58 protein-coding genes and 3 pseudogenes (1 of these 61 cut by a window edge) are annotated in these 52,766 nt (G+C 38.8%); 28 read left to right on the forward strand and 33 right to left on the reverse strand.

Features of this window, described 5'->3' with window-relative positions; all coding sequences use genetic code 11:
• From G587_RS0108440 to G587_RS0108460, 5 genes are all read left to right on the forward strand, one after another.
• Positions 1–1,223 carry the 3' portion of an ABC transporter substrate-binding protein gene (locus tag G587_RS0108440; RefSeq protein WP_026491875.1) on the forward strand. Its footprint begins 142 nt before the window's first position, so 1,223 of the gene's 1,365 nt are visible here — the last part of the coding sequence; the start codon falls outside the window, past its left edge; it ends in the stop codon at positions 1,221–1,223.
• Between the two features lie 216 nt (positions 1,224–1,439).
• Positions 1,440–2,162, forward strand: a complete 723-nt coding sequence (locus tag G587_RS0108445) for a carbohydrate ABC transporter permease (RefSeq protein WP_196812541.1) — start codon at positions 1,440–1,442, stop codon at positions 2,160–2,162.
• Positions 2,162–2,998, forward strand: coding sequence for a carbohydrate ABC transporter permease (locus G587_RS0108450; protein WP_026491877.1), 837 nt, complete (start codon positions 2,162–2,164; stop codon positions 2,996–2,998). The genes G587_RS0108445 and G587_RS0108450 overlap by 1 nt, the downstream gene beginning before the upstream one ends.
• 13 nt (positions 2,999–3,011) lie before the next feature.
• The gene (locus tag G587_RS0108455) at positions 3,012–3,839 is read left to right on the forward strand and encodes an alpha/beta hydrolase (RefSeq protein WP_026491878.1); all 828 of its coding nucleotides are present in this window, start codon (positions 3,012–3,014) and stop codon (positions 3,837–3,839) included.
• Entirely contained in the window at positions 3,836–4,927 is a 1,092-nt protein-coding gene (locus tag G587_RS0108460; RefSeq protein ID WP_026491879.1) for a glycoside hydrolase family 2 TIM barrel-domain containing protein, read from the forward strand. Before G587_RS0108455 ends, G587_RS0108460 begins: the two co-directional genes overlap by 4 nt.
• A gap of 202 nt (positions 4,928–5,129) precedes the next feature.
• On the opposite strand, the gene G587_RS25415 is transcribed toward G587_RS0108460, so the two are convergent.
• Positions 5,130–5,294, reverse strand: coding sequence for a hypothetical protein (locus G587_RS25415; protein ID WP_155829462.1), 165 nt, complete (start codon positions 5,292–5,294; stop codon positions 5,130–5,132).
• Positions 5,295–5,652: 358 nt separating this feature from the next.
• Here G587_RS25415 and G587_RS25840 point away from each other — a divergent pair, with 358 nt between their 5' ends.
• The 3 genes from G587_RS25840 (at position 5,653) to G587_RS0108475 (ending at position 6,863) form a co-directional block, all read left to right on the forward strand.
• The gene (locus G587_RS25840) at positions 5,653–5,829 is read left to right on the forward strand and encodes a DUF6609 family protein (RefSeq protein ID WP_196812542.1); all 177 of its coding nucleotides are present in this window, start codon (positions 5,653–5,655) and stop codon (positions 5,827–5,829) included.
• Positions 5,830–5,934: 105 nt separating this feature from the next.
• Entirely contained in the window at positions 5,935–6,387 is a 453-nt protein-coding gene (locus G587_RS26610; protein ID WP_081673361.1) for a DUF3795 domain-containing protein, read from the forward strand.
• 14 nt (positions 6,388–6,401) lie between these two features.
• On the forward strand, positions 6,402–6,863 hold the full coding sequence (locus G587_RS0108475) for a GNAT family N-acetyltransferase (protein ID WP_026491880.1): 462 nt from the start codon (positions 6,402–6,404) through the stop codon (positions 6,861–6,863).
• A gap of 47 nt (positions 6,864–6,910) precedes the next feature.
• Here the strand turns inward: G587_RS0108475 and G587_RS22025 are convergent, their stop codons facing one another.
• Entirely contained in the window at positions 6,911–7,246 is a 336-nt protein-coding gene (locus G587_RS22025; RefSeq protein ID WP_081679376.1) for an RloB family protein, read from the reverse strand.
• A pseudogene (locus G587_RS22030) lies at positions 7,243–8,277 on the reverse strand (AAA family ATPase); the annotation flags it as partial. The pseudogene G587_RS22030 and the gene G587_RS22025, both read right to left, overlap by 4 nt.
• A gap of 163 nt (positions 8,278–8,440) precedes the next feature.
• Here G587_RS22030 and G587_RS0108490 point away from each other — a divergent pair.
• Entirely contained in the window at positions 8,441–10,141 is a 1,701-nt protein-coding gene (locus G587_RS0108490) for a M3 family oligoendopeptidase (protein ID WP_026491881.1), read from the forward strand.
• Between the two features lie 48 nt (positions 10,142–10,189).
• Positions 10,190–11,686: a leucine-rich repeat protein gene (locus G587_RS0108495; protein WP_026491882.1), complete on the forward strand. Its 1,497-nt coding sequence runs from the start codon at positions 10,190–10,192 to the stop codon at positions 11,684–11,686.
• Between the two features lie 141 nt (positions 11,687–11,827).
• On the opposite strand, the gene G587_RS0108500 is transcribed toward G587_RS0108495, so the two are convergent.
• Both G587_RS0108500 and G587_RS0108505 read right to left on the reverse strand, forming a co-directional pair.
• Positions 11,828–12,307, reverse strand: a complete 480-nt coding sequence (locus G587_RS0108500; RefSeq protein WP_026491883.1) for a hypothetical protein — start codon at positions 12,305–12,307, stop codon at positions 11,828–11,830.
• Complete coding sequence (locus tag G587_RS0108505) at positions 12,307–12,516, reverse strand: helix-turn-helix transcriptional regulator (RefSeq protein ID WP_026490098.1); 210 nt, start codon at positions 12,514–12,516, stop codon at positions 12,307–12,309. The genes G587_RS0108500 and G587_RS0108505 overlap by 1 nt, the downstream gene beginning before the upstream one ends.
• Before the next feature lie 184 nt (positions 12,517–12,700).
• On the opposite strand from G587_RS0108505, the gene G587_RS25420 reads away from it, so the two are divergent.
• From G587_RS25420 to G587_RS0108520, 4 genes are read left to right on the forward strand one after another with little or no spacing between them, the layout of a single operon-like run.
• Complete coding sequence (locus G587_RS25420; protein WP_155829463.1) at positions 12,701–12,841, forward strand: hypothetical protein; 141 nt, start codon at positions 12,701–12,703, stop codon at positions 12,839–12,841.
• Between the two features lie 38 nt (positions 12,842–12,879).
• Complete coding sequence (locus G587_RS22035) at positions 12,880–13,359, forward strand: cupin domain-containing protein (protein WP_051200909.1); 480 nt, start codon at positions 12,880–12,882, stop codon at positions 13,357–13,359.
• Entirely contained in the window at positions 13,356–13,529 is a 174-nt protein-coding gene (locus G587_RS25425) for a hypothetical protein (protein WP_155829464.1), read from the forward strand. Before G587_RS22035 ends, G587_RS25425 begins: the two co-directional genes overlap by 4 nt.
• Positions 13,526–13,825 carry a hypothetical protein gene (locus G587_RS0108520; protein WP_026491884.1) on the forward strand — a complete coding sequence of 100 codons (300 nt, stop codon included), beginning with the start codon at positions 13,526–13,528 and terminating at the stop codon, positions 13,823–13,825. Before G587_RS25425 ends, G587_RS0108520 begins: the two co-directional genes overlap by 4 nt.
• 100 nt (positions 13,826–13,925) lie before the next feature.
• On the opposite strand, the gene G587_RS0108525 is transcribed toward G587_RS0108520, so the two are convergent.
• Positions 13,926–14,951: a sugar phosphate isomerase/epimerase family protein gene (locus G587_RS0108525; RefSeq protein ID WP_081673363.1), complete on the reverse strand. Its 1,026-nt coding sequence runs from the start codon at positions 14,949–14,951 to the stop codon at positions 13,926–13,928.
• Between the two features lie 54 nt (positions 14,952–15,005).
• Here G587_RS0108525 and G587_RS0108530 point away from each other — a divergent pair, with 54 nt between their 5' ends.
• Entirely contained in the window at positions 15,006–15,623 is a 618-nt protein-coding gene (locus G587_RS0108530) for a TetR/AcrR family transcriptional regulator (protein WP_207637465.1), read from the forward strand.
• 23 nt (positions 15,624–15,646) lie between these two features.
• Positions 15,647–16,513 carry a YitT family protein gene (locus G587_RS0108535; protein ID WP_026491887.1) on the forward strand — a complete coding sequence of 289 codons (867 nt, stop codon included), beginning with the start codon at positions 15,647–15,649 and terminating at the stop codon, positions 16,511–16,513.
• Positions 16,514–16,704: 191 nt separating this feature from the next.
• Here the strand turns inward: G587_RS0108535 and G587_RS0108540 are convergent, their stop codons facing one another.
• Both G587_RS0108540 and G587_RS0108545 read right to left on the reverse strand, forming a co-directional pair.
• A complete protein-coding gene (locus G587_RS0108540; protein WP_026491888.1) occupies positions 16,705–17,733 on the reverse strand; it encodes a leucine-rich repeat protein in 1,029 nt (342 codons plus the stop codon).
• A 42-nt stretch (positions 17,734–17,775) separates the two neighbouring features.
• Complete coding sequence (locus G587_RS0108545; RefSeq protein ID WP_026491889.1) at positions 17,776–18,954, reverse strand: hypothetical protein; 1,179 nt, start codon at positions 18,952–18,954, stop codon at positions 17,776–17,778.
• A 395-nt stretch (positions 18,955–19,349) separates the two neighbouring features.
• Here G587_RS0108545 and G587_RS24350 point away from each other — a divergent pair, with 395 nt between their 5' ends.
• From G587_RS24350 to G587_RS0108575, 6 genes and pseudogenes are all read left to right on the forward strand, one after another.
• Positions 19,350–19,865 carry a hypothetical protein gene (locus G587_RS24350; RefSeq protein ID WP_026491890.1) on the forward strand — a complete coding sequence of 172 codons (516 nt, stop codon included), beginning with the start codon at positions 19,350–19,352 and terminating at the stop codon, positions 19,863–19,865.
• A 68-nt stretch (positions 19,866–19,933) separates the two neighbouring features.
• Positions 19,934–20,614: an amino acid ABC transporter permease gene (locus G587_RS0108555; protein ID WP_026491891.1), complete on the forward strand. Its 681-nt coding sequence runs from the start codon at positions 19,934–19,936 to the stop codon at positions 20,612–20,614.
• A pseudogene (locus G587_RS0108560) lies at positions 20,611–21,333 on the forward strand (amino acid ABC transporter ATP-binding protein); the annotation flags it as partial. The gene G587_RS0108555 and the pseudogene G587_RS0108560, both read left to right, overlap by 4 nt.
• A 431-nt stretch (positions 21,334–21,764) precedes the next feature.
• Positions 21,765–22,925 (forward strand): transporter substrate-binding domain-containing protein, encoded by a 1,161-nt coding sequence (locus G587_RS0108565; RefSeq protein WP_026491893.1) that lies wholly within the window; start codon positions 21,765–21,767, stop codon positions 22,923–22,925.
• Between the two features lie 43 nt (positions 22,926–22,968).
• Entirely contained in the window at positions 22,969–24,180 is a 1,212-nt protein-coding gene (locus G587_RS22045) for a transporter substrate-binding domain-containing protein (RefSeq protein WP_035786132.1), read from the forward strand.
• A 432-nt stretch (positions 24,181–24,612) separates the two neighbouring features.
• A complete protein-coding gene (locus G587_RS0108575; RefSeq protein ID WP_026491894.1) occupies positions 24,613–25,641 on the forward strand; it encodes a tyrosine-type recombinase/integrase in 1,029 nt (342 codons plus the stop codon).
• Between the two features lie 10 nt (positions 25,642–25,651).
• On the opposite strand, the gene G587_RS24355 is transcribed toward G587_RS0108575, so the two are convergent.
• The 8 genes and pseudogenes from G587_RS24355 to G587_RS0108620 form a co-directional block, all read right to left on the reverse strand.
• A complete protein-coding gene (locus tag G587_RS24355) occupies positions 25,652–27,040 on the reverse strand; it encodes a DUF1287 domain-containing protein (protein ID WP_051200910.1) in 1,389 nt (462 codons plus the stop codon).
• A gap of 182 nt (positions 27,041–27,222) precedes the next feature.
• A pseudogene (locus tag G587_RS26485) lies at positions 27,223–27,426 on the reverse strand (BrnA antitoxin family protein); the annotation flags it as partial.
• Positions 27,427–27,739: 313 nt separating this feature from the next.
• A complete protein-coding gene (locus G587_RS0108595) occupies positions 27,740–28,387 on the reverse strand; it encodes a YoaK family protein (RefSeq protein ID WP_035773381.1) in 648 nt (215 codons plus the stop codon).
• Between the two features lie 54 nt (positions 28,388–28,441).
• Positions 28,442–28,726: a metal-sensing transcriptional repressor gene (locus tag G587_RS0108600; RefSeq protein WP_051200911.1), complete on the reverse strand. Its 285-nt coding sequence runs from the start codon at positions 28,724–28,726 to the stop codon at positions 28,442–28,444.
• A gap of 53 nt (positions 28,727–28,779) precedes the next feature.
• A complete protein-coding gene (locus G587_RS0108605; protein ID WP_026491897.1) occupies positions 28,780–29,142 on the reverse strand; it encodes a heavy-metal-associated domain-containing protein in 363 nt (120 codons plus the stop codon).
• 35 nt (positions 29,143–29,177) lie between these two features.
• On the reverse strand, positions 29,178–29,945 hold the full coding sequence (locus G587_RS0108610) for an HD domain-containing protein (protein WP_022762005.1): 768 nt from the start codon (positions 29,943–29,945) through the stop codon (positions 29,178–29,180).
• A gap of 44 nt (positions 29,946–29,989) precedes the next feature.
• Entirely contained in the window at positions 29,990–30,640 is a 651-nt protein-coding gene (deoC, locus tag G587_RS0108615; protein WP_026491898.1) for a deoxyribose-phosphate aldolase, read from the reverse strand.
• 184 nt (positions 30,641–30,824) lie between these two features.
• The gene (locus G587_RS0108620) at positions 30,825–31,862 is read right to left on the reverse strand and encodes a YeiH family protein (RefSeq protein ID WP_026491899.1); all 1,038 of its coding nucleotides are present in this window, start codon (positions 31,860–31,862) and stop codon (positions 30,825–30,827) included.
• Between the two features lie 127 nt (positions 31,863–31,989).
• Here G587_RS0108620 and G587_RS0108625 point away from each other — a divergent pair, with 127 nt between their 5' ends.
• The gene (locus tag G587_RS0108625; protein ID WP_022762002.1) at positions 31,990–32,883 is read left to right on the forward strand and encodes a LysR family transcriptional regulator; all 894 of its coding nucleotides are present in this window, start codon (positions 31,990–31,992) and stop codon (positions 32,881–32,883) included.
• Here the strand turns inward: G587_RS0108625 and G587_RS0108630 are convergent.
• The 8 genes from G587_RS0108630 to G587_RS0108665 form a co-directional block, all read right to left on the reverse strand.
• The gene (locus G587_RS0108630) at positions 32,871–33,833 is read right to left on the reverse strand and encodes a hypothetical protein (RefSeq protein WP_155834188.1); all 963 of its coding nucleotides are present in this window, start codon (positions 33,831–33,833) and stop codon (positions 32,871–32,873) included. The genes G587_RS0108625 and G587_RS0108630 overlap by 13 nt on opposite strands.
• 224 nt (positions 33,834–34,057) lie before the next feature.
• Positions 34,058–34,213 carry a hypothetical protein gene (locus G587_RS26850; protein WP_330364423.1) on the reverse strand — a complete coding sequence of 52 codons (156 nt, stop codon included), beginning with the start codon at positions 34,211–34,213 and terminating at the stop codon, positions 34,058–34,060.
• Positions 34,197–35,189: an MATE family efflux transporter gene (locus G587_RS22060; RefSeq protein ID WP_330364424.1), complete on the reverse strand. Its 993-nt coding sequence runs from the start codon at positions 35,187–35,189 to the stop codon at positions 34,197–34,199. Before G587_RS22060 ends, G587_RS26850 begins: the two co-directional genes overlap by 17 nt.
• Positions 35,190–35,641: 452 nt before the next feature.
• A complete protein-coding gene (locus tag G587_RS22070) occupies positions 35,642–38,698 on the reverse strand; it encodes a glycosyl hydrolase 53 family protein (RefSeq protein WP_051200912.1) in 3,057 nt (1,018 codons plus the stop codon).
• 76 nt (positions 38,699–38,774) lie between these two features.
• Positions 38,775–41,156, reverse strand: a complete 2,382-nt coding sequence (locus G587_RS0108650; RefSeq protein ID WP_026491900.1) for a glycoside hydrolase family 2 TIM barrel-domain containing protein — start codon at positions 41,154–41,156, stop codon at positions 38,775–38,777.
• A gap of 132 nt (positions 41,157–41,288) precedes the next feature.
• Positions 41,289–42,887 (reverse strand): ABC transporter substrate-binding protein, encoded by a 1,599-nt coding sequence (locus G587_RS0108655; RefSeq protein WP_081679379.1) that lies wholly within the window; start codon positions 42,885–42,887, stop codon positions 41,289–41,291.
• A 40-nt stretch (positions 42,888–42,927) separates the two neighbouring features.
• Positions 42,928–43,854, reverse strand: coding sequence for a carbohydrate ABC transporter permease (locus G587_RS0108660; RefSeq protein WP_026491902.1), 927 nt, complete (start codon positions 43,852–43,854; stop codon positions 42,928–42,930).
• Between the two features lie 10 nt (positions 43,855–43,864).
• On the reverse strand, positions 43,865–44,791 hold the full coding sequence (locus G587_RS0108665; RefSeq protein ID WP_026491903.1) for an ABC transporter permease: 927 nt from the start codon (positions 44,789–44,791) through the stop codon (positions 43,865–43,867).
• A gap of 275 nt (positions 44,792–45,066) precedes the next feature.
• On the opposite strand from G587_RS0108665, the gene G587_RS0108670 reads away from it, so the two are divergent.
• The gene (locus G587_RS0108670; RefSeq protein WP_026491904.1) at positions 45,067–46,074 is read left to right on the forward strand and encodes a LacI family DNA-binding transcriptional regulator; all 1,008 of its coding nucleotides are present in this window, start codon (positions 45,067–45,069) and stop codon (positions 46,072–46,074) included.
• An 18-nt stretch (positions 46,075–46,092) separates the two neighbouring features.
• Here the strand turns inward: G587_RS0108670 and G587_RS0108675 are convergent, their stop codons facing one another.
• The 8 genes from G587_RS0108675 to G587_RS0108710 form a co-directional block, all read right to left on the reverse strand.
• Entirely contained in the window at positions 46,093–46,308 is a 216-nt protein-coding gene (locus G587_RS0108675; RefSeq protein ID WP_026491905.1) for a hypothetical protein, read from the reverse strand.
• Positions 46,298–46,618, reverse strand: coding sequence for a hypothetical protein (locus tag G587_RS26005; RefSeq protein ID WP_026491906.1), 321 nt, complete (start codon positions 46,616–46,618; stop codon positions 46,298–46,300). The genes G587_RS0108675 and G587_RS26005 overlap by 11 nt, the downstream gene beginning before the upstream one ends.
• 114 nt (positions 46,619–46,732) lie before the next feature.
• Positions 46,733–47,050: a hypothetical protein gene (locus G587_RS0108685; protein ID WP_026491907.1), complete on the reverse strand. Its 318-nt coding sequence runs from the start codon at positions 47,048–47,050 to the stop codon at positions 46,733–46,735.
• A gap of 117 nt (positions 47,051–47,167) precedes the next feature.
• Positions 47,168–47,353 carry a hypothetical protein gene (locus G587_RS0108690; RefSeq protein WP_026491908.1) on the reverse strand — a complete coding sequence of 62 codons (186 nt, stop codon included), beginning with the start codon at positions 47,351–47,353 and terminating at the stop codon, positions 47,168–47,170.
• 33 nt (positions 47,354–47,386) lie between these two features.
• On the reverse strand, positions 47,387–47,557 hold the full coding sequence (locus tag G587_RS25435) for a hypothetical protein (RefSeq protein ID WP_155829465.1): 171 nt from the start codon (positions 47,555–47,557) through the stop codon (positions 47,387–47,389).
• Positions 47,557–47,886 (reverse strand): hypothetical protein, encoded by a 330-nt coding sequence (locus G587_RS0108700; protein ID WP_026491909.1) that lies wholly within the window; start codon positions 47,884–47,886, stop codon positions 47,557–47,559. Before G587_RS0108700 ends, G587_RS25435 begins: the two co-directional genes overlap by 1 nt.
• Before the next feature lie 73 nt (positions 47,887–47,959).
• The gene (locus tag G587_RS24360) at positions 47,960–48,619 is read right to left on the reverse strand and encodes a CPBP family intramembrane glutamic endopeptidase (RefSeq protein ID WP_026491910.1); all 660 of its coding nucleotides are present in this window, start codon (positions 48,617–48,619) and stop codon (positions 47,960–47,962) included.
• Position 48,620: 1 nt separating this feature from the next.
• Entirely contained in the window at positions 48,621–48,989 is a 369-nt protein-coding gene (locus G587_RS0108710; RefSeq protein ID WP_026491911.1) for a hypothetical protein, read from the reverse strand.
• A 297-nt stretch (positions 48,990–49,286) separates the two neighbouring features.
• Here G587_RS0108710 and G587_RS25850 point away from each other — a divergent pair, with 297 nt between their 5' ends.
• A complete protein-coding gene (locus G587_RS25850) occupies positions 49,287–49,436 on the forward strand; it encodes a hypothetical protein (RefSeq protein WP_196812545.1) in 150 nt (49 codons plus the stop codon).
• Between the two features lie 6 nt (positions 49,437–49,442).
• Here G587_RS25850 and G587_RS0108715 read toward each other — a convergent pair whose 3' ends face one another.
• On the reverse strand, positions 49,443–49,757 hold the full coding sequence (locus G587_RS0108715; RefSeq protein ID WP_026491912.1) for a hypothetical protein: 315 nt from the start codon (positions 49,755–49,757) through the stop codon (positions 49,443–49,445).
• Positions 49,758–49,919: 162 nt separating this feature from the next.
• On the opposite strand from G587_RS0108715, the gene G587_RS0108720 reads away from it, so the two are divergent.
• From G587_RS0108720 to G587_RS0108730, 3 genes are all read left to right on the forward strand, one after another.
• A complete protein-coding gene (locus G587_RS0108720; RefSeq protein WP_026491913.1) occupies positions 49,920–50,282 on the forward strand; it encodes a nitrilase-related carbon-nitrogen hydrolase in 363 nt (120 codons plus the stop codon).
• Positions 50,283–50,692: 410 nt separating this feature from the next.
• Positions 50,693–51,562, forward strand: coding sequence for a tyrosine-type recombinase/integrase (locus G587_RS22080; RefSeq protein ID WP_022757610.1), 870 nt, complete (start codon positions 50,693–50,695; stop codon positions 51,560–51,562).
• A gap of 1 nt (position 51,563) precedes the next feature.
• Positions 51,564–52,715 (forward strand): IS91 family transposase, encoded by a 1,152-nt coding sequence (locus G587_RS0108730; protein ID WP_026491914.1) that lies wholly within the window; start codon positions 51,564–51,566, stop codon positions 52,713–52,715.
• The last annotated feature ends 51 nt before the right edge of the window (positions 52,716–52,766 follow it).

Consider the following 52,766-nt stretch of genomic DNA (forward strand, 5'->3'; position numbering starts at 1 on the left):
GGTCAGAGGAAGCTGTATCCGATGAAGAGACCGCAAAAGCGGAGACAACAGAAGCTACAAAAGAGATCACGATTGTTCATTATCTGACAGAAACTGCAAAATTAAAAGCTTTTGATGATCTTGTGGCAGGATTTGAAGCTGCTCACCCTGACATAAAAGTTAATGCAGAATCTATGCCGATGGATAATTATTCCGATGTTGTAAAGTTAAGATTTTCTACAGGAGAACAGCCCGATATTATTTTCGGACAGCCCAAGACTTTTTCAGATCTTGTTGGCTCAGGACTTATCAGAGATCTTAGTGATCAGCCATTTGTAGATGCTCTACTTGATTCATCAAAGCAGAGTGTAACGATCGATAACGGTATTTATGGAATTCCACTTGATCAGATGGCAAATGTTGTTTTCTATAATAAGGACATTTTCGAAGCACAGGGACTTTCTGTTCCCACAACATATGAAGAGTTCATAGATACATGTGAAAAACTCAAGGCTGCCGGCATAACTCCTTGCGCAGCCGGATATCAGGATAACATTTCTTTTGGAGCTAACTGGTACACAATCTTCTATGGAACAAAGTATTTAAACCATCCTACAAGTAGTAAAGACCTTATGGAAGGAGCATCTCTTGCTGATTTTCCCGAATATGCACAGGCTTTGGAACAGTGGCGAACAATAATGAACAATTATCAGAATGATGACAGAAAACAGGTAGATACAGCCACTGCAGAGCAGATGTTTGCAAATGGCGAGACTGCAATGATCATCATCGGAACATGGGGACTTGGAGCAATTATGGATTACAATCCTGATGGCAATTTTGGTGGATTTGCTTATCCTTCTGAATCAAATGCCGCTGATGTTTCTGTACCGGTGGCTATAGATGATTGCTGGATGGTTGCTAAGGATTCTGCAAATGAGGAAAATGCACTGTTATTCCTCGAGTATGCAACAACAAAAGAAGCAAATGCAACCTGGTGTGGTGATTGTTCACAGCTTAGTGCTCTTAAAGATGTAGAGTGTGATACACTTCCTCCTGCTGCTATAGATATAGCAAATGAGATAGCTAATAAGCCCGGCTCTGCATGGGCATCAATAGCAACGTTCGTTGGTCAGTTTGATACTGCATATGCAAACTGTAACAGGGATTTTGCTATGGATGATAACAGAACACCGGAAGAGTACATAGAACAGTTTGATAATGAATTTGCAGCAGCAAGATAAATAATCAGTATAAGGGGAATCAGGATTGATTCCCCTTTTATATCGGACGAAAAGAGAAAAAGGGTGGATTTTTAAATGGGGAGTAAACAAATAAGAAAGATTAAAGCGGAATTATTGGATTTTATATTTATTTTTCCGGCAATAATAATTTTTACTATTATCATAATCATTCCTCTGATTAGCGGATTTAAATATACATTTACCGATTGGAATGGTATGAGCAAGGTTATGAATCCGGTTGGATTAAAAAATTATATAAAGCTGTTTTCGGATAAAAATCTTATTTTGCCAATCAGAAACACAATGATATTTACAATAGTTACTATGGTGGCCATAAATGTGCTTGGACTTGGACTTGCATTACTTGTTGAGCACGAATTTAAGGGGGTAAATATCATAAAAAGTATTATTTTTATACCCCTTGTAGTAAGTCTTGTCCTGGTGTCCTATATGTGGATGTACGTCTATAATGATTTCTTTAGTCTGTTTGGATGGAGCAGCCCGCTAATCTCTGCCAAGACTGTATTGATGGGACTTTGTGCAATGGCTATCTGGAAAGAAATAGGCCTTGCAATGATGATATATCTGGCAGCTCTTAAAGGGGTATCATCGGATTTTTATGAGGCTGCAACAATTGATGGAGCTAACTTTTTTCAGAAATTCTGGAATATAACAATTCCAATGATCGCACCGGCATTCACATACTGTATTCCTTTATGGATTGCAGGTGGATTCAGGATGTATGACTATTCATATATTGCCACAAGTGGGGGACCTGCGCATGCAAGTGAATCCATGGCATTCTACATATATCAGTATCTATTTCCCTTTAACAAGGTTGGATATGGTCAGACTATGGCTGTAATATATCTGATATTTTGCATTGTCGTATCCAATATAATTACCAGATTACTTAGAAAGAGGGAGGTAGAGATGTAATGAATAAGAAAATGAAAAGAAGAGTCTCTACCGCAGCAAGAGTTATGGTTCTTTGCATATTTTCACTGATATGCCTTGCACCGTTTTATGTCGCAATTTGTTATGCATTTAAATCCAAGTCAGAATTTGCTAAGACCAGGTTGGCTTTTCCGACATCTGTATATCTGGAAAACTTCAGATCGGCCTTTGCGCTTAAGAATTATTTTAATTCAGTAAAAAATAGCGTGATCGTAGCTGCTTTTGTAGTGTTCTTCATTGTATTTATCTGCTCCATGAGTGCATATATCATAATAAGAAAAAATAATAGAGTATATAATTTTATCTTTTATGTATTTCAGATGGTCATACTTATTCCTTTTCAGACAATAATGTTTCCTCTTTACAAGGAAATATCATCTATGCATGCACTAAATACAATATGGGGGCAGATATTTACAGAAATTGGAGTATATATGGGATATTATGTTTTCCTTTATACAGGATTCATAAAAGGTGTTCCGATAGCTCTTGAAGAGGCTGCAAGTATTGATGGATGTAACAGATTCCAGATTTTTTATAAGATTGTATTTCCGCTGCTTAAACCTATAACAATGACTGTTATTGTTTTATGTTTTCTGGCATCATGGAATGACTTCTTCCTTCCAATGATTATGTGCCAAAAGGAAACAGCAAGAACACTACCTTTGATGCAGTTCTATTTCTTTGGAGAGTATTCAAATGAGATAAATATGGCATTTGCGGCAGCTTTGATAGCAATGATTCCAACAGTTATTGTATATTTTCTTGCTCAGAAGTATATCGTTGAAGGTATGACTGCCGGAGCAGTTAAGTCATAAAAAGGGGATAAAAATGGGAGAGTATGATTTTTTATATGACCTTAAGCGAGTTGATTTTTGTAGAGAAGGCTTGTCTTATATTTCAAGAATCCAATACTGCAGGGAGCATCCAAGGCAGTATATGGAATGCATATATAGAAGTGGAAACGGAAATATGCCGGTAGTTATTTGGATTCATGGAGGTGGATTCAGTGATGAAAACCTTACCTCGTCATATAGACATGAAGAGACTATCGCCAGACTTGCCAAGCAGGGATATTTTATCGCCTGCATAGAGTATAGGTTGTTACAGCATGCGCCATATCCTGCATGCATTGAGGATTGTCAGAAGGCTATTCTTTATATCAAGGAACATGCAAAAGAGCTAAATATTGATTCCAGCAAGATTGCTTTATGGGGAGAATCTGCCGGAGCCTATATCGCATGTATGGCCGGAAGTAACTTCAATAATACACAAGGAGCAGACATTCAGGCGGTTGTTTCATTTTATTGTCCAAGTGATCTGATTTTTCAGAGAAAAGACACGGACGGACAGGGCGGAATTGAAGAGGACTTTTTAGGAGTTTCTTTGAAGGAAGGACGCAAAAAATGGGAGGAAGCGAGTCCTATAACTTATGCTTCGGGGCAAAATCCACCATTTTTGCTGTTTCATGGGGATGTCGATGACCTTGTTCCGTATGAGGAGTCCTGCAGGTATTATGACGCGCTAAAAGCTGCCGGAAATGATGCTGCTTTCGTTACCGTAGAAGGGCAGGGACATGGCTTTTTTGTAGGCCAAAAATATTACGATCAGATAATCAGTTTCTTGAATGAGAAATTAAGAGGGGATAAACAGGTATGAAAAGTAAATGGTCAAAGGCAGAGATATGGGAATGGTATAACGCCAGACCCTGGATAAGTGGATTTAACTTTATTCCAAGTGGTGCCATTGAAGGCATAGTCTATATGTTGCAGGAATATGATCATGAAAATGCATTCAGAGATGCCGCCAAGGAAATTGCACTTGCAGCATCTCTAAACTTTAACAGTGTGAGAGTATTTTTGCCATTTTATCTTTGGCGGGTTCAGCATGAGAGTTTTTTGAAGAACTTAGATGAATTATTGGATTTGTTGGATTCATATAATATGACTATGATGCCGGTTATTTTTAATGACTGCTGTGTCCCTAAAAATCAGTATAAAGAACCTGAACTGGGGCCACAACCGGAACCGGAGCCCGGATATTTCGGAGGAAGCAGCGTTACGCCGTTTGATGATGATACGCAGGGAGGAGGTGTTAGAGGATATAATATAATTGATGAACCCGAGATGGAAGTGGTGGCGGAAGGCTATGTTCGTGAACTTGCCAGAAGGTATCGCGATGACAAGAGGATACTTATTTGGAATGTCTGGAACGAAATCGGCAATTCAGGTAGATTATCATTGTCGGTTCCAATGATGGAAAAGGTCTTTTCATGGTTTAGAGAAGAAGATGTGTCACAGCCTCTGACTGCCGATGTATGGGGAGCGGGGGCTGATCATCCTTACGGATGGTTGAATAATCCCGGTATTTACCATGAATGCGAGGAAAAAGCCATAGAATTATCTGATATTATAACGTTTCATTTCTATGGGGATTATGAGCATGCAAGGCAATATATAGAGAAATTGGAAAAATATGAGAGGCCCTTGATCAATACTGAGTGGATGCACAGACCATATAGAAGCATTATTCAGACACATATGCCATTGTGGAAGAAAAACAATATCGGAAGTTATTTCTTTGGTTTTGTAAATGGAAAATCCCAATTTAATTATGTATGGGAATTCATTAAGAAACTTCCGGATATTGATACAAGACTGTGGATGCATGATATATTTTATGACGATTTTAGACCGTATGACCAGGAAGAAATTGAAACTATTAAGGAATGCAATAAAAATATATGAATAAAAGTGAATTCTATCGCACCAATGTAGCCCCGGCATGAAAATGTCTTTAACAATTTCCTTTTTCTTCTCCTTTTTTAAGCAGCCAGAGACACTCTGGCTGTTTTTTTGCCATTTTCACTTATCTATTTTATGACTTTAAAATAGCCATGAAAAAAGGATCCTTCCGGACCCTTACATCAACATAAGATAAAATTTCTATTTACCACACAAAAGCAACTGCATTTGCAACGTCTTCAGTAATCGTATTTTCCTTAACAAGCTTTTTGAGCCATTTATTCAGCTTGTCAACCTTGTGATTTGTATTGATAAAGTGGATTTTCTTGCCATTTACATTTGTTGAAAGAAAGAGTTCGTAAGTATACATAAGTGAAAACCTCCAAAAATCATAAATATGTTCTTTCATTCATTCTGGCCATTTGAATGTTCTTGTTGCTCACAGAAAATATATCGATGCCAACACATAATTACTTTAGGGCAAATTCATATGTTTTTTTATTTCTTTTTGGGGACACTTTTTCGAATAATAAGTTCACTGACAGGCACACTAACTTCAATAGAAAAAGGGGCTCTAATTAAAAGCAAACTCTAAATATTGAAGGCTGATCAGCCTCAAACACAACTTAAACTATCCAGTCATTAGCAGAATACCTAAACGCTAATATCTTTCAACCTTCTCCAATTCGCTGTATTTGTGGGATAAATACTACTTTTTCTATGTTACAATGGTAAGTATAATGGTGCTGTTTGTTCTGATGTTCGCTATTGCCGGTCCGTTTATACCGGGATGGCATTGGAGACAAATATGGCTTGGAGTGCTTCTGGCAACAGCAATCCATTTGCTGCTCTGGTTTGTTGTTCATGGCTGGAGCATATCTGTTCTTTATTTCAAAACCATCTAAGTGGAGCCTCAAGGAAAAAGCAGCGTGAAAACCTAAGGCAATTTCATGAATAGTAAAAAACAAAAGCTACTATGCCGGCGGATATAGATAGAATAGAGGAGTATCATGGACATTATCTATAATGGAGAGCGACTGAAATATATAGAAGATTTCTGGGGAGAACAGGTACTATGGATTACAGATCCTAAACAGATAAGCATGGAGCATATGAAGTTTGTCGGGGGATATCCAAATGAGTACTGCATATACCTTTCAGAGTTGTCTGCGGCGGAACAGGCTGAAATTGTAAAGCAGCTACGTGAGCAATTGGCATATTGTGGTGTAAATTGTTCGAAATGTCCGGATTTCTCAGAAGGAAAGTGCCCTTCTTGCCGGCTCACAGAATGGAAAGCTGGAGATGAATGCATGCCCGTCAAATGCTGCAGAGAAAAAAGAATAGACTCTTGTGCATCATGTGATGTATTCCCATGCGATGATATGAAAGAGTTTTATCAAGAATCTGCTAGTCATCAAGAAGCATTTAAGAGATTTTCCAAGTTTAGCAATTATAAATCTTAATAGGAAACAAAATAATGAATATATTGGTAAGAAATGTAGAAAAAGCGGATTATCAATCTGTCAGGAGAATAATGAATCAGGTTCAAGAAATGCATGTAGCATGGAGACCTGATATCTATAAATCTAATGAAAACCTCATATCAGAAGACGTTTTTGACCTTATGATAAATAGTGGAAATGCTTTTGTTGCTGATGTGGATGGAGTAGTTGCCGGAGTTCTTGAAATAACATACAAGCATATTGAAGGCCCTGCCCATGTTACAAGAGAAGTGGTATTTATTGATACTATGGCTGTTGACAAGGAATATAGAGGAAGAGGAATTGGACATCAGTTTTTTGAAAAAGTAAGAGAGTTGAAAGATAGCTCTGGATCTGATGGAATAGAACTTCAGGTAAATGCAATGAACCACGCTGCATATGAAATGTATAAGGAATGTGGGTTTACTGAGAAATCGATCAACATGGAATTACTTTAATATTGGATTTGATAGTACAGCTTAATGAGAAAGTTGAAATCATTTTTTCAACGTATTGCTTGTGTAGTGACTGTCCATCTAAAATCATCTGTATCATATACTACCCATACATGACGGTATACATTTGCAGATCTCTCTGCAAGATTCTTCGCCTTGTTATATAGGCTCAGGGTATTATCACCTTTACCTTCCACTTTTATGTTGATTCTGTCAGGATAGTTGCGGTTAATTATAGCACCCATAGCATTAAAATATGGTGGCTCTGTTTCTGTTCCTTCTGTAACAATCAGATGATATTCCGGCTGAATCATCTTATGGCGGTCACGTCTTGGCTGCATCCAGCTTTTGCTCTGATCGCTCTTCTTTGCTGGTTTCAGACTCATTTGAACGCACCTCCCAGCATGTTCTGAAGATAGGGATCTGCGCCGTAGCGGCCTTCAAGGTATTGCTTGTCATAGGAGGCTGTATTCTTGATTAGTGTTCCGTCCTCGCTTCTCATTTCATGTAAAGAATATACATCACTTTCGTGTGCTTCATTTTCTGCTGCAAACCAGATTTCATCACGGCGGAAGATGGAGTTTTTCATAGTCGACATATCATGGGAAGTGAAAAGCAACTGAGCACCGTGACGGTTTATCTCTTTATTTTTAAAAAGAAGGATCACATAACGCAGAAGCTTCGGGTGGAGTTTGGCATCAAGCTCGTCAATGATGACAAGTCTTCCTTCACGTAGAGCTAGTAGGATAACTGGCAGAGCGGAGATAAGCTTCTTTGTTCCATCTGATTCTTCTGTGAATGACAGCTCATATTCCTTTTTTCCAAGCTTGCGCTTCATGTAAAGCTGTTTACTGTCTTCATCATAGCGATAGTCCGTAATGTCGATATCCATATCATTCAGAGCACTGATGAACTGGCTCTTATTTTCTGTATACTTTTCCAGCATGATTTGGTGCTCAATCATCGGATTTGCGTAGCTTCTGATGATGCAACTTTCAAACCAGGTCATTACTTCGCTGATTTCAGGGATATCGTAGTTGATGGCAAGGAATGAAAGATAGGGCATCTTCGGATTTACATTTTTGTTGATGCTTTTTTTGTTGATACTGTATCCGAGGGTAATATCATTCATTTCGCGGTCAAAAAGCTCGGCAGTTTTCTTGGCAGTGACAGCTTTACGAGTCAGTGACTCAGAAACTACTTCATCATCCTTTAGGGCAATATAGTAGCAGTATAGGTTGCTTCCTGTTAAGAAAAATAGCTTGAACTCTGTCGGTTCATCAGCTGACACATCGTCAAATAAGAATGGGATGGCATCAACCCTCTGCTGAAGGATGAGCGGTTGACGGTTCTTTTCTAACTCATGTACAGGCTTTACTATGGTGGAAATCACACATGATAGAGCCTGGAGCAGGTTGGACTTACCACACCTTTTAGCATTGGAGACCGTGCACTGTCTCTTACAAAAAAATGTGGGAAGTTTTCTCTTCTTATAGTATTATTTTATAGGATTTATGAATAAGTTAAATACAACCTGTAAACATAACAGTTTAATAGGTAACAAGATATAAGGAGAAGGTGTGAAAACGGTTAAATTTAGTGAGATCGAATATAAGCGCCCGGATATGGAGGCGCTTAAAAAAGCTCTGGAAGAAGCTACTGCAAAGGTTCTTAATGCCAAGAGCTATGAGGAAGTCAGGGACGCGTACTATGCTCTGCAGGAGCGTGAGCAGGCGGATGAGACAATGTCTACTCTGGCTTACGTCCGCAATACTATCAATATGAAGGATGAGTTTTACGACAAAGAGATCAAATGGCTTCAGGAAGAATTTGCCAATACCATCCCTCAGTACAATGCTTATGAGAAGGCTCTTACACAGTCTAAATTCAGACCGGAATTCGAGGCTGAATTTGGTGCCCAGCTCCTTAGAACGATGGATGCTTCACTGATGACGAGTGATGAAAAGATTATCCCTGAGACAATACGCACTGAGCAGCTTGGTCAGGAATACTCCAAGACAACCGCAAGTGCGGTGACAGATTTCAGGGGAGAAGAGTGCAATTTTTATGGACTTCTCAAGCACATGCAGAGTACAGACCGCGCAGAGCGCAAGGAAGCTTTTGAAGCATGGGCTGCGCTTTATGAAAAAATCAGTCCCGAGCTTGAGGCGCAGTATGGAGAGATGGTAAAACTCCGCAACGAAATGGCTCTTAAGATGGGCTTTAAAAGCTATACTGATATGGCATATATCGATAGGAACCGCTTTGATTATAAGCAGGAAGATGCAGCAAAATTCCGCGAACAGGTCAGAGAGATAATCACACCCGCTGTTGCAAAGTTACGCAAGGCGCAGCAGGAAAAACTTGGCATAGATAAACTTTATTTCTATGACGAGGAGTTGAAATTCCCTGATGGAAATGCTGCACCTATCGGAAGCGCAAAGGAGCTTGTGGACAAGGCACAGAGGATGTACAGAGAGATGAGTGCTGAGACCGGAGAGTTCTTTGATTTCATGAAAGAATATGAACTCTTTGATCTGGAGACCAGACCGGGGAAACGCATGGGAGGCTACATGACATCCATGCCCCTTTTCAAGGCTCCCTTCATCTTCAGTAATTTCAACGGAACTTCGGCAGATGTAGATGTCCTTACCCACGAGGCCGGTCACGCATTCCAGGGATATCTTGCTATGAGATCAATTCAGGTGAATGCACTTCGCGGCTCAACAGCTGAGATAAATGAGATTCATTCCATGTCCATGGAGCACTTTGCTTATCCCTGGATGGAACTGTTCTTTGGCGATAATACTGAGAAATATGTTACTTCACATCTTTTTGATGCGCTCAGTACAATTCCTTATCTGGTAAGTGTTGATAAATTCCAGCATGAGGTTTATGCACATCCTGAGTACACAGCAGCTGACTGGAAAAGAACATGGCACGAGATAGAGCAGAAGTACATGCCATGGCGCGATTATGATGGAAATGAATTCCTGGAGGCAGGCGGTTTCTGGATGCAGAAGCAGCACATTTTCCTTTATCCTTTCTACTACATCGAATATGCTATGTCACAGATTTGTGCGTTCCAGTACTATGGTCGCATGAAAGAGGATAGAAAGGCAGCCTGGGAGGACTATCTACGCCTTTGCCGCGCAGGTGGAACAAAAGGATACTTAGAGCTTCTCAAGATTGGTAATCTTCTTAGTCCTTTTGAAGTCGGAACAGTTGAAAAGAGCACGGCTCACGTAATTGAGGAGCTTTCAAAGCGCTATATGGCGTAAATAAAAAACGAAATAATACATAATGAAAAAAGATTGGGGAATTATGAAATGAAAAAAGTTTGGGGAAATCTGCTACTCTTTATCACATCATTTATGTGTGTGATAGCTTTATTTGGATTCGGGTCCATAAACTCGAAAGCTGCAACAAGTGTTAAGGCACCAACAGAAGTAGGCTTTGATAGCCGATTCTATACATTCAAGGCAGTATCAGAAGGATATTATACTGTTTTTATCACAAATGGGGATACGAAAATTTATAAAAGTTCAGAAAAGAAATACCCTGCTAACGCTAAGCCGAGTGCAGTTCCTTTTTTCTATGAAAGTCTGGATAATTTGGGGAAAATCACCTTATATGTGGTATGTTCTCCAAGCCCCAAAAACTATAACACGCTGAAAAAATATCAATCTGATAAAGAGTGCAAAATTACAAAAGTATCAAAGACACTATCCCAAAGAACGCCCAAAGTTGAAGGCATCAAGGTAGAAGTAGATAACAGTAGAACTCCTGCCATTAGGTACAAAGTAACCTGGGAATCTGCGAGCACCTTTAAGGAAATACGGATTGGTAATCCAAAAAAACACTCAAAATCTTGCGCCTATACGAGTCTTTCCTATTTTTATGTCGATATGAAAGATTACGAACAGCCACTGGAGATTTTAGCGAAATCCGATGATCTCAATAAGTTTGCGGATTCAGAGCCTGTGACAGTCACTCTTCCTGCGGTTGATCTTGAAAAAATATATAATAAAGGCTCATTTGAGATTGACCTTACAAATGGTACTTATGAAGTTGAAGACCTGGCATTGTCAAGCACAGTGGCGCACCTGGCTATGATATCAGAATTCGACTATAAGATAGTTAATGAACTCTCTATGGAAATGGACCTGGATAAAAACGGAAGCTATGACATTGTATATAAAATAGATTCGAGTACCTATAAAAATACTATATCCGTATTGCCTACCAACTCAATTAGGGATCAGGTGACGTTTGTAATGCCTAATGATGCCAAAAAAGATGCGATGAATGAACTGTCAGAAGATTATAGATTTTATTATGGAACCCTGAAATTTGTTTTTTCCAAACCAAAATCTCAGGACGCTTCTGATTCGAACGGTACTTTTTCTGTAAACGAATCACCTGTGGACACAGCAAATATAGCGTCAACTGTGACCGTTAATGGTATCACCTACATAATTGATAGAAACGGCAATGCAATCGCAATTAAGATAGCGTCAAAAAAGAAGGCATCTCTAAACACCGTTACAGCTTACGGAAAAACTTATCCCGTTATTGCAATTGCTGATAATGCCTGCAAGAACAATAAGAAGATAAAGACAGTCACAATAGGCTCAAACGTTGCTACTATTGGAAAGAAAGCCTTCTATAAATGTAAAAAGCTAAAGAAAGTGACAATTAAGGCTAATAAATCCCTGATAATCGGTAAGGGTGCTTTCAAGAAAATAAACAAGAACGCTGTCATCAAGCTTAAAGGCGTAAAGGACAGCAAAAAGAGGAAACTGTTAAGAGCTATCAAAAAGTAATTATGATGCTTTAGCACAGTCTATAAGCTGAATGAATTATGCAATTTATGATGTAACAGATAAAAGCCGAAGGATAATTGCTTACAAATGAAGTACAAAAAGAAAAGACTCAAGCTTCGTAGAAACTTGAGCCTTTTCTTTTTATTCCTCGCCCGTATATGTTCTAGTATAGTGTACCATGCTTACTTTCTTGGCAATCCCCAGTATAAACAATGCTGCCATAATAGCAATTGCTGCTTCAAAACTGAAAAAGCTTACTACTATTGCAAATAATAATAGGAAAATAGCTGCAAACTTTACTGTAAACTTCCCAGATAGTGATTCGATATGACACATACGCTCATCATGCATTTCGTTATAGATTTGTGTAAGTTTCTTATCATCCTTAAGAGCATTTGAATACTTTACAAGATGATAAATACTTATGATGTCCAATACGATTACCATTCCTATTACAAATCCCTGCATGAAATCAGCATAATTAGATGTTGCATACCTTGCAGTTATAGTTGGTCTCTGTGACACAAAATACAATGCAGCACTAAGTAGTATAATTCCAACATATGCAAAATTCTGTTTTTTAATTGATTCTCTCATCTGATTCATTTTTTTGTTATTCATTAGTCTTCTTCCTCCAAGCTCTCAAAATCAAATACTTCCTCAATGTTCATATTGAAGTGATGTGCAATCTTATACGCTAATATCAGAGACGCTGTATATTTTCCTACCTCTATAGAGGTAATTGTCTGACGCGTAGTTCCAACAATATCAGCAAGTTCAGATTGCGAAAGTTTATTCACTTTCCTTAACTCCTTTATTTTGTTTTTCATGACAGCCTCCATACTCTTGCTAAGTTCGCTTTGCAAATTTAGTATAGTTTACTTTGCATATTATGTCAAGCTAACTTTGCATTATTTTTTATCTTTTTTCAAAAATCATCCGTAAGCATTAAATAGGAAGCCCACACAGAATACCATTTTGAAAAATCAAGAAAGTTTAAGACTTTTCCTAGCTATGATAAAATGTGTTTATCGGGGACTTCTTAGTTCGTATGTATTTAACAAGGATGCAGACAGAATGAATGAGATAAACAGTGAGCTTGAACGAATAAAAAGTGAGCTTGGAAGAGCAGTTGCAGATGTGTTAGACCAATGAATAAATCAGCAGAGATTAGTCTGTAAGTAAGAGGTGTCATGGAAAGAGCAGAGTATTTAAAACAAAAATACCATTTGGAAAAGCATCCTGAAGGCGGATGTTTTGCAGAGGTTTACACAGCACCTTTTTCTCATGAAAACCGGTCATTTATGGGAAGTATCTATTTTCTGCTTGAAGGAGAGGATATTTCGCATTTTCATCAGATTGACTGTGATGAGATCTGGTACCACCATGAGGGCTGCGGGCTTAAGATTACCATGATTATAGATGGAAATGTATCTGAAGTTGTAATTGGACCTGGGGAAGATCAGAAGGCCATGGCTGTAATACCTAAAGGAGCCATTTTTGCTGCAGAAAACCTTGATAAAAGCAGTTATTGTTTCATGTCCTGTGCCACAACGCCTAAGTTTACTTACGATGGATTTAGGCTTGTTGGTGAAAATGAGGTAAGAGACATCTGCCCTGCAGATTATGAGAAGATAAAGCACCTTGCTTATTCAGAGGATATGATCAAATGAAACTAAGGAAGCGTCGAAGCGCTGAAATTACAACCATATATCAGGAACGGCTGGCCCACGATTTTATCAAGGAAAAGCTTTTGGGGATATACAAGGCCTTTTACGGTGCAGTTTTTCCGAGGGATATAGTTGAGAAAAACATAGAGTATCTGGAGGATGGAAGGCTATGAAGGTTTATGAGGGGAACATCCTGACTGTGAATCAGGATGATGTAACAGCTAGATATCTTGTCGAGGATGAAGGAAGGATTGTTTATGTCGGAAACAGTCTTCCTGAAAAATACAGCGCTTCTACTAAGATAGAGTTAGGGGAGCGTTCTCTTATACCGGCATTCTGTGATACACATCAGCACTTCGCGTCTTTTTCCACATTTCATTCAGGACTGAATGTCATGGAATGCAGTTCAAATGAGGAAATTTTACAGGGAATGACATACAAAAGAAATATGATTCTTTTGCGGAAATGATAATAGAAGCTATGAATGCCTCAGTAATTCCGGATTGTCGATCAAAGTATGCCCAAAGGAGACATTGCGCAAAGCATTATCTTCCTCATCTCAACCACGTTTAAAAATATTTATTCATGAATTCGGAACTCACTTCGATACTCTTTACCGGATCATTGTCAATCCAGTTCATGTGAGTTTCCAAAATAACTGCCATAACACCCTTTTCCTTTATGACTTCAGAAAGGCCCTTAAGATTCATATTGCCTTTTCCAAGCTCTGTGGCCTTTTCTTTAAGGATGGGTGTCATATATGGTCCTTTTTGAGTGTTTCCTCTGTCATTAATGTGCCAGTACTTAAGACGTGAGCCGAGCTTTTCTATTATTGGATAGACGTCAGCGCCTCCGTCAGTCATCCAATATGTGTCCAGCTCAAAATTCACATATTCATCGTCAGTGTTTTCTATAATCACATCATAAGCTGTCTTATCCGTTGAAACCTTCTGCAATTCACAGTTGTGATTATGATATAAAAGCTTTACGCCGTGTTCTTTCAGAGCTTTTCCTGCAGTATTTAACCGCTCTGCCAGACTCTCAACCTCGTTTAAATCGCTATAATCAAATCTGTACATTCCTGTTATAACAACTACGTCTGTGCCGTAGCTTTTTGCAAGATTCGCAACATTCTCAGGATCTGCTTCTATTGCACCGAGATTTGAATGCATACTGCTTACCTTGAGCCCGCTCTCATAAATAAGCGTATGCCAATCCTGATTACCGCTGTTTCCTATGTCCATTCCACCAAATTTTGTCAAAAGCTTTACTATAAAAGGAGATTTTTCTATCATGAAATCATTTATCTCTATATAATCATATCCGGCAGCTTTAACATGTTTCAAAGCGTCAAGCGTAGTGTCGTAATTATCTGATACTGTACCGAGCATAATCTGCTGCACGCCTTTTTTTACAGTATTCTCCTGAGTATTAAGCTGTGCACTGAAATAATCAGCTATTTCTTTTCTTGTAACTTCATAAGGTCCTGCTGTGGCATTTAGATATATATTTCTTATCAAAAAGGCAATAATCATGCACAACACGGCAATTAAGACGGTGAATATCAGCGGCTTTTTTTCCTTTAACTTTCTCATTTTAGATACTTATATTTCCTTTCGGTTTATTTTTGCTTATAATATAATCATCATGTGTTGATTTCAACCGACAAATATTTAACTTCTGTTGATTTCAGAAAAGGAGTATCAATGACAGCCTCCGGAGAGACCAAGATTTTACATACAAAAGAGCGTATAAGAAATTCCCTTATACAAATGCTTGGAAATATCACTATAGAAAAGATAACTATAAAGGAATTATGTATGACAGCCGGCATAAACAGGACAACTTTTTATAAATATTATGGCAGTCAATATGACGTGTTAAACGAAATTGCTTCAATATATATATCTAAAACAACCGCTCTGGTTATGGAGAATTTAGCCGAGGATCGGAAAATAGCTGATGATTTGGTAAATGCACTTCAGTTCATAAAAGACAATGCGGATTTTTTTATCTTATTTCTGGGAAAAGATAACTTAAATCCTATATCAGATATAAGCTCATTACTACCGGATTTTAATAAATTTGTGCTGGCATCCATGCGTAATTCATCTATCACAGAATATGAAAAAAAATATCTGTCCTCCTTTGTTTTACACGGAAGTGTCAAAATGATAAGTGACTGGATATCTGACGGATGCAGCCTTAGCTGTCAGAAAATGTGCAGTTTAATATTAAATGCATCCGGAAGAGTAATCGGAATATGATAACAAAAGGAAAATTGATTATTATGAAAAAAATAGCACTGATAAAGGAAATATTGATTCTGACACTAGCCACAATAATAATAGGAGCGGCGGTCTTCTTTTTTCTCATGCCAAGTCATGCATCGGTCAGCAGTATTTCCGGACTGGCAATTGTATTGAAGAACTTTATACCATTGCCAGTATCGATGATAACAATGATATTGAATGTATTTCTTTTGATAATCGGATTCATCACCTGTGGAGCAGAGTTTGGATATAAGACGGTTTATACATCGATTTTACTGCCAGTGGTGATTGGAACTTTTGAAAAATGCTTTCCAGATTTTGTATCTTTTACAGGGGATGCCACTCTTGATGTACTCTGTTACATATTCTTTGTAAGTATTGGTATTGCCATTCTCTTTAACAGAAATGCTTCATCAGGGGGATTGGACATTGTAGCTAAAATCATTAACAAGTATCTGAGAATTGAACTTGGAAAAGCCATGTCAGCTGCCGGGTTATGCGTTGCTGTATCGTCTATCCTTGTATACGATACTAAGACATTGATACTGAGCATTCTGGGAACATATTTTAATGGTATGATTCTGGATCATTTCATTTTTGATCAGAAGCTTAAACGAAGAGTCTGCATTGTTTCCCCGTTTGAAAAGGATATCCGTGACTATATACTTAATGAGCTTCACAGTGGGGCAAGTATATATAAAGTCATTGGCGCTTATCGCATGCAGGAACACAACGAAATCATTACTATAGTTGATAAAAGCGAATTCCAAAAGCTCATGGCTTTTATAGATAGAGTTGATCCCCAGGCCTTTATAACAGTTTATAAGGTTAGTGATATGCAGTATCGCTCAAAATCCATGCCGGAAAGGATTTTTTATGATTGAAGAGTGTTCAAAGCAGAGGAATAAAACAACTAAACCGGATGAACAGTAGAAGAGGATTCGAGAACTAAGTTCATCCGGTGGGGTTTGTTTTACCAAAATAGATTGGTGTGCGGGAAGACTGTTTAGGTATGGGTTGCGTCAAGCCGCGAACAAATTAGATTATAGGTGTAATAGCATCATGACAGTAATTATTATTTTGTATTTACAGTCTTAATACCTGCTTTTTTAAGTAGTTTTTTGTAAGCCTTTTTGTAGTTCTTAGGCATCTTCAGGGTAAAGCCCTTTGCATTTTTGCCAAAGGCTTTCTTGCCGATAGATGTGATGTTTGTAGATTTGATTTTTACCTTCTTGAGCTTTTTGCATTTGTAGAAGGCCTGTTTTCCGATTGAATTGACATTGCTTCCGATAGTAACGCTCTTGGTCTTCTTATTTCCCTTCATAAAGCCCTGGGCGATGTCGGTTACGTTCAGAGTATACTTATCAATTACTACCGAATCAGGTATTTCAACGATCTTCGACTGAGCTGTAAGGGCGATGGCACTAAGATTGCCTGCTTTATCTATGATACGATATTTGATTCCGTTATTTTCAATCTCAGTTCCTACTTCAAAGCTGGCTACAGGGTCTGAACCAACAGTGCACTCTGTTTTTACCGGAGCATCAGAATATTTAACTGAGACTATCAATTCGGTATCATCTGTAATTCCTTTTCCATCGACTACCAGTCCAAAGGCATACATGATCTTATCACCAAATTCAGTTGCCGATTCATCATTATGATTCGGTCTATTACGGAAATAATCAATAATTGCTTGCCTTGTAATAGAGTACTCTCCGGTTCCTATAGAATTCTCAGCAGCACGGAAGGTAAAGTCTTTATTACTGCGTGTAATAGTAAGACCCTGATAGGGATCAGTCGAAAGAACAGTAGTTATGCTTTCTGCATTTCCAAAATCGCTATTTGAATGATCTTTATCATTGAGCATCATGATATAGAGCAGCATTACAGCTTCAATATCAGATTTGGGTCTTGATGCAAGTTCATTTATCCCGCCATTTGTAACATGGGCTGTTTTTCCATTACTTAAGTCAATATTCCATTTTTTTGCAGCTGCCCTTGCGGTAATGGGATTTATCCCGAGCATGATTGAGAGAATTAAGGCAGTACATGTAATAAGGCCTGTTACACGGCGTACTTTTTCTCCCCAAAACTTTTTCATTATATGAGTTCCTCCCTGAATTTTAATAAGATTTCCATATCATCATTTCACAATGACTATCTTTACTTTACTCCAATCACCGGAGAGGCCGTTGCTATCAAGAGCTCGTACTCTGATATAAGCCTTGCCGGTTTTGTTGAATTTAAGTTTGTAATTATGCTTTCCGGCTTTCACGGTTTTGGTAACCAGATTCTTTGAAAACTTCTTATTTGTGGAAATCTGAATTTCATAGCCTGAAGCTTCAGTCTGTTTTTTCCAGCTGATAGCAACCTTTTTGTTTCCTAAAGAGTTCGCCTTGAGCTTTCCAATCTTTTTAACATTTGCAGAAGACGGAGCGGCACTATCAACAGTCTTTGCTGAGGTTCCGTTTGATGAAGGTACCTCTTCCCATTTTACCTGATATCTTCCGGTATGATGATGACCTTTTCCCTCCTGATCTGTCCAGCAGCAGGGCATTATCTTGATATAATTCACGCCGGCCTTTACAGCGACATCAGCTGTTGTGGTTCTTGGCGCAGCTTCAGATGCGGAGAGCATGCTTACTTCGCGAATGCAGTTGGGGGTTGAATCCCATACTGAAAATTCTGAGTTTGCAATTTTTGTTGTGAAGGTAACTCTGATCGTCATATCCTTAGAGGCATTAAACTTATAAAAATCTAATGCGTCATCAACTGAAAAGAAGCCTGTAACAAGCGCTTTTTCCTGGAGATTCATGGCTGCTTCGAATTTATTATTCGGTTCAGCTTCGTTATTTTCAGCAGGAACAAAGTTGACCTTAAGGCGATAATCTCCGGGATTATTGTCGAACCATCCTGCAACCTTAACCCAGTAGGTACCCTTCTCCAGTGCAAGCGTGGTGGTATGAGTTTTAGGATTGTTCTTTGATGCGCCTGTCACTCCGATATCGCTGTACATTTTTGTATTATCATAGCTGGTGATATAGTAGGAAGACTGCCTGATTGTAAGAGACTGATATGTGACTGTTAAAAATCCGGCTGAATTTAAAACAACCTTGTAGTAATCCTTTGTGCTTTCCGGAACGTGGCCGTTTACCCATTTTCCGTCAGTCGGAAGTGTTGAATAAACTCCGTCCTTGGCGGATACCTTTCCGGTGCCATCTATTTTACCTGTTGGTAATGATAGTGAGATGGCTGCTGCAATAGTACACGCAATCAGTCTTTTTAGATTTTTCTGAAGTACTTGTTTGAAATTTTTCCCCATGTGTTTTCCCTCCAATAAAAATTTTTCATACCAATAAATAATACCACAAATACGCGGATATTAGCGGTAAGAAAGTAATAATATCGAGGATTTTTATTTGCTATTCTATATACATGAAAGCTGTTAGATTAACATAAAAATGTAAAATAGAAATTTAAGAGAAAGCTCAAAATTATGGGCTTTCTTTTTTTGTGCTTTTTACAAAAATGTCTGTTTATCTTTAATTCTTAAAGTTACAAATTGTAAAAAGCCGAATCTTTTAAGCTATTTTTGAAAAAAGCCGAACCTTTAAAGATAAAACTGTAAAAAGCCGAGCCTCCTTAATGAAAATGAAGTAATCTGACGATAAACTTATCGATATAACAACATTATTTTAACTATAGGAGGTTAATGGTATGTATCGTTATGAAAAACCTATTGAACGGCCACGTAGTTCTAAGTTTGGCAGTAATTACTGGATTTTTTACAGTCTCAAGGTCAGAAGAAGGGTAGCTGTATTCTCAAATCTTGAATATGAAAACATCCTCACCCTTGAAATGGATCCTGATGTTGAGTGGTATTGCGAGTATCCTCTTGAGACCACAGTGTTTGTAGGTGGCAAAGAAGAAAAGATCCTCTTTGATGTATGGGTTAAGAAAGTTGATGGCAATGAGTTATTCCAGGGAGTCTCATATAGGGATTCTTCAAATTCACACAAAAAGATTGCAATGCAGGCAAAATGGTGTATTCAAAATGGGCTTGAGTTTGAATTCAGAAATGAGAAGAACATCCATAAGGGTCCATATTTTATTAGAAAACTCAGTGTTCTTTCATCACGCGCAAGGCGATTCAGGACACCCGCTCCTAATGCTGATCAGATTATGCAAAGTATCTCATTAGAAAAACTTTATAAAAACATTATACATGTCTAATAATAGCCCGGTATGTCAGATAGTATACTTAAATAAGTAATTGCCTAATTTTTACAATAGGAGTAGTGATGACTCTTAGTGATAAATTATACAAAATTGTAATTGCCGGAGGCTCATGGAAGACAATACTGGGCGGCTTGCTGGTTACTGTGCAGATATCGTTTGCAGCACTGATTCTGGGAACTGTGCTGGGTGCCTTGGTATGTCTTCTTAGAACGCGCAAAAATCGGATAATCAAAGGTATTGCCACCGGATATATTGCAATTCTTAGAGGAACTCCTGTGCTTATGCTCCTGCTGCTGCTATATTACGGAGTATTTGCCAAAGCAGGTCTTACACCTCTCACAGTAGCCATCATTACCTTTGCGCTTAATGTGTCCGCGCATGTGGCAGAGCTTCTGCGTTCAGCGCTTCTGGCTTCAGATAAAGGGCAGGCGGAAGCAGCGAGAACACTGGGATTTTCAGCCTGGGATACCTTCCGGCTTGTAACACTTCCCCAGGTACTGCGTATAGCAAAGCCGGTCTATCAGTCTACGATAGTTAATCTCATTCAGTGGACAAGTGTTGTAGGATACGTTACGATCACTGATCTCACAAGAGTAATCAATAATACTGCGGACAGAACCATGCAGCCGCTTCTTACTATTTCCATCGGTATGCTGATATATCTTGCCTTTTCTTACGTCGTGTTTGGCATTTTCACACTGACAGATAAGATAAGCGAAAAGAAAAGGGAGCCTGCCGTATGAATCTTATAGAAGTTAAGGGATTAAGAAAATCCTTTGGCCCCAATGAAGTATTAAAAGGGATAGATCTTACAGTTGAACAGGGAGACAGAATCGCCATAATCGGAGGCTCCGGCTGTGGGAAAAGTGTACTCCTAAGGTCACTGACCTTACTTGAAAAACCTAGCGCCGGACAGATTTTCGTAGATGGCCGCGAGATCACTGAAAAAGGTGCAAACGTGGATGAGATTCGTCAGAGCATGGGAATGGTATTCCAGAAATTCCACCTTTTTTCAGAAATGGATGTGATGGATAACCTGTGTCTGGCTCCCGTGAAGCTAAAGGGCATGTCACGAAAAGATGCCGAGGAAAAGGCTATGGATCTGCTTTCAAAAGTTGGCTTGTCTTCAAGAGCCCACAGATGGCCCGAGGCACTCTCCGGCGGGCAGCAACAGAGAATTGCAATCTGCAGATGTCTGATGATGGAGCCCAAGGTCCTGTTATTCGATGAGCCTACAAGTGCCCTGGATCCGCCAATGGTTGGCGAGGTGCTTGCTGTGATAAGAATGCTTGCAAAGCGTGACATGAGCATGCTGATCGTAACCCACGAAATGAACTTCGCCAGGGAAGTCGCGAACAGAGTGCTATTCCTTGCTGATGGCGGCATTTATGAGGAAGGGACACCTTCTGAAATATTTGATAATCCGAAGCGTGAAAAAACCATAGCATTCATCCAGAAGATAAAGTATTTCAGCCATGAGATATCAGAGCAGGACTTCGACCTTATGTCGCTTCAGGGAGGGATCCAGGATTTTGGAGAAAAATACGGTCTTGATCAAAAGCAAATTTACAGACTGCAGATATGCTCGGAAGAACTCATCTATGAAATGCTTGATGGGTGCTATACCAAGAATGAAGATGTGGATTTGAATTTGGATATTTCATATTCGGAAGCAAAGAGCACGACTGAGCTTGCCATAACTTCCGGAGGAAAAGAATTCAATCTCTTCGAGCAGGATGATGACGGCCTGGGAGTTACGATACTAAAAAAGATGGCTAAAAGTATAAGCTGCAACTGGGAAGGTGATAAAAACCGTATCTGGATTGAGCTTTAAAAATGTAAATGTAACTATTGGTGAACTGTTAATAAGTGATTCATAGGAGGACAACTATAATGAAAAAACTTATTTCTATTACACTTGTACTTACGATGATTCTGACAATGTGCGCCTGTGGTGCCAAGAAGGACGAAGGCGGTAGCGGAACTGCAAATAGCGAAGCTGTAAGCAGTGAGACGGCAAGCAGTGAGACTTCAAGCAATGAAACTGCCAGTAGTGAAGCTGTGAGCGCTGAAGATGCAAGCAGTGAAGCATCTGCAGAAAACGCAGAATCCTCAAAGGTTGGTGTTCTGACCATGCTTAACATGACAGAAGAAGAAATGACTCAATTTAGAATGCTCGGAAAATATGTTAGTAGGATACTGCTCGATGAAGGCTATATTGAGTCAAATAGTAAGGCTTTAAGAGGCGAAAAAGAAGTTGTGTTCTATGATACCTTAGATTCAATGCTGATGGCATTAAATGCCGGAGATATTGATGAATTGATGATTTACAATAAGACTGGACAGTACCTTTGCGCTACTAATGATAATCTACAGCTTGCTTATTCAGTCAACCTAGATAAAGAACTCAATTCATTTGCCCATTTATTATTTAACGGACATATGCGCAATGACTTTGCCTTTCTTATGATGGAAGAAAATGAAGCGCTTAGAGATGAATTCAGTAATGCTATCAACGATATGAAAGGTGATGGCACCCTGGACAATCTTATAAGTGAGCAGATAGATGCACTTATTAATGGCGGCGATGTAAAGCCTGTAACTATGCCTACAATCGATGGTGCTGAGACTGTTAAAGTTGCCGTTACAGGAGCACTTCCTCCAATGGACTATGTGGCTGAAGATGGTTCTCCTGCAGGATTCAATACTGCAGTCCTTGCAGAGATCAGTCAGCGTATTGGTAAAAACATTGAACTTGTCGTAGTAGACAGTATCGGACGTGCTACAGCTCTTTCAAGCGGCACAGTAGATGCAGTTTTCTGGACCAGAACAAATCAAATGTCTTCAAAATATCAAGAGTTTTCAGATGAAGAACGCGCTTCAAGACTGGAAGAACTTGAAGCAAAAATGAGTGACGAGGAAGTAGAAGCTTTTAATAAGGTCAAAGAAGCACTTGATTTTGAAAATTATAATAAAGTAGATATGCCGGAAGGAACAATTTGTACCGTTCCGTACTACTCAGATATCATAGTTGCGGTTGCGAGAAAAGACTGAATTTTCTAACTGCTATTAGGTGATTCATAGGTGAACAACTATAATGAAAAAACTTAGTTCTATTACGCTTGTACTTACGATGATTCTGACAATGTGCGCCTGTGGTGCCAAGAAGGACGAAGGCGGTAGCGGATCTGTAAATAGCGAAGCTGTAAGCAGTGAGACGGCAAGCAGTGAAGCTGTCAGTAGTGAAGCAAATGATGAAGCAGCAAGTAATGAGACTGTTAGTAACGAGGCAACTGATGAGGCTATAAGTAAAGATGAGGCTAATGCAGATTCAGAGCAAACGGAAGCTTCTTCTGAAGAAGGCAAAATCTACAAAGATGGCGTTCTGACCATGCTTAACATGACTGAAGACGAAATGGATAAATATAGGCAAACTTGGAAATATGTTGAGCATCAATTGGGAAGAGAAGGTTATACGAAAAGAAATGTTGAACCATTTACGGGAAAAAGAGAAATCATTTACTATGATACATTAGATTCCATGTTAATGGCATTAAATGCCGGAGATATTGATGAAATGATGATTTACAATAAGACCGGACAATATCTTTGCGCTACTAATGATAATCTACAACTTGCGTATACAATTGATCTTGAAAAAGAGCGCAATACTTTTGCCAATTTAGTATTATCCGGACTTATGAGCAATGACTTTGCTTTTCTCATGATGGAAGGAAATGAAACACTTAGAGATGAATTCAGTAACGCTATCAATGATATGAAAGATGATGGCACCTTGGACAAGCTTATAAGTGAACAGATAGATACGCTTATAAACAGAAGTGAGGTAAAGCCCGTTACAATGCCTACAATTGATAGCGCAGATACCATTAAGGTTGCTGTTACAGGAGCACTTCCGCCTATGGATTATGTGGCAGCCGACGGAACCCCCGCAGGATTCAATACCGCAGTACTTGCAGAAATCAGTCAGCGCATCGGTAAAAATATAGAACTCGTTGTTGTTGATAGTATCGGACGTGCTACAGCCCTTTCAAGCGGAACTGTAGATGCTGTATTTTGGACAAGAACAAATGAAATGGCTTCCAAATCTAAAGAAGTATCGGATGACGAAAGATCATCAAAGATACCTGAAGTAGAATCCAAAATGAGTGATGAGGAAGTAGAAGCTTTTCATAATGTCAGAGAATTATTTAATTTTTCAGAGTATAGCACAGTAGATATGCCTGAAGGAACAATTTGTACCGTTCCATACTACTCGGATACAATTGTACTAGTAATGAAAAAATAATAAATCCAGAAGAACTCCCACTACATAATTTGAAAAGTTTAGCATTAAGAGGACTGTCATTTGCAGTCCTCTTAATTTTTCTCATATCAAGCGATATTTATATGGTTGCAGTATTCCTGTCCATAAGGTTATAAAAACGACAATTTTTTCTTAATATCGTAGCGGAACATATATGAAGAAAGTTACTGACATCTATTGGCAAAAATTATGTAAAACCGACACCTATTGGCAAACTTCGTGTAAAAAATTGAAAAAGAAATGTTATTATTCAGGCAATATATCTTTCTATTAAATGCGAGTTTTGTCAAAAGATATGCTATAATTTGATGGGAGCCTTTTTTGTTGGCGTGCGTATTTTGCACGCCATTACAAAAACGGACATCCGACAGCATTTAATCATATATACACTATGGTTTACAGAGGTGGATGATTATGAGCCACGAATACAGAGATCAACTTGATATAAAGAACAATGAGAAAATAAATGAGCTTTTAAATGAAATGCCGGAATTTGTCGAGTATTTCTATGACCACATGGTAGCCAAGGGGCGTTCAACAAACACAATCCTTGGATATATGTATGAAATAAATGTTTTTCTTAGATTTGTGCAGGTAATTGCCAAAAAAGATTCGGTAAAACACCTTGAAGTGACTGATCTTGAAAAACTGCGCCAGAACAATATCGAATCCTACATGGCAAAGTCTGAAAACGGCAAGGAACTTTCAAATAATGCGAAATGCAGGAAGCTCTCAGTACTCCGGACGTTGTATACATATTATATTGGCAATGAAATGATCACTAAAAATCCGACAGCTCTGACAGAAGGCCCAAAAATTAAAGCACATGATGTAATAAAGCTTTCAGATTCTCAGGTATCGGTGCTTTTAAACGCTATCAAAAGTCAGGATAAAATGTCTGAGCATGCAGTTAAATACAATGAGCGCATGGTTTCAAGAGATCTTGCGATAATGATGACTTTGCTTGGAACCGGTATGCGTATTTCCGAACTTGTCGGGCTTAACATTTCCGATATCGACAAAACTGATAAAACAAAAATATATCTGCGTATTGTAAGAAAAGGTGGCGATGAAGACAAAGTACGCGTTATTACTCCAGTTTATGATGCAATAACCGACTATTTGATAAAATCAAGACCTCAGTTGGTGGGCTCTTCAAGGGAAAATGCTCTTTTCATCTCAACCAGAGGAACCCGTATGTCCGTAAATGCCATACAGAAAATGCTTGAAAAATACTGCGAAAAAGCAGGACTTCCTGATAATATATCACCTCATAAGATGCGTGCAACCTTCGCCACAAAAGTATACTCAAAAACCAAGGACATCTATGCAATAAAGGATGCTCTTCATCACAGTACTATCGATACTTCCAAGCACTACATATCAGATAAGGAAGTAAGGATTGATGAAGCTGCAGAAGCGGCAGGATCATTATTTGAATAACTCATGATATTTATTCACTAATCCTATAATGGGCAATAATATCAACGTTTTCAGCCAAAGTATCCCATTCACATACTGTATCAGCTTCCTTTGGCAGATAAATTACACTTAAAATACCATTTTCATCGCGGTTATATGAGAGGATACCAATTTCATCAGAAAAGAATACTATATCTCCGGGCTGCCAATCTTCGTATTCTGAAAGATCTGTTGTCTTTTTGATAGCGTTTCTCGAAAAAAATACATTTAGGACATCGATATCACGAAAATCCATGTCTATGTTTGGCGTATCTACAGTATAAGCCTCCGGATGAGCGATTATGTCCTCATTTACCTGTTTACGTATATCATATCCGGCATCGCGCAGCGACATGGTTACAACATCTGCACTTGTCCCTATCCATTCAGTCGGAAATCCTCCATCATATTGATGCAAACCGTAGGACCAGTCTTCCATAAGCATTATCTCTGCATTGTCAGCAATATCCGTCAAATCATCTATGCCATCCTCATCCTTATCTACTGAACTGGACTTTATCTCTACATAAGACTTACCCATAAGCTCCTTCAGGCTTTCTTCCAGTTCTTTCTCCTTTTCAACCTCATATTTACTCGCTACCGGAAGAAAATATAGTGAAAAATAAAGACCTAATACCAGAGGAGTTACAAGTAAGACACATATGCCTCGTTTGATAAGTAAAGACTTCTTCTGCTCTGGCTTTTTTATCATCAGTTTTCGGAATATGTGCATAATAACTGATTCAAGTAAAAAAATAATTACGAAAACCAGGAATCCCGGCATAAAAAATCCTGTGTTATTTTTTGATATCATTCCCAAAATAATGGCAAACCATATAAAAACCACTATTGCTACAATCATGGTTAACATGCCTTTCTTCTTTGGCTGGGGTTCATCATCAAAGAGTGTTCTTAATAGGCCTTTTTCACTCCATCCATATGATGATAGGAAAAAATTCTTTTCATACTCAAGGCTGTCTCGTATAATATCTTCGAATTTGATTCCGGATTGCTCCTTATTGTTAATTTCGTCCCAATAATAATCAATGCTCAGATTAGAATAGTTTTCATTTCTTGTCTGCATATCTTTGCATAGTAATAACGAACCATTTAATTCCTGCATTTTTTCGTTAATCAAGTTCAGGTTGTTTTCTACAAGTCCCTGAAGATCCGACTTGCCATTCTGCAATTCGGATATATCACCAATAGAAAATCCCATTTTCCGTAAAATGATCACTTTTTTTAGTGTCTCGATATCTTCATTAGAGTAATCTCTATATCCATTACTTTCTCTTGCAGGTTTAATCAGTCCCTTAGATTCATAAAATCTGATGTTAGCGCGATCAATTCCAAGCTGTTCCTCAACGTCTTTAATTGTCATGATTTAGCGCTCCTTTCTGTTTCTTTATCGCTATTATAGGGGTATAAACCTACTTTATAGTCAATATTTTTTTATCATATAGTGAATAAAATTTTTGCAGACTGGCATTTATAGAATGGGGCTATGTGAAAGAGTATAAAAATCCCACAGTCGTCAGGCTGTGGGAAGTATTAAATATTGTATTAATCCTTTATCAGATCAGGATCGTTCAAAGCATCTTCTATGATCTGAGCAAGAATCTTGGTATAACCTTTACCAAGTGATTTTGCTTTTCTAACTGTATTGGGTGAAAGTCTTAATGTCACGTTCTCTTTGCGCCTGATTTCACGCTCCTTCTGGATGCGCTCTGAAACTCTACTGAACTTTGCAAGTTCCTCTTTTGTAAGAAGCGGGTTATCCTCATCATAGGAATAAGGGGTATTCTCATTATCTTAAAAGGATCGCCTTTTTACAATTTCTTGCTTTATTTTTTTTAATAAAAAAGTGTAAAAAGCCGAACGTTTGACTTTTTACACTTCTATCTTTAAATATTTTACAGGTTTAGCTTAATCCGACAACAGAATAAACTTTTATATCACCATCAGCACTCAAGAGTACATTTTTCATCTTAAATTCCTTTAGACCATCATTTTTAGCGGAGTTGGAGAATAGCACCTGCTGAACCATCGCCTCCCGCAAACCGCGTATTGTATGCCAATTTTACCTTACTTCTTTTACCATCATATTGATAACTATAAGCAGTATGACTACCGAAATCCATATGGTTTTTATCCCAATGATTCCGGATATTACTCCGCCAAATCCTGCTCCTATAGCAAATATCAGAATGATTCCAAAGAAGTGAAATGATTTGTACAAAGATTGTTTGTTTTTGTCTCTAAGGTATTTAGAAAGGCTCTCTGTTCCACTTCTCAGATTTCCAATGCACATGGTACTTGCATATCCATATCCATGTACTTTTCTAAATGTTTGCACCTGCATGGCACATGAAAATGACACAATCATATTTGCTATCATATTCATATCCATGGGGAGAAGTCCGACAATGCTAAGCGCAATCATTTCAATTATTATGATAATCTGTCTCCAGTGGATTTTTTCAGCACATTTATACTCGTTTTCAATTCTCTCTGCTATAAAAATCCCAGCAGCAAACGAAAAAAGCGGACACATATAGTGTAACCCCTGCATAAAATTACCCTGCATCAGGTTCTGACTCATTAAAACAACATTGCCGGTCTGTGCATTGGCAAAGACTTTATCCCTCATATTATATGTATACGCATCCTGTAATCCTCCTGAAAAGGATAATAATGCACTTAATCGAAAACTCTCAGATGTCTGCATATTTCTCCTACATATTTTATTATCGCGGAATAGTTACTCATGAATGTAATTCTTTTATTTTATGAGTTTACGGATCGTCTTCAATAATTCGTCCACGATTTCTTCATCGTCATTTTTTATGCCGTCCGTAACGCATCCTTTCAGGTGATATCCAAGAAGTTCCTGATTAAAGCCGTCTATTGCTGAGGCTGCAGACATGGACTGTTGAAGGATGTCGTTGCAATATACGTCATCCTCGATCATTTTTTCCAGGCCACGTATCTGCCCTTCCAGACGTTTCAACCGGTTGGTCAGAGCCTTTTTCTGTGCTGCTGTTCTGACTGTCTTTTTATGTGCCATAAGTAATCTCCCTATTATTCATATGTTGACTAATAGTATCATATCCCGGCTATTTATTGTACAGAAACAACCTTATAGCCAAGATCTTCTATCTCCTTTATCAAGGTGTCATCCTCTACCTCTTTTACGTACTTCACAACAGCTTGCTTCTTTTTGAGGTTCAGTTTTGCAGATACGCCATCAATTCTGTTGATAGCACGCTTAACACGATTGGTGCAGTTTTCACAGTGCATCCCGTCAATCATGAACACCTTAGTTTTGATTACAGTTCCTGAAAGCTTTTTATCCGGTTCTTTTACACTGGAACTGCCTCCGCCACAGCATCCACCTTCGCCTTTAAAGTGTTTTATAGAACCTCTTAGCGCAACAAGCAGGATAACAACAAGTATAGCAATGATAATGATATTAGAAGCCATTTCTTCACCTCTCTATTTCTCTTTACAACTATTGTTTAAGCGCATTCCAAGTAGTTAATTATCTTTTCCCTTATAAACTGCATCTTTTTAACTGTATCCGGATTATTGCTCTTAAATCCGAGCAGTCTGTATATATATCCCTGACTTTTGACCTGCCTGATACTCTCAGGGAATACAAGTCCATATACAAAAGAAATATGCCCAAGGATATAATCGATTCCGGTTTTCGAGTATGTTCTGTCTATATTTCCGGATCCCATAATGTCTTCATAAACTTCATCAGTTATGTACGAATCCGTAAAGGCTTTTTCCGGCAGATCGTAAATCTCTGTTCGCGGTGTCTCGCAATTAACACGTATAATGTCAATCTTATCTGCATCACGCAAAATTTCACAGAACATCCGCTCCCTGTCCGTCTGACCATCAGGAAGAATATATACATTGTGGTAACGGATGACTTTTTCCATCATTTCTCTGTCCATCTTTCTATCCGGATCAAACCTGTCTATCAGCTGTTCGTCCTTAAATAGCAGGTCTGCAGACAGTTCCGCGTGATTAACTGATATTCGATCCTGAAATGTATGATACCTTCTAAGCTGCTCAAAACGGCCTATATCATGAAGTATTCCTGACAGCCACGCGAATTCGCAGTCCTCCTCCGGAAGCAGAAGGCTTCTGGCGATTATTTCGCATAAATCAGCTACGCGATACGTATGATCTATCTTCAGCTTTACTTTCACATCTTCCGGATTATATTGATCCGTATATTTTTTAAACTCAGTCAAAATATTATTTCTGTCCATATGTACTGATTATTCCATTTCCAGTGTTTTATAGTTTTTCTAAATCACATACTTTTAGCAATCTTTACCAGCCTGCTTGTGCCAAGTCTGTGTGCTCCAAGTTCAATAAATTTCTCAGCATCTTCAATTGATGCAATACCGCCTGATGCCTTGATCTTGATATTTGGACCACAGTGTTTTGCAAAGAGTTCTATATCTTCAAAGGTTGCACCGCCTGTTGAGAAACCTGTTGAAGTCTTGATATAGTCTGCCTTTGACTGCGTAACAATCTCACACATCTTGATCTTCTCCTCTTCTGTAAGAAGGCAGCACTCAATGATAACCTTCATGGTATGGTCGCCACAGGCTTCTTTGAGTTCATTGATCTCATCAAGAACAAACTTATAATTCTTAGCTTTCAGCTCCCCTATGTTTATAACAATGTCGATCTCTGTTGCTCCGTTTGCAAGCGCATCCTTTGTCTCAAAAACCTTGGATGCAGTTGTTGTATTTCCATTCGGGAATCCGATTACTGTTGTTATAGGCATATCAGGGCCCATATACTCACGGGCTTTCTGCACATAATATGGAGGAATGCATACGGAAGCCGTATGGTACTTCATACCATCGTCGCATATCTCTTTTATCTCATCCCATGTGCTTCCCTGAGCAAGCAGTGTGTGATCAACCATCTTTAATATTTCTTCAAGTTTCATTCGAGTATCCTCCATTCTTCGACCTAAGGGTGGTACCGCTTGCGGTGGATTCCTTAGGTCCATCCAAAAATTTCATAGTCTTTTTGGTTCATAATTTGACAATAAATACGGGACGACAAAATAGTCCCCCCTACCATTTGCAATATATACTAGGGGGGAGTATTTGTCAACGTCTATTTTTCTTTTACCATATTCCCATTACATGCTGCATCAAAAGGCTGACAACTGTTATTCCGATCCAGCAACAGCCGCCAAGCAAAATCGGCTTCCCACCTGATTTAATTAGTTTGATTATGTTACTGTTCAAGCCAATAGCAGCCATAGCCATTATTATAAAGAACTTGCTAAGTTCCTTAAGTGGCTTAAAAACATAAGAAGGGACACCTGCTCTCAAGCAAATAGTTGTGATAATTGAAGCAATCACAAAGAAGACTATGAACATCGGAAATGCTCTTCTAAAGCTAAAGCCATTTGTCGAACTTCCATCCTTTTTTGCTTCCCTTGCCCTCAGATACGCAAGTACCAGTGTAATAGGTATGATAGCCAGTGTTCTTGTAAGCTTGACCGTAACTGCCTTATCAAGAGTCTGACTCCCCAGGTTCCACATACTATCCCAGGTTGATGCAGCTGCGGTGACGGAAGAAGTATCATTAACTGCAGTTCCCGCAAAAATACCGAAAGCCTCTCCTGTTGTGATATCAAAACCTATAAGCTTTCCCAGCGAAGGAAAAAGAAGTGCTGCCAGCACGTTAAAGAAAAATATCACAGAAATTGCCTGTGCCACTTCATCATCATCCGCATCAATGACAGGAGCCGTAGCTGCAATTGCTGAGCCGCCGCATATTGATGAGCCAACTCCGATAAGAGTAGCTGTGTTTCCTTTGATATTCATAACCTTATGAAGAATCCATGATAGGATAAGCGATGTTGAAATCGTGCAGATAATTATAGGAAGTGACTGTTTCCCGGTCTGAAGAACGACCGAAAGATTCATACCAAATCCAAGGAGGACAACAGCCGCCTGCAGAATTATCTTTGATGTAAACTTTATTCCATCAGCCGCCTTCCCCTTGTCATTCCAGAACAGGGCTATTATCATGCCCAGAATGATTGCAATCACCGCTCCGCCAACGACAGGGAAGCGCTTTCCCAGGAGCCATGAAGGAACTGCAATAGTGAAGCATACGATTACTCCCAAATAATTCTTTTTCAAAAAATCCATCTCAAGACCTCTCTCACTTTCTAATCTGTTATTTCGCAGGTCTTATTCTATTCTGTCTTTTGAAAAAGATAAAATTATATATTATTATATAACCATAAACATTTCTTATCGTTAGGGAGAACTAATTATGCTGGATTTCAGAATAGATACCTTCCTATGCGTTTGCAGACACCTCAATTTCACCAAGGCGTCTAAGGAGCTGAATATTACTCAGCCCGCTGTTTCTCAGCACATACATCATCTTGAAAATGAATACGGGACAAAGCTGTTTACTCAGGATGGAAAAAAACTTTTTCTAACTGACAACGGAAAACTCCTGTATAAAAAAATGAATCAGATAAAAAATGATGATGAAAGTCTCAAAGAAATACTTTCAAAGAATAACCATGGCTTAAAAGACATCTCTTTTGGTGTCACCATGACCATAGGAGAATACATAATTGCTGATCCGATCAGTGATTACATAAAAAATCACCCGGATACTAATCTTAAGATTACATTTGGCAACACATCGGAGCTTCTTAAAAAACTCTCCGACGGGGTTATAGATTTTGCACTTGTAGAAGGATATTTCCCTGAAAATGATTATGAAACGCTGCTTTTTAGCAAAGAAGAGTTCGTTCCTGTCTGTTCGGCAAAGCACTCTTTCAATCAGAAGCCACGCGTGATAAAAGATCTCTTTCCCGAGCGAATTCTTATAAGAGAACCCGGTTCAGGAACGCGCAATATATTGGAAAGAGCTCTTGCCCTGAACAATTACTCCACAAGTGATTTTAGGAATTTTACCCAGGTGGAGAACATGCATGCCATAATAAGCCTTATTGAAAAAGATTGTGGCATCACCTTTTTATATAAAGCAGCGGTTGCATCAGGACTGCAGTCCGGATATCTGAAAACAATCCCCCTTGACGACTTTAGGGTAAAACATGATTTTACCTTCATCTGGCCCAAAGATACTGTTTTCAGTGAAGAGATCCGTGCAATATGTGAGGAAATACAACCTATAACTCATTCTGCATGAAGTTCATGTTCTTTTTCATAAAGCTTGTTATCCTGCCGTCTCATGAAAATCATCCGGGACAGAAAAAGAATCAAGCTACTTCCTACAAAAATCTGAATCGGATATGTGATTAGTACGCTTTCAGATATTATCATGCTCAGCATGGTAATAGCGCCAACCGGTGGCATATACATCTTAGTAAAATGAATAACGATAAGCATACCACTTGTAGCAACAATTGCTGAAATCGTAATAGGAAGCCCTATCCAAATAGCAAAGAAATATCTTGAAATCACACCAATTATGGCACACACAGTTATCACTGCCACCGTTTTGACTGGCATATTTCTTGTTTTGTTCCTTGGCCTGGAAAACTCAGTAAATGCCACAAGTAACGGAGGTGCCACAACAAATCTATAACCCGTTCTGAATGCAACACCGGCTATTACTGTCACACAAAGGATTCTAATGGAAGTATCTACCATATCGTCCCTGGAATTCAGCATCACAGGAACATATTCCTCATCTGCTCGGATTCCCTGAAATAGAAAAAGTTTATGAAACAATATTACAAGTAATGTCAGTACAAATGCAGCTATAGGATACACTATACTTGTAGTATGCATCATCACCGGGAGCACTATTGCTGAGACAAATGGTGCAAACGTGGTTCCTGAAAACATAAAGATTACCTGAGCGATTGTGAATGCCAAAATCACTTCGATATACGTATCAAACGGAACAAATCTTACAATGCACACTCCTATTATCGCACAGCCTGTTATCAGTGAAAGCATACGCTTTCCATTAACCTTCCAGCTTCTATTTTTTGCCACCATATATCCAACTGCTAATGCTGTTATCTCAGGAAATATAATCTCCTTCTCATTTAAAGTTTCTGCAAATAGTGTCATCAGCGCTACTAACAGAACTGTACAAGCGTATGGTATTATTCTCTTGACTCTATACATATTCTATAAAAAACATGCAATCAATGTGATGATCGCGATTCCTCCTTACTTAAAAATAGCACATTTACTGACACTCTTTCAAAGAAAGACTCCGCAAGGGTCTCGTCTGTTGTTTTTCGTTTCACAGCTATTCACTCCTTTAGTCAATTTTAATCAGGATCTGCAAAAGAATTAAGCATATATAGTAAATAAAAGTTACTATTCCAAGCAAGTGGCTTTGCAAATCAAGCCGCTTGTGCTTTTTCGGCAGCTGTTTCTACAATAGTGCTCTTTGCGTCAAGCTCCTTAATTACACTTCTTGCCGTCAGAACAACAGCTACTGATGTTACAATGTCCGCTACAGGAGCTGAGAAAAGAACTCCCTCAACTCCAAATAACATAGGAAGAACGATAGCAAGCGGAACGCTTAATACAAAGTCCCTGAGTAATGACAGCCCCATAGCCATTGCAGGTTTTCCAAGAGACTGAAGGAAAACACTGGTAGACTTCTGGATGCATGTCAAAATGATCATCGAAAGGAAAAGCCTGAATGAAAGAACTGCACATTGCTCCATATTTAACAAGAACATTGTTCATTACACCCATGATTACTACGATAGAGATCTGAGTTAAGAAACTGCTTATTCCAAGAGGAACAAAATTATCTATTACGGCCATATTAGGAATCATGTTATTCCATGCGAGCTTAAAGGTCTTGGCTCTGAAAAGAATATATACTATTCCGCAGATTGCTGTAACAATCTGACCGGCTATGGTCGCAATAGCAGCGCCCATCATTCCCATATGAAGAGCAAAAATAGCTATAGGATCTAAAATCACATTAATTATGCATCCCACAAGGGTTGTAATCATGGCAAATTTGGGGCTTCCATCAGCTCTGATTATGGAATTTAGGCCATTCCCCACAACAAAGAAAGGAATTCCTAAAATGATATAATCAAAGTACTCATTGGCATATGGAAGGTTGTTCTTGGTAGCTCCAAATGCTGTAAGAATCTGTGACTTAAATGCAGCAAAAAGAACGGCCATTATAACTCCGGATACCACAAGAAGCATTACAACATTGCCCATGCTCTTATTTCCGGACTTAACATCTTTTTTACCCTGACAAAGGCTAAGATATGCAGCGGCGCCATCACCAAGCATCAGAGCAATCGCAAGTGATATAACTGTGATAGGAAAAACAACGTTTGTTGCACCATTTCCAAGATATCCTATGCCTCTTCCAATGAAAATCTGATCCACTATGTTATAAAGTGACGATACAAGAAGCGACATAATGCAGGGAATTGAAAACTTTAGAAGAAGCTTCCCTATCCTCTCTTCTGCCAGGTAGTTGTTTGCGTTCTGAATCATTTTTACCTCCTTAAAAACCATAAAAAAGAACACGGTAAGCGAGGTCTTCACTTACACGTGTTCGGTTACAACCTAGTATTAATAAATCGTCAGCCCATCGGGCAACATTCAATTACTTGATTATAATACTGATTTTTTTAGGCTCACGTAATAGTTAGATTTGACAAAAAAATTATCTATTTTGAAAATTTCATGCGCCTTTGTATGTATTGGTATCTTTTTTTACCATATTCCCATTACATGCTGCATCAAAAGGCTGACAACTGTTATTACGATTCAGCAACAGCCGCCAAGTAATATCGGCTTTCCACTTGATTGGATAAGCTAGACTGTAACAGCCTTATAGCGGCTTTTGATGTTTACAGATATAATTTACGCTATCAAAAAGTAAGCCTCTTTTTCCATTGGTGCGATAGGATCCTATTATACGTTTTTTATATTGCGCTATATTGTCATTTTACTATTATTTTACACTTTGCCTTGAACTTACCATCCTTTGTAGTGACGGTAATTGTTGCCTTGCCCTTTGAAACAGCTGTAACTTTTCCGCTGCGACTGACACGTGCAACCTTTTTATTACTGCTCTTCCAGGACACCTTTTGATTTGTGGCATTATAGGGTTTAACTGTTGCCTTAAGCTTATATTTTTTCCCTATCTTAAGGGTCTTCTTTTTTTTGTTTAGCTTAACCTTTGTAACCTTTACAACTTCACTCTCACTCTGAGCCTTGACTGTAGTTGCCTTTTCATCATTTACTACAGTTCGCTGTGAGGGCTGCGCATCATTTATATCTGCGCTATTATCCTGTTTATCATCTGTATCTACTTTTTCAGGTGCTGAAGCTATTTCTCCGGTCTTCCAAAGAGCAAAATCATCCCATGCTCCCCAGCAACCGGCTGAAGCATTTGTACTTGCTCCAATTGTAAGCCTGGTTCCATCCTCGGTTATTTCTATATTATCTATCGTAGGATTCTGGAATTCCTGCCATTTTGTCACGCCTGCCTGGGCTGATTTCTCTTCACCATTAAGTATGGCATATAATTTGAACTCATCATTTTCGCCGGCATCGCCACCTTCAACAAAAGCGCTAAGACTGTATATGCCTTTATTTAGAGTAACCTCCTGCTCAACGTTAAACTTAAATGCTGTTCCATACCAGAATTTCATGCACCACTCACCGGTATGAACATTGGATGAATCCTGCTTGATTGCAATTTCGCTTGTGGATACATCAGATGTAATTGTCCAGCCCTTATCTCCTTCTTCAAATCCGGGGTTAGCAAGGAAATTCATAGGCTTTATTGTCAGCTTGCAGGATACTGCAACGCCTCCGTCAACATCTGCAGTTCCTGATATCATATAGACTCCGGCTCCGCTTTCCATTGCCGTTTTTATATCCTCTTCGGACCAAACAATATTTACTTCTTTGGTTGTGCCATCATTGTATTTAGCAGTACCTGTTTCAGGCAGCTTTATTTCTTCATCAATTACGGCTTCTACAGCATTAACATCAACACCATTTAACCTTAACTTAGCCTTTGCACCTGTTCTCATGTAGCTGTACATTTTTGCAGATGCTAACGGATGTCCATAGAAGTCAAACCATGCTTCGTTTTCCACAACGGCGCCGCCTCCGCCATATTCCTGTACCCCTATGTCATAATCCCTGGCATAGGAGCTGGCCCAACCTGTACCATAATTTTCCCAGTTATCTTTATTGGCTTCTATAGATATTGCTACTTCATCTCCTGATTCACCATGCATATTTACAGGTAGCCATGCAGGTTCCCAGTAAAAAACTCCAATGCCATTTTCTATCGACGCAACTGCATCAACTACCCCTCTTACGGAATCTGCCTGTCCCTGAGGAGATACATCGAAGTTAAAAGGCTCTTTTCCTGCATCATAGTCCTCTTGTGTTTCAGTATTTGCGCAACCATCAGCGTCATCGAGTGTGTATACATATGAAGTCTCGGTAACCATTACCTTTTTACCATAGTTATTGGCAATGGCGGACAGTTCATTTTTCAGGTTATCGAGCGTTCCATGCCAATAAGGATAATAAGATGATGCAAAAACATCATAATCAACATTCTTAAGCTGAGATGCATAATAATCATATCTGCCACCTTCAGGATTGGTAAAATGTACTGCAACCAAAATGTCCTTAGACACTTCTCTTACGGCTTCTGCACCAGCTGCAAACATTTTGAGCATTCCATCCCAGCTTTTTTCACCGGCAATACCGTTATTAGTCTCATTGCCTACCTGAACCATTCCAACATTAACACCACTGTTAATAAGATCTTTAAGGCTGTCAATTGTAAACTGTTTTAGTGTAGTTGCTTTAGCATCGACATCCATATTCTTCCAAGCTTTAGGTGCTGTCTGCTTCCCGGGGTCTGCCCAGAAATCAGAATAGTGAAAATCTATAAGAACCTTCATCCCTGCGCCGGTTGCCCACTGGCCTATCTGTATAGCCTTAGCCAGATCGCAGGTACCACCACCATATCCATTACCATTTTCATCGTAAGGATCATTCCATACACGGATTCTCACATAATTAACGCCGCAGTCATGAAGGAAATTGAAATATCCCTGATCATCCAGCTCATTGCCATCGTAATCATAGTATTTCACTCCTCCATTCTTCAGAGCAACATAGGAGCTGACATCAACACCGGTAATGAAGTTCTCATCGCATCCTTCGACCTTATTTACAAAAATCTCCGCCTCCACTGCGGGTTCATCCTGTACAGGATCCTGGTTATCCATCTGAGTATCCTCTTCATCATTTTGATTGTTTTCTGTTTCATCGGGCGTATCGTTCTGGTCAGAACCATCATCCGAACCTTCGTTACTACTATTATTGACAGTATAAAGTCTGACATTATCAATATCGCCCCAGTACGAACTATTTATATGCCCCGAAAAGGCAATAGTAAGATCTGTCATTTCATCTGTTAATGTAAATGCCTCTGTTTCATAGGTGCTCCAGTTATCCCAGCCACAGGTTGTAATATTCCAGGATACACCAGATACAGTTGCTGCCAAACCAGAATCTGCCTCTGCTCCATCTGCATCAAAACAGAGTTTATAGGTTCCTGCCGAAACCCCTGAAATAGTCTGCGATAAACTCATCTCCTCCGCTTCTGAATTATTATTCCAATAATTAAAAAATGATGTAGTATTATTTTTTGCCCATTCATCCATCTTAATTTTGTAACCTGACACATCACCATCAGCGCCTTCAAAAGAAACATCCCATCCGGTTGTATCTCCGTTTTCAAAATCACCGTTTTTTACGAGTCCGGTATCCTTCCACTTAATTTCCTTTTCTTCTTCCGCATTACCATCAGAAACATTTGCATCTAATGAAAAGGAATCCTCTGTGCCTTCTGCTTCTCCGGTCGCATAAGTTGTAATCCCGGTCTGTCCGGTAATCATCATAACTGCCATCGCTGCACTTATGTACGTAACAACATTTCCATTAAATCTGCCGCTTTTCATTGTAATCCTCCCTTTTGCTATACCTGCATAACTAATTTGTTAAATATCACACAGCTCCTTCATCCTTTATAAATAGTTAGAATTCAATATTTACACTGTTTAAGCCTTCAGATGATAATAAAACACTCCCCGTTTCCTCTTTGTTTTTCTTTTTAAAAGCGGCAAGTAATTTCCCTGCAAGCATATTTCTTTTATCGGATTTATATCCTGAAAGGTCCTGCATATTTCCGGCGTCCATTCCAATAAACTCAACGTTATCAGAGCAAACTACACTTATCAGGCTGTCTACATCAGGGACAGCTCTGCCATCTTCATCTCTCGCTGTTATCTCCACAAGATAGAATTCACCTGCCTTTTCCACCGATGCTTCTAAGGATGATGGCTTTTTTGTTGTAACAACTTCGCAAGTCTTAACAACTTTATCCCCCATATAACCTTCTGCTCTTAATACACCGGGTTCATAAGGTACATCCCATGTAAGATGAAGATCACCTGTAGTTGGGCGAAAACGTCTGAGTTCATCATCCCAGCTATTCATGGCTCCATATCTTGGGCATGGGGCGCTCGCTTTTTCTGAAATAAGCTTATCGTTAATATATAGCTTTACTCTCTCACAGTTGGTATAACATATTACTGTTTTAAAAGTGCCCTCTTCGCCCTCAAAATTCCAGTGAGGAAGCAAATGAAGAGTTATATCTTTTTCATTCCAGATAGACCTGAAATAGTAATAAGCATCCTTTTTGAAACCGGCTGTATCAATTGCTCCAAAATTAGCTCCTCTTCTTGGCCAATGCGACTCACCAAGATAATCTATCCCAGTCCAGATAAAGTCACCGGCAACATAATCCCTGCTTGCTGTAAATCTCCAGAGTGCTTCATGTGTAAGCGATGCAGTAATATAGTTGTCATTAAAGTCTCTTGTCTGGCTATAGTCGCCTCTATCTCCACACACAGAAGGATTCTCAGAGCCTATCATTATCCTGTCAGGATATACAAGCTTATCATCTTCATAGAATCTTTCCGCTCTCTCTCTCCATCTTCCTACATAGTTATAGCCAACTACATCTATCTCATTCATAAATTCCTGTTTGGTTTCAATCCCCGGAAGAGATGCGATGTTATCACAAGCACTTGTTGTTAACCTGCTGCTGTCTTCTTCATGAACTATATCAGATAGAAACTTAGCTATCTTAGGACCATCTGTGAAAGCCTGTTCAGGGATCTCATTTCCTATACTCCACAGAATTACTGATGGATGATTATAATCACGTCTTATCATTCTCTGTAATTCCGTTTTTACATCTTTACAGAAAAATTGACTAAAACCGTACGAAGGCTCTTCTGAAAAATAGTTTTCATTTTTATTCTTTCCAAGCATCCATTCGTCACAAATCTCGTCCATTACCACAAATCCCATGCTGTCGCACAAGTCAAGAAATCCCGGTGCCGGTGGGTTATGTGAACACCTGATACCGTTTACTCCCATGTCCTTTAACGTATTCAGACGTTTTTCCCAGATATCCTTATAGAATGCAGATCCAAACAAGCCACTGTCATGATGAAGACAAACGCCTTTAATCTTTATTTTTTCTCCATTCAGCTTAAACCCTTCATCACAGGAAAAAGCTATTGTTCGTATACCAACACTTTCTCTGCGTTCATCCAGAAGCTCTCCATCACAGAATACCTGAGTTACAAATGTGTAAAGATATGGTTTGTCTATTTCCCATAAAATTGGTCTCTGAACAAACATTCTTGTTGCAGCCTGTGATGTTTCATTTGAATCAAGGCAAAGTGTTGCACCAGCCTTGCATGAAAGCTGTCCCTTTTTATCCAAGAGCTGCCACTTTATTACAACATCCTTTTTTTCTTTCTCATAGTTAATAGCGCTGCTCTTTACATCAAGAATAGCCATTTTTTCATCATCAGTCACTTCGGCTGTTTCGACTTTTATACCAAAGTAATCCAGGCATTGCCTTGATGTTTTTCTTATATACACGTCTCTATATATACCCGAGCCTGTATACCATCTGCTATTAGGCTGCTTGCTATTATTTACTCTTACTGAAATGAGATTATCTCCCTCAACCAGTTTATCTGTTATATCTACCACAAATGTAGAATATCCATATGACTGACTTCCTGCCTTTAAGCCATTTATGTATATCTCACTTTCCATGTATATTCCTTCAAAAATGAGCTCAACATGCTTTAGTAAATCATCCTTGGAAATCTTTATTTTTTTTCTATACCAGCCAATTCCGGCATGAGCATAGCCGCCACCTGCCCCGCTCCTGTTCTCTTTCTTTGGTGCAAAATATGTATCCCAATCGTGTGGAAGCTCTATATGATCCCAGCCTTCATCGCGATAATCAATTTGGGCAAACTCACCGTTGCTACAATCTTCACATATAAATTTCCATTCTTCATTTATTATCTTGGCATCTTTTAAATTCATCGTTTCTCCCTAAAATTCTCTTAAAAAGGGAGCAGTAAAACTACTGCTCCCTCCAGGTTGTCATAAGTTAAATACTTCGGAATAATTTCTACCTTTTTGATCTCACAGTCATTTTGTACCAATATTACATAATTAATTTCCCTGTTTCTCAGCAACATATGCCTCTGCCTGGGATTCAAGTTCTGCAATAATATCTCTGATTCCTGCATTTTCCAAAGCCGCACTAAATTCAGCAATTGACGCATCTACATCGTCTACAAGACCGTTTACAAGTGGTCCATAATAAATATCTACAGCAGCCTCAACAGCAGCAAACTGCGTTGATACATTTGTCGAATCAAAATTAAAGCCATCATAGATATGATCAGGTTTTATATTTGCGTTAAATGCTTCATCAAGCTGATCATATACTTTATCTACTTCTGTTTTGTTCTCGATATACTCCGTACGTGTAATAGTCATATTATTCCAGCCCCAATTACAGTTTGAGCTTACTCCATAGTTTGTTTCATCAATTATCTTATACTGGTCATCTCCTACAGCTTCCCAGTGCTTCCCTTCTATTCCAAGCATAGCAAGATCGTACACCTCAGGGTTTGTGTAGAACTCATTAAGCACCATCATAGCTCTTTCTTTGTTCTTACTGTTATTATTGATAGCCACACCATTATTGATATATGAGTTAACCTTCTTGGGCTGTGATGATACCGGATCAACGATCGTTACGTTCCATTCAGGATGCTCAGTCTCTGCCTGTCTTCCATAATTTCTGCAGCTTCCAAGATTCCAGGCAAGTGTTGCAGTTTTCCCATTCAAAAGACCAACCTGACGCTCTTCAGTTGAATTCAAAACATCAGATGACCATGCTCCCATATCAGCAAGTTCTTTTACCTGCTTGCAGTAATCTGCAAATCCATCCCAGTCAAGAAGATATGTAAATGATAAATCACTTGGATCCTGTGTATTGTATAGAATCATTTCACCACCATGAGGTGCACCACCTGTTATTGTATATCCTTTGTTTTGGAAATATTGATAATTGGGGCCACCCTGGCTCGCATAAAATCCATCATTAGCACAAGCCTTATAAAACTCTACAAGTTCATCCCAGTTTGTTATTTTTTCAATGCCATATTTTTCCATCAAATCGCCACGGATAGTCATTACATCCTGACCAAATTCATTCTGGTAATTTGGTACCATGTAAATATTGCCATTGATTTTTGCCTGTTCCCAAGCCATTTCCGGTACTACATTCCAAATATCAGGTGCATAGGTCTTTATGAAATCCTCTGATAAAGGATAAAATCCTCCGAGTGCCGCTGTCTGCTCATAATGGCACCAGCTTGATGCTGTAAATATCAGATCAAAGTCTTCCTGTGAAGAGAATAAAAGTGAATATTTTGTATCATGATCGCCCCAGGACAAAAAGTCCACTGAAAGAGAACAGTTGAGCTTTTTCTCCAGTATCTCATTGATTTTGCCATATACTTCATCAAAGTCAGCTGTTCTATCACCTATAAGATACATTTTTAAGTCAACGTGTTCAGATGTATCTGGAACCTGACCAGTTGCCTCGTCTGATTCTGATGCTTCGCCTGAATCTGCAGACTCGCCTAACTGATCTGCAGGCGCTTCTGAGACTTCATTTTTCGCCTGACTACCGCATCCTGAAACGATTCCACATGTCATCCCCAATGCCAATAAAACTGATAATACCCGTTTTTTCATTACATCCTCCTTAAACTATGAAATACTTAATCTTTATCATTTAGCCCTTTACTGCACCAATTGTGATTCCCTGAACAAAATATTTCTGAACCAACGGAAATGCCAGCACAATAGGACCTGTTACCACTATTGTTAAAGCCATCTTAAGCGTCTGTGTCGGTAAGTTTACTGAATTAATAACAGAACTGCTAACACCTGAATTTGTGAGCATTTTTTTGTATCCTTCAATGTTGTTTACCTGCCTGTACAGGAAATATTGAAGAGGATATTTGCTTTCACTCTTTATATAAAGCATTGCATTGTACCAATCATTCCAATATGCAAGAGCTATGAAAAGACCTACTGTCGCCAAGGCCGGTTTGATTAAGGGCATTACAACCTTAAACAAAATCGCAAACTCGCCACATCCATCAATCTTCGCTGCATCCATTAGTGATTCCGGAACAGATGAAATATAGCTCTTCATTATGAGAAGGTTGTAAACACTAAAAATCATAGGAAGCAGCAATGCCAAATAACTATCCTGGAGCTTTAGCGTTATGGTCATAAGCATGTAATATGGCACCAGTCCTCCACTAAAGAGAGTTGTAAAATAAAAGAAAAATGAAAAACCATTTCTCCATTCGAAGTCTTTCCTTGAAAGAACATATGCTGTCATTGTCTGCAGTAACAAGCCTATTGCCGTTCCGCCAAGTGTAAGTAAAATTGTGACCAAATACGCCTTTCCAACAACCAATGGATCTTTAAATACTGTCTTATAAGCATCCAGACTAAAATCCTGTATCAATAGGCTGAAACCATTATTTACTATCGCTTCCTCAGAAGATAAAGAGCCTGTTAAAACCATGATGAATGGAATAAGGCATAAGATTGAGATAATGCTGCAAAAACTGTATGCAAGAATGTTTAGAATGATCACTTCTTTTCCAGTTTTAACTCTTTTTGAAATATGTACCTGATCTGACATTTAGGCCTCCTTAAAACAAGGTGTAGTCTTTTTCATATAGACCCACAAGATGATTAGCCAATAGAATAGTTACAAAGCAGAGAATTGACTGAAATAAACCAATAGCTGCACCCATTCCAAAGTCCTGGCTTGTTAGAAGTGCCCTGTTCGTCAATGTATCTATAACATCTGTGTAGTTGAACAATAATCCATTGCTTCCCACAAGGTTATAAAACATATCAAAGTTTCCCTTAAAAATACCTCCTACTGACATCAGAAACAGTATTACTGTCGTTGGCATTATCATAGGAATCGTAACTTTGAAGATTCTCTGAAATACATTAGCGCCATCAATTGATGCTGCTTCATATATAGAAGTATCTATTCCCATAATCGCTGCCAAATACATGACAGACCCATAGCCTACACCTTTCCAGAGCGCAAAAAATACTATGATAGGTGGCCATACCTGGGGCAACGTATAAAATGGAATTTTCTCTCCTCCAAATAACGCTATAATTCGGTTCACAAATCCAAAATCTGAGCTAAATAGATTGAACGCCATAACACCTACGATTACCCATGAAATAAAGTAGGGCAAAAACATCATAGACTGAGAAATCTTTCGAAACTTTTTGCTTCTGATTTCAGTAAGAAAAATTGCAACCGCAATCTGCAGTATTGTTCCAAGTATTATAAATGCAATATTATAAAGAACAGTATTTCGCGTCACCAATCCAGCCTGTCCGGATTTAAAGAAAAATTCAAAATTCTTTAACCCATTAAAAGGACTACCCCAAATTCCACCTCCATAGTTATATTTCTTAAATGCCATTACAATTCCAGTCATTGGGTAATATGCAAAAAGCAAAGTGTATGCCACAGATGGCAATAACATAAGTAAATACACCCTGTACTTATAGAGCTTATAAAAAAAACCCTTTTTCTTATTTTTCATACATTCCCCGTGAGATGTATTCAGAACTCAATACATCACATTTCCTTTCGTTTATATACGTTGTGCACAAACATCTGTATTACTTAACATTAAGTTTAGGAAAAATCACCATTATTCTCTAGCTTAATAACCTTCAATCTTTTAAATGTCTATGCCGCATTTTATACAAAAAAAATTTATGGCCTGCGCAATTTTGCGCTTAAATTGCGCTTTATGTTGCTTTTTTGCGCAAAACCCTTGAATAGTATATTTCAACTCCGTATAATCAAACCATTATGAATGACAAGACAAACCTTAATGAAATAGCAAGAATTTTAAATATATCGACCACGACTGTTTCTCGAGCCCTTTCAGGCACAGGGAGAGTTTCAAAAGAAACCAGAAAAAAAGTTATTGAAATTGCTGAAGAACTTGGGTATTCGACGCCATCACAAAGGCGACTTGACACCTTTATACAGCCAACTAATCATAGTCATAATATTGGCGTTGTCATGGCAAGGGATTTGCTTTATGAATCAGATTTCTTTCATCAATGTCTGTTAGGAGCAGCTTCTGCTTTAGCTGACCATAACTATGAAACACTTCTGATTTTATGTAACACTGATGAATATGAACCATTAAGACCTGCTGCTGAGCGTGGAGATTTGGATGGTGTGATTTTTTTGCGCGCAATTTCCGGAGAAAAAAGTCACCCGTATTTGAAGAAGAAAAATATCCCTGTCGTTGTAGTAGGATCTGGTGTAAAAAATGCGTTGATGGTTGATTCAAACAATTTGCTGGCATGTAGAGAGCTCTGTTCAAATCTTGTTAATTGCGGTTGTAAAAACATTTCCTTTATTTGCGGGAATATAAATTATACCGTGAATAAAAATCGATTAGATGGTGTACTCATGGGAATGACCGATTATCGTTTGGAACCTAATCCCAATATTATATTCAAAGATATCGAAAGCTTTAGTTCCTGTAAAATTGCTGTAGAAACAGCGATACAAAGACGCGCAGATGGAATAATCTGCGGAGATGAAGTAACCACGATTTGGACATATGATATATTAACCCAGAATGGAATCTCGGTTCCTAAAGATATTCTTCTTGCTTCATGCTATGACAGTAAAGCGCTCTCCCACCATTCTCCAACAATTTCAGCAGCTCATGTAGACGCAAGAAAGATGGGAATTGAGGCTGGTGAAGCAATGTGCAGACTGCTCTCCGGAACCGAAAACAGACGTTTTATACCTGTTGAGCATACTATACACCTAAGAGAATCGACCAGATCTTTTTAACAGATATAATTTACGCTATCAAAAAGTAAGCCTCTTTTTCATCGTCTCAGTAACAAGATCTATCTGATCGTCTGTCATATCATCAAAACCGTATACAACGTATGGTTCTTCCAGCTTAAAAGGTAATGGCACTCGAAGCGAATGCCCCCTGTAATCGCAGGAAGGCTTAAAGCCAAGCTCGTTATAGACCCTGTCCCATATAGCGCAATACTGTTCATCATTGTTAATCAACATTAGTATCTTCTCCGATTCTCCTTTTCTTCTTTAATGTAAGGACAATCATGCCAACAATCAGCAATACTATCCCGATTAAAATGTAGAGCCCTGGAAATAGTATCATTGCTAAGGCAATGCCACCCACATCGTCACTAAACTGAGCTCTGTAATAGATATTTTGTAATGCCATCCATGCAAATACGGCCGACATTGTTACTGTAAAAATGGAGTATATCCATCTTTTTCGAATAAGAATCAATGTGAAAATGCAGATAATAGGCAGGATAAAATAACCGTATCCCCAAACGTGAATGATAACATTAGTCATTTCAAACCTTTTCCTTGTTTCAAGATTTTTGTTCCTTTAATGAAACGCTGATAGCTTCTTTTATCATTCCAATAATAGAGCCATATCCCTTTATTTCTTTCCCATTGCTTATGTCTAGCTGTGTACTATAGTCATATCTGCGTTGTAAGCCATCTCTGCCAGAGTATCTTTTGAATAAGAGTTATATTCTACGGTAGATCCCAGGAAATAATAATATCCCGGTATGATCCTGTCCTCTCTGTCTCTGCTCATTCTTATGAGCATATAAGCTTTTCCATCCTCTAAGAGGATTCCAAAAACAGCGAATTTGTTAAGAGGGCCGCGCCCATAATAATCTAACGCCTCTTCAGGTATAGGATCACCATGATAAGGGAATAAGCCAGAAATATTGAAGCTATTTTGATTATAATTTATGTAGATTTTTTTAGTCATTCTCATCCTCCAGACAATAATTTTATATCCGTATCAATACTTCTTTACAGGCTAAAGATTTGATATATCCCGCGAGTATTCCCTTCTTTATTTCTTTTCCGCAATATGGACAGGTCGTCATTCATCACTCCCTTTTTTACTTAGAAAATATAGCGCATCAGCTGCCAGTCCCAGAATGGCTATCAAAAAGACAAACCTGGACACTGGGCTCATATACTTCATAGATACAGCCGCAACAAGCAATCCGACAGGGATTCCTAAAACTGCAGGCTGAATGAAATTTTTCGAATTTTTGTCATCCATTTATAGTGATCTCCTTTACATTTGTCCAGTACATCATCCAAAGATTTTTACCGCATAATTGATAATTATTCCTGCTGATCCGCCAGCAAGAATAAGTAATACTATCCCAACACCAATGCATATACGGCTTGCAATCTTCTTTTTTGTATCTCTCGAAAAATGTTTACCGGTACAAAGAAGGATTGCGTGTATTGCTGCTACCATTACCTATATACCGCGCAATAAAGTTCTTCCACTCCAAAACTGCTTACTGGTCTGTCTCCGCCGCGTATTTCAACCTTTGTGCAACGATTCTCAACCTTATGAATAAAAGCCGCTTTCTTTTCGGTGCTTTCTCGTTCAGCTAAGTCCTGGTCTTCATTTGCCCCCATGTAAACAGTCCATACGGTTAAGCTTCTTGTATATGGAAGATAAGCTGCGACTTTGTGCCGGAGAAATGAAGAAAGCATTTCGCCCTCCTGATACTCTAAGACCATGGCTTTCTGATCATCGTCTCCATTGCATATGCTCTCTCTGGTTGCATATATAATCATGTGTCGAACCTCATATCCTCTTGTAATAGTCATTTCATGTGTATGATAAAGTGTTTAAATCAATGTCACTTAATCACAGTACCCCTGCCAGCAGTGCCAAATACCCAACAACATTAATCGATGAATGCAGCAATATGGAAGCAAAAATGTTTTTATTCCAGTCATAGAACAGCGTTAAGATAACTGCCGGAGCCAGATAATAGAAGAATTCCAATGGAGCTACGATATGTATGCAGTCAAATAAAACAATGGAAACCATTGTAAGAACAAGCCACATGCATTTTCTTTCCGGTCTGCCAATAACGCTGTAGCGAAACACCATTTCTTCAATTATGGGAGCAAATACACATCCCTGTATCACGCCAAATGCCAAAGGAACTGCATTCAGCTGATTCTTTACGTTCTCATTATTAACCGGCAGAATAGCATTACAATAGGTATTAGCTATCCAGAGAACAAACATAGTCAGAGCTAAATCAATTACCAAAACAATCAGCCATCTCAGATAAAATCTCCCGTCCTTCAATTTTCTAGTAGCAATCTCAAGCAATTCATCTTTAAGCTCCTTGTGAAACATCAATAATACAATCACAAAGAGTAACACGTATACCATGAATGATGCCCATTCACCAGAAATAATTGGTGCGATAAGTTCCCATAGCCCAAAATTTATAAGATAGAATAGGGCTATCATGCACATTCTTTTACTATATAATTCAAGATATTTTTTCATATCAGTACTCATACTTATTAGCTTTTTTATGATGCATCTCAAAAGTGCTCTTGATGATGAGTCCAGTGCCAACTACTACCGGAACGAATACAAGCAGGATGTCTGTAAGCGATGAATATGCAAAATATAGCTCTGTTCCAAGAACGAGCGCTACAACCAATAGGCACAGCGACATCACAAAACATCCCCATGTAAATTTGTTTTTATTAACTACTACTGCTATTGCTGAAATTATAAGAAGAACCAGAACTATTGCAGAAGTGCTTACCCTGCCGATCCTGTAGAATCCGAATGATGATACGCGTACCATCTTGAACAGCATGAATAAGCCGATGATAACAAGAACCCATCCAACATTTCTTTTTGTCATACTTGTTTCCCTCCAAATGATAAAATTCCCCCAAGCTTCAATTATATGGTAAAAATCTCAGTAATAGAAGTAATCTTTTGTATATGCTCATTTTACTTAATGAGATAGTGCAAATACATTGTCAGATAGGCGAAATAGATGTCTATAAATCCCTGAAAGCACTGATTATTCCTGCGTTTACATGTTGTGATAATTTTGTGATAGTTCCGGGAGTATTATCCGATCAGAACATAAGAAAAGAGCAGACACGGTAGCGATGCTTTACCGGAGCGGAAGAACGGATTCTGCGGTTCTACTATGAGGGTAAAAGATATCAAGGGCGGCTTTCGCTTCACCCAAAGATATCAATATAGAGTCATCTACAGCGGCGGCGATTATTTTTCACCTGAGCCAAGGGATGCGACACTAAAAGAAGCCGTTGAAGAACCGGCTCTTTTAGTGCGCTGATAATGGTTATAATGCATTTTCTTCTTGATCGGCATCAAGTCCCCAGTTCTCAGGGCTAGTTTCCTCAATCTTGGAAAAAAGCCATTTCAGCTCATCAAGTGTTTTCTCCATAACACCTATGTTAAGCTCAATTGCGTTGCTGCTAGAAGGATCTTCATACTTAAATCTGAATCCATCAGCTACTAACTGCAAATTGTCCTTTACTTGTTCTAATGTGAACATCTTCATTTCTACTTTCCTAAATTCGTCAAAATGCGCATTTTCCATATCTTTGGAAAATGTGCTAGACATGGGAATCGTGGGCTTGATGTTTTTTAACATCCTGAAAAAGCCCCGTTGACAGCGGATTTCATGGTGATATACTTCAACTATCAACAAGGGCGTCGATATTCCAAAGCAGGAATATAGGCGCTTTTTTCATTATTCAAATCTTGAGTGGCCGCTCAGATAAACAAATGTAGACAGACAAAAGGAGGAGTTGTTATGACTAAGATTGCAACCTGCTGTATTCATTGTGAGTATGATAAAGCCACTAATCTCAAGAAGTATATGGAGTATATCGATGAAGCTGCCTCAAATGGCGCTAATCTCGTAGTTTTCCCGGAACAGAGTCTACAGGCATATCTGACAGATCTCGGAGCTATGCCGCTTAGTGATTATACCTACCAGCATGATAATGCTGAAGTGGTACCTGATGGAGATTCCACACAGGCGCTTATCAAGAAGGCTAAGGAAAAGAATGTCTACATTATATATCCAAGATCAAGGATCCTCATTCCATCTCTTACATTAATGAACGCAAGGATTTTCTCCAGATGCTCCGCATCCTGTGTCTGCCTGTTATAAAAATCTTCGGATGCAAAGCTTTCTTCAAAGCCTTTTCGTGTATCCTCTATCCTTGCTCTTATATCCATTTGTTTTCATCCATTTCTACCAGCTTATCTCTTTTTTCAAAAGTGTTTCTACTCAACAAACAACGATTTGCTTAACCGTTTATATTCAAATTGAACTAAGTCGCTGCGCGACGGCCTGCCAAGGCTGTGGCGCAGCGTTTCTTTTACTCAAAAAGCAGTAGATAGTGAAACTATGATGATGTATGTTTAAGTTACCACACAAAAACCGAACATTACCAAGACCACTACTACTGCCATGAAAAGCGTATCATTTATCATTACTTCATACAAGCACTTTCATTGGGAACGTCCGCCTCCATGGTTAGGGTAACTTTCAGATTACTACTAACTATGGAGGTTTTTATGTACGAAGAAATTCTAACAAAAATTGAAAAGGAATGCGAAATAAGAAACCTTTCGCCAAGAACGTGTTTTATCTATAAGTTTCATACTACCAAGTTCCTGGATTGGGTTGGAGATAAGCCTATTTCAGAGCTCTCTCTTTATGATGTCCGGAATTACATTCTGGAACGCAAGGATGACGGTGCAACACCCGGTTACTGCAATTCTATGTCTTCTGCGCTCTCATTCTTTTATAAACATCTGCTGCATATCCCGTGGGATCTTGATATCGTTCCCAGAATGAAGATTGATTGGACATTACCACAAACTCTTTCTTTGGAAGAAATTGAAAAACTAATAGACACTGCTGAAAACATCAGGAACAAAGCCATAATAGCTCTTGTCTATTCTTCAGGACTACGTGCAGGTGAAGTTGTCAGGCTTGCACCTGGCGATATTTACATGAGCACTATGCAGGTTCACGTACGCAACAGCAAAAATCGAGGAGATCATTGGACTATTCTTTCAGAAAGAACCTTAGATCTCTTAAAACAGTATTGGCGCTCCTATCCTGTACCGAGGGATTATCTTTTTGTTACACTGAAGAATCCTCATAATCCGCTTCATGTCGGCGGTGTAGAGATCATGATGAAAAGAATAGGTAAAGAAGCTGGTATCAAGCTGCATCCCCACATGCTACGCCATTCCTTCGCCACTCATCTGATTGAGAATCATACTGACAGAGAGTATGTTCAGGCTATGCTCGGGCATAGATCTCCGAATTCTACTCAGGTTTATATCCATGTTTCAAACAAAGCCATCATGGGTGTTAAAAGTCCTTTAGATACTCCCAAGAAAAAGAAGCGCAAGAGAAAGAAAAAGGAAGACTGACATGGATAAAATAACTATTCAGGATGTTTTTGAACAGTTTCTTCCTACGATTGCTGACAGATCATTTTCTGATGAGCAGTTCAGGGCAATTCAGTGCATAAGGTCCTGTCGTACAGCAGCAATGGGTGCCCATGTGAGTGAATGCGAATCCTGTCATTCTAAATTTATTCACTATAATTCATGCAAGAACAGGCATTGTCCTATGTGCCAGGCAATGGAAGTCGATGAGTGGATAGACTTAAGACGTGAAGATGTGCTTGATGCGCCATATTTCCATACTGTATTTACTGTACCTGGACTTTTGTATCCATTAATCTATGCTAATCAGAAGCTTCTTTATGATGCCCTTTACCATGCAACTAATAAAACGCTGTCAGAACTTTCCAAGGATACCAAACACTTTGGAGCAAAGATAGGATATATCTGCATCCTTCATACATGGGGTTCCAAGCTTAATTACCATCCACATATTCATACGATAGTTTTGGGAGGAGGGCTTGATGATAAGAACCATTGGAAGGACAAAGGAAATAAATTCTTTCTACCGGTAAAAGTCATGTCTGCTGTTTTTAAAAAGTACTATCTGGAAGAGCTGAAATCCCTTCATGAATCCGATAAACTATCCTACACAGGAAATGCAGAAGCACTGAGGAATCAGTACGAATTCAAGAGTCTTCTTAATAAGCTTTACGCTATGGATTGGGTTGTCTATTCCAAGCGGACATTTAAAGGAGCCCAGGAAGTCTTTAAGTACCTTGGAAAATATACTCACAGGATTGCCATTAGTAACAGGCGTATTCTGAGCATGGATTCTGATAATGTAACCTTCAGCGCAAAGGACTATCGCACAGATGGTAAATACAGGCCAATGACAATCTCAGGAGAAAAGTTCATATCGCGATTTCTACTCCACATACTTCCTAAGGGATTTGTAAGGATACGCTACTATGGTCTCCTTGCCTGTAGGTGCAAATCTCAGAAAATGACTCTCTGCAGAAATCTTCTCGGATGTGAACAGTATTTATCTAAGCTCAGAGGAAAAACAACTGCTGAAAAGATCAAGATTCTTTACAACCATGACATTTGCAAATGTTCCAAATGTGGTGAGCCTCTCATCACTTTTCGTATAGATGGCAGATATATGCTTTGTTGAATAAGTGGATCTCATATCGATGGACAAGCCTTTTAACGAAGGCTTATTTTG

This window comes from Butyrivibrio sp. XPD2002, from assembly GCF_000423945.1.
In the GTDB taxonomy this organism is placed as follows: domain Bacteria; phylum Bacillota; class Clostridia; order Lachnospirales; family Lachnospiraceae; genus Butyrivibrio.

Bases quoted from the DNA above. Each gene is read 5' to 3' on its own strand.
- G587_RS0108445 (WP_196812541.1), top strand. From the start codon at position 1,440: ATGAGCAAGGTTATGAATCCGGTTGGATTAAAAAATTATATAAAGCTG.
- G587_RS0108450 (WP_026491877.1), top strand. From the start codon at position 2,162: ATGAATAAGAAAATGAAAAGAAGAGTCTCTACCGCAGCAAGAGTTATG.
- G587_RS0108455 (WP_026491878.1), top strand. From the start codon at position 3,012: ATGGGAGAGTATGATTTTTTATATGACCTTAAGCGAGTTGATTTTTGT.
- G587_RS0108460 (WP_026491879.1), top strand. From the start codon at position 3,836: ATGAAAAGTAAATGGTCAAAGGCAGAGATATGGGAATGGTATAACGCC.
- G587_RS25415 (WP_155829462.1), bottom strand. From the start codon at position 5,294: ATGTATACTTACGAACTCTTTCTTTCAACAAATGTAAATGGCAAGAAA.
- G587_RS25840 (WP_196812542.1), top strand. From the start codon at position 5,653: ATGGTAAGTATAATGGTGCTGTTTGTTCTGATGTTCGCTATTGCCGGT.
- G587_RS26610 (WP_081673361.1), top strand. From the start codon at position 5,935: ATGGACATTATCTATAATGGAGAGCGACTGAAATATATAGAAGATTTC.
- G587_RS0108475 (WP_026491880.1), top strand. From the start codon at position 6,402: ATGAATATATTGGTAAGAAATGTAGAAAAAGCGGATTATCAATCTGTC.
- G587_RS22025 (WP_081679376.1), bottom strand. From the start codon at position 7,246: ATGAGTCTGAAACCAGCAAAGAAGAGCGATCAGAGCAAAAGCTGGATG.
- G587_RS0108495 (WP_026491882.1), top strand. From the start codon at position 10,190: ATGAAAAAAGTTTGGGGAAATCTGCTACTCTTTATCACATCATTTATG.
- G587_RS0108500 (WP_026491883.1), bottom strand. From the start codon at position 12,307: ATGAATAACAAAAAAATGAATCAGATGAGAGAATCAATTAAAAAACAG.
- G587_RS0108505 (WP_026490098.1), bottom strand. From the start codon at position 12,516: ATGAAAAACAAAATAAAGGAGTTAAGGAAAGTGAATAAACTTTCGCAA.
- G587_RS25420 (WP_155829463.1), top strand. From the start codon at position 12,701: ATGATAAAATGTGTTTATCGGGGACTTCTTAGTTCGTATGTATTTAAC.
- G587_RS22035 (WP_051200909.1), top strand. From the start codon at position 12,880: ATGGAAAGAGCAGAGTATTTAAAACAAAAATACCATTTGGAAAAGCAT.
- G587_RS25425 (WP_155829464.1), top strand. From the start codon at position 13,356: ATGAAACTAAGGAAGCGTCGAAGCGCTGAAATTACAACCATATATCAG.
- G587_RS0108520 (WP_026491884.1), top strand. From the start codon at position 13,526: ATGAAGGTTTATGAGGGGAACATCCTGACTGTGAATCAGGATGATGTA.
- G587_RS0108525 (WP_081673363.1), bottom strand. From the start codon at position 14,951: ATGAGAAAGTTAAAGGAAAAAAAGCCGCTGATATTCACCGTCTTAATT.
- G587_RS0108535 (WP_026491887.1), top strand. From the start codon at position 15,647: ATGAAAAAAATAGCACTGATAAAGGAAATATTGATTCTGACACTAGCC.
- G587_RS0108540 (WP_026491888.1), bottom strand. From the start codon at position 17,733: ATGAAAAAGTTTTGGGGAGAAAAAGTACGCCGTGTAACAGGCCTTATT.
- G587_RS0108545 (WP_026491889.1), bottom strand. From the start codon at position 18,954: ATGGGGAAAAATTTCAAACAAGTACTTCAGAAAAATCTAAAAAGACTG.
- G587_RS24350 (WP_026491890.1), top strand. From the start codon at position 19,350: ATGTATCGTTATGAAAAACCTATTGAACGGCCACGTAGTTCTAAGTTT.
- G587_RS0108555 (WP_026491891.1), top strand. From the start codon at position 19,934: ATGACTCTTAGTGATAAATTATACAAAATTGTAATTGCCGGAGGCTCA.
- G587_RS0108565 (WP_026491893.1), top strand. From the start codon at position 21,765: ATGAAAAAACTTATTTCTATTACACTTGTACTTACGATGATTCTGACA.
- G587_RS22045 (WP_035786132.1), top strand. From the start codon at position 22,969: ATGAAAAAACTTAGTTCTATTACGCTTGTACTTACGATGATTCTGACA.
- G587_RS0108575 (WP_026491894.1), top strand. From the start codon at position 24,613: ATGAGCCACGAATACAGAGATCAACTTGATATAAAGAACAATGAGAAA.
- G587_RS24355 (WP_051200910.1), bottom strand. From the start codon at position 27,040: ATGACAATTAAAGACGTTGAGGAACAGCTTGGAATTGATCGCGCTAAC.
- G587_RS0108595 (WP_035773381.1), bottom strand. From the start codon at position 28,387: ATGCAGACATCTGAGAGTTTTCGATTAAGTGCATTATTATCCTTTTCA.
- G587_RS0108600 (WP_051200911.1), bottom strand. From the start codon at position 28,726: ATGGCACATAAAAAGACAGTCAGAACAGCAGCACAGAAAAAGGCTCTG.
- G587_RS0108605 (WP_026491897.1), bottom strand. From the start codon at position 29,142: ATGGCTTCTAATATCATTATCATTGCTATACTTGTTGTTATCCTGCTT.
- G587_RS0108610 (WP_022762005.1), bottom strand. From the start codon at position 29,945: ATGGACAGAAATAATATTTTGACTGAGTTTAAAAAATATACGGATCAA.
- deoC (WP_026491898.1), bottom strand. From the start codon at position 30,640: ATGAAACTTGAAGAAATATTAAAGATGGTTGATCACACACTGCTTGCT.
- G587_RS0108620 (WP_026491899.1), bottom strand. From the start codon at position 31,862: ATGGATTTTTTGAAAAAGAATTATTTGGGAGTAATCGTATGCTTCACT.
- G587_RS0108625 (WP_022762002.1), top strand. From the start codon at position 31,990: ATGCTGGATTTCAGAATAGATACCTTCCTATGCGTTTGCAGACACCTC.
- G587_RS0108630 (WP_155834188.1), bottom strand. From the start codon at position 33,833: ATGTATAGAGTCAAGAGAATAATACCATACGCTTGTACAGTTCTGTTA.
- G587_RS26850 (WP_330364423.1), bottom strand. From the start codon at position 34,213: ATGTTATTTGGAGTTGAGGGAGTTCTTTTCTCAGCTCCTGTAGCGGAC.
- G587_RS22060 (WP_330364424.1), bottom strand. From the start codon at position 35,189: ATGATTCAGAACGCAAACAACTACCTGGCAGAAGAGAGGATAGGGAAG.
- G587_RS22070 (WP_051200912.1), bottom strand. From the start codon at position 38,698: ATGAAAAGCGGCAGATTTAATGGAAATGTTGTTACGTACATAAGTGCA.
- G587_RS0108650 (WP_026491900.1), bottom strand. From the start codon at position 41,156: ATGAATTTAAAAGATGCCAAGATAATAAATGAAGAATGGAAATTTATA.
- G587_RS0108655 (WP_081679379.1), bottom strand. From the start codon at position 42,887: ATGAAAAAACGGGTATTATCAGTTTTATTGGCATTGGGGATGACATGT.
- G587_RS0108660 (WP_026491902.1), bottom strand. From the start codon at position 43,854: ATGTCAGATCAGGTACATATTTCAAAAAGAGTTAAAACTGGAAAAGAA.
- G587_RS0108665 (WP_026491903.1), bottom strand. From the start codon at position 44,791: ATGAAAAATAAGAAAAAGGGTTTTTTTTATAAGCTCTATAAGTACAGG.
- G587_RS0108670 (WP_026491904.1), top strand. From the start codon at position 45,067: ATGAATGACAAGACAAACCTTAATGAAATAGCAAGAATTTTAAATATA.
- G587_RS0108675 (WP_026491905.1), bottom strand. From the start codon at position 46,308: ATGTTGATTAACAATGATGAACAGTATTGCGCTATATGGGACAGGGTC.
- G587_RS26005 (WP_026491906.1), bottom strand. From the start codon at position 46,618: ATGACTAATGTTATCATTCACGTTTGGGGATACGGTTATTTTATCCTG.
- G587_RS0108685 (WP_026491907.1), bottom strand. From the start codon at position 47,050: ATGACTAAAAAAATCTACATAAATTATAATCAAAATAGCTTCAATATT.
- G587_RS0108690 (WP_026491908.1), bottom strand. From the start codon at position 47,353: ATGGATGACAAAAATTCGAAAAATTTCATTCAGCCTGCAGTTTTAGGA.
- G587_RS25435 (WP_155829465.1), bottom strand. From the start codon at position 47,557: ATGGTAGCAGCAATACACGCAATCCTTCTTTGTACCGGTAAACATTTT.
- G587_RS0108700 (WP_026491909.1), bottom strand. From the start codon at position 47,886: ATGATTATATATGCAACCAGAGAGAGCATATGCAATGGAGACGATGAT.
- G587_RS24360 (WP_026491910.1), bottom strand. From the start codon at position 48,619: ATGAAAAAATATCTTGAATTATATAGTAAAAGAATGTGCATGATAGCC.
- G587_RS0108710 (WP_026491911.1), bottom strand. From the start codon at position 48,989: ATGACAAAAAGAAATGTTGGATGGGTTCTTGTTATCATCGGCTTATTC.
- G587_RS25850 (WP_196812545.1), top strand. From the start codon at position 49,287: ATGAGGGTAAAAGATATCAAGGGCGGCTTTCGCTTCACCCAAAGATAT.
- G587_RS0108715 (WP_026491912.1), bottom strand. From the start codon at position 49,757: ATGTTAAAAAACATCAAGCCCACGATTCCCATGTCTAGCACATTTTCC.
- G587_RS0108720 (WP_026491913.1), top strand. From the start codon at position 49,920: ATGACTAAGATTGCAACCTGCTGTATTCATTGTGAGTATGATAAAGCC.
- G587_RS22080 (WP_022757610.1), top strand. From the start codon at position 50,693: ATGTACGAAGAAATTCTAACAAAAATTGAAAAGGAATGCGAAATAAGA.
- G587_RS0108730 (WP_026491914.1), top strand. From the start codon at position 51,564: ATGGATAAAATAACTATTCAGGATGTTTTTGAACAGTTTCTTCCTACG.